61 protein-coding genes and 1 tRNA gene (1 of these 62 running past the window's edge) are annotated in these 57,671 nt (G+C 44.3%); 18 read left to right on the top strand and 44 right to left on the bottom strand.

Annotation, left to right across the window (positions count from 1 at the left end; genetic code table 11):
• Nucleotides 1-1,251: the 5' portion of a translation elongation factor 4 gene (lepA, locus tag K6T91_04425; protein MCL6472038.1), read on the bottom strand. Its footprint begins 552 nt before the window's first position; only the first 1,251 of its 1,803 coding nucleotides appear in the window; it begins with the start codon at nt 1,249-1,251; the stop codon falls past the left edge of the window.
• A complete protein-coding gene (murJ, locus tag K6T91_04420) occupies nt 1,252-2,868 on the bottom strand; it encodes a murein biosynthesis integral membrane protein MurJ (GenBank protein MCL6472037.1) in 1,617 nt (538 codons plus the stop codon).
• Nucleotides 2,869-3,082: 214 nt separating this feature from the next.
• Between murJ and rpsT the strand changes: the two genes are divergently transcribed.
• Entirely contained in the window at nt 3,083-3,349 is a 267-nt protein-coding gene (gene rpsT, locus K6T91_04415; protein MCL6472036.1) for a 30S ribosomal protein S20, read from the top strand.
• Between the two features lie 17 nt (nt 3,350-3,366).
• Here the strand turns inward: rpsT and holA are convergent, their stop codons facing one another.
• The 10 genes from holA to K6T91_04365 form a co-directional block, all read right to left on the bottom strand.
• Entirely contained in the window at nt 3,367-4,347 is a 981-nt protein-coding gene (gene holA, locus K6T91_04410; protein ID MCL6472035.1) for a DNA polymerase III subunit delta, read from the bottom strand.
• 115 nt (nt 4,348-4,462) lie between these two features.
• On the bottom strand, nt 4,463-6,808 hold the full coding sequence (locus K6T91_04405) for a DNA internalization-related competence protein ComEC/Rec2 (protein ID MCL6472034.1): 2,346 nt from the start codon (nt 6,806-6,808) through the stop codon (nt 4,463-4,465).
• Nucleotides 6,774-7,469: a helix-hairpin-helix domain-containing protein gene (locus tag K6T91_04400; GenBank protein MCL6472033.1), complete on the bottom strand. Its 696-nt coding sequence runs from the start codon at nt 7,467-7,469 to the stop codon at nt 6,774-6,776. Before K6T91_04400 ends, K6T91_04405 begins: the two co-directional genes overlap by 35 nt.
• A gap of 225 nt (nt 7,470-7,694) precedes the next feature.
• Entirely contained in the window at nt 7,695-10,166 is a 2,472-nt protein-coding gene (leuS, locus tag K6T91_04395) for a leucine--tRNA ligase (GenBank protein MCL6472032.1), read from the bottom strand.
• Nucleotides 10,167-10,463: 297 nt separating this feature from the next.
• Nucleotides 10,464-10,535, bottom strand: a tRNA-Ala gene (locus K6T91_04390).
• A gap of 227 nt (nt 10,536-10,762) precedes the next feature.
• Nucleotides 10,763-11,119, bottom strand: coding sequence for a ribosome silencing factor (gene rsfS / locus K6T91_04385; protein ID MCL6472031.1), 357 nt, complete (start codon nt 11,117-11,119; stop codon nt 10,763-10,765).
• 13 nt (nt 11,120-11,132) lie between these two features.
• Nucleotides 11,133-12,272, bottom strand: a complete 1,140-nt coding sequence (locus tag K6T91_04380) for a LytR C-terminal domain-containing protein (GenBank protein ID MCL6472030.1) — start codon at nt 12,270-12,272, stop codon at nt 11,133-11,135.
• Complete coding sequence (yqeK, locus tag K6T91_04375; protein ID MCL6472029.1) at nt 12,265-12,840, bottom strand: bis(5'-nucleosyl)-tetraphosphatase (symmetrical) YqeK; 576 nt, start codon at nt 12,838-12,840, stop codon at nt 12,265-12,267. Before yqeK ends, K6T91_04380 begins: the two co-directional genes overlap by 8 nt.
• 157 nt (nt 12,841-12,997) lie before the next feature.
• Nucleotides 12,998-13,636 (bottom strand): nicotinate-nucleotide adenylyltransferase, encoded by a 639-nt coding sequence (gene nadD / locus K6T91_04370; protein MCL6472028.1) that lies wholly within the window; start codon nt 13,634-13,636, stop codon nt 12,998-13,000.
• A 146-nt stretch (nt 13,637-13,782) separates the two neighbouring features.
• Nucleotides 13,783-15,198, bottom strand: a complete 1,416-nt coding sequence (locus K6T91_04365; protein MCL6472027.1) for a CBS domain-containing protein — start codon at nt 15,196-15,198, stop codon at nt 13,783-13,785.
• A 327-nt stretch (nt 15,199-15,525) separates the two neighbouring features.
• Between K6T91_04365 and K6T91_04360 the strand changes: the two genes are divergently transcribed.
• From K6T91_04360 to K6T91_04345, 4 genes are all read left to right on the top strand, one after another.
• Complete coding sequence (locus K6T91_04360) at nt 15,526-16,152, top strand: uracil-DNA glycosylase (GenBank protein MCL6472026.1); 627 nt, start codon at nt 15,526-15,528, stop codon at nt 16,150-16,152.
• Nucleotides 16,153-16,164: 12 nt separating this feature from the next.
• Nucleotides 16,165-16,806 carry a DUF1614 domain-containing protein gene (locus K6T91_04355; protein ID MCL6472025.1) on the top strand — a complete coding sequence of 214 codons (642 nt, stop codon included), beginning with the start codon at nt 16,165-16,167 and terminating at the stop codon, nt 16,804-16,806.
• 535 nt (nt 16,807-17,341) lie between these two features.
• Nucleotides 17,342-18,661: an MFS transporter gene (locus tag K6T91_04350; GenBank protein ID MCL6472024.1), complete on the top strand. Its 1,320-nt coding sequence runs from the start codon at nt 17,342-17,344 to the stop codon at nt 18,659-18,661.
• Between the two features lie 40 nt (nt 18,662-18,701).
• Entirely contained in the window at nt 18,702-19,853 is a 1,152-nt protein-coding gene (locus K6T91_04345) for a PQQ-dependent sugar dehydrogenase (GenBank protein MCL6472023.1), read from the top strand.
• On the opposite strand, the gene K6T91_04340 is transcribed toward K6T91_04345, so the two are convergent.
• The 3 genes from K6T91_04340 to nth all read right to left on the bottom strand — a co-directional run bounded on the left by K6T91_04340 (nt 19,850) and on the right by nth (nt 21,526).
• On the bottom strand, nt 19,850-20,359 hold the full coding sequence (locus K6T91_04340) for a nitroreductase family protein (GenBank protein MCL6472022.1): 510 nt from the start codon (nt 20,357-20,359) through the stop codon (nt 19,850-19,852). The two genes, K6T91_04345 and K6T91_04340, sit on opposite strands and share 4 nt — an antisense overlap.
• A gap of 62 nt (nt 20,360-20,421) precedes the next feature.
• Nucleotides 20,422-20,781 (bottom strand): nitrous oxide-stimulated promoter family protein, encoded by a 360-nt coding sequence (locus tag K6T91_04335; GenBank protein ID MCL6472021.1) that lies wholly within the window; start codon nt 20,779-20,781, stop codon nt 20,422-20,424.
• A gap of 106 nt (nt 20,782-20,887) precedes the next feature.
• Nucleotides 20,888-21,526: an endonuclease III gene (gene nth, locus K6T91_04330; GenBank protein ID MCL6472020.1), complete on the bottom strand. Its 639-nt coding sequence runs from the start codon at nt 21,524-21,526 to the stop codon at nt 20,888-20,890.
• A gap of 145 nt (nt 21,527-21,671) precedes the next feature.
• Here nth and K6T91_04325 point away from each other — a divergent pair, with 145 nt between their 5' ends.
• A complete protein-coding gene (locus tag K6T91_04325; GenBank protein MCL6472019.1) occupies nt 21,672-22,106 on the top strand; it encodes a hypothetical protein in 435 nt (144 codons plus the stop codon).
• 63 nt (nt 22,107-22,169) lie between these two features.
• Here K6T91_04325 and K6T91_04320 read toward each other — a convergent pair whose 3' ends face one another.
• The 7 genes from K6T91_04320 to K6T91_04290 form a co-directional block, all read right to left on the bottom strand.
• Complete coding sequence (locus K6T91_04320; GenBank protein MCL6472018.1) at nt 22,170-23,126, bottom strand: ABC transporter ATP-binding protein; 957 nt, start codon at nt 23,124-23,126, stop codon at nt 22,170-22,172.
• Nucleotides 23,127-23,219: 93 nt separating this feature from the next.
• A complete protein-coding gene (locus K6T91_04315) occupies nt 23,220-24,350 on the bottom strand; it encodes an ABC transporter permease (protein MCL6472017.1) in 1,131 nt (376 codons plus the stop codon).
• Nucleotides 24,347-25,477, bottom strand: coding sequence for an ABC transporter permease (locus K6T91_04310; GenBank protein MCL6472016.1), 1,131 nt, complete (start codon nt 25,475-25,477; stop codon nt 24,347-24,349). Before K6T91_04310 ends, K6T91_04315 begins: the two co-directional genes overlap by 4 nt.
• Nucleotides 25,474-26,430 (bottom strand): ABC transporter ATP-binding protein, encoded by a 957-nt coding sequence (locus K6T91_04305; protein MCL6472015.1) that lies wholly within the window; start codon nt 26,428-26,430, stop codon nt 25,474-25,476. The genes K6T91_04310 and K6T91_04305 overlap by 4 nt, the downstream gene beginning before the upstream one ends.
• Before the next feature lie 4 nt (nt 26,431-26,434).
• Nucleotides 26,435-27,205: an efflux RND transporter periplasmic adaptor subunit gene (locus K6T91_04300; protein MCL6472014.1), complete on the bottom strand. Its 771-nt coding sequence runs from the start codon at nt 27,203-27,205 to the stop codon at nt 26,435-26,437.
• A gap of 29 nt (nt 27,206-27,234) precedes the next feature.
• Nucleotides 27,235-28,413: an HlyD family secretion protein gene (locus tag K6T91_04295; protein MCL6472013.1), complete on the bottom strand. Its 1,179-nt coding sequence runs from the start codon at nt 28,411-28,413 to the stop codon at nt 27,235-27,237.
• Nucleotides 28,403-29,053 carry a TetR/AcrR family transcriptional regulator gene (locus K6T91_04290; protein ID MCL6472012.1) on the bottom strand — a complete coding sequence of 217 codons (651 nt, stop codon included), beginning with the start codon at nt 29,051-29,053 and terminating at the stop codon, nt 28,403-28,405. Before K6T91_04290 ends, K6T91_04295 begins: the two co-directional genes overlap by 11 nt.
• Before the next feature lie 304 nt (nt 29,054-29,357).
• Here K6T91_04290 and K6T91_04285 point away from each other — a divergent pair, with 304 nt between their 5' ends.
• Both K6T91_04285 and K6T91_04280 read left to right on the top strand, forming a co-directional pair.
• The gene (locus K6T91_04285; protein ID MCL6472011.1) at nt 29,358-29,876 is read left to right on the top strand and encodes a ferritin family protein; all 519 of its coding nucleotides are present in this window, start codon (nt 29,358-29,360) and stop codon (nt 29,874-29,876) included.
• The gene (locus K6T91_04280) at nt 29,869-30,318 is read left to right on the top strand and encodes a peptidylprolyl isomerase (protein ID MCL6472010.1); all 450 of its coding nucleotides are present in this window, start codon (nt 29,869-29,871) and stop codon (nt 30,316-30,318) included. Before K6T91_04285 ends, K6T91_04280 begins: the two co-directional genes overlap by 8 nt.
• Here the strand turns inward: K6T91_04280 and K6T91_04275 are convergent, their stop codons facing one another.
• The 3 genes from K6T91_04275 to K6T91_04265 all read right to left on the bottom strand — a co-directional run bounded on the left by K6T91_04275 (nt 30,319) and on the right by K6T91_04265 (nt 32,672).
• Nucleotides 30,319-30,816 (bottom strand): cation transporter, encoded by a 498-nt coding sequence (locus tag K6T91_04275; protein MCL6472009.1) that lies wholly within the window; start codon nt 30,814-30,816, stop codon nt 30,319-30,321. It lies immediately after the preceding gene.
• Between the two features lie 193 nt (nt 30,817-31,009).
• Nucleotides 31,010-31,687 carry a hypothetical protein gene (locus K6T91_04270; GenBank protein ID MCL6472008.1) on the bottom strand — a complete coding sequence of 226 codons (678 nt, stop codon included), beginning with the start codon at nt 31,685-31,687 and terminating at the stop codon, nt 31,010-31,012.
• A 19-nt stretch (nt 31,688-31,706) separates the two neighbouring features.
• On the bottom strand, nt 31,707-32,672 hold the full coding sequence (locus tag K6T91_04265; protein ID MCL6472007.1) for a cytochrome c biogenesis protein: 966 nt from the start codon (nt 32,670-32,672) through the stop codon (nt 31,707-31,709).
• A gap of 192 nt (nt 32,673-32,864) precedes the next feature.
• Between K6T91_04265 and K6T91_04260 the strand changes: the two genes are divergently transcribed.
• Together K6T91_04260 and K6T91_04255 are read left to right on the top strand one after the other, a co-directional pair.
• Nucleotides 32,865-33,239: an STAS domain-containing protein gene (locus K6T91_04260; GenBank protein MCL6472006.1), complete on the top strand. Its 375-nt coding sequence runs from the start codon at nt 32,865-32,867 to the stop codon at nt 33,237-33,239.
• Nucleotides 33,240-33,377: 138 nt separating this feature from the next.
• A complete protein-coding gene (locus K6T91_04255; GenBank protein ID MCL6472005.1) occupies nt 33,378-33,803 on the top strand; it encodes a peptidylprolyl isomerase in 426 nt (141 codons plus the stop codon).
• 120 nt (nt 33,804-33,923) lie between these two features.
• Here K6T91_04255 and K6T91_04250 read toward each other — a convergent pair whose 3' ends face one another.
• From K6T91_04250 to K6T91_04235, 4 genes are all read right to left on the bottom strand, one after another.
• Complete coding sequence (locus tag K6T91_04250) at nt 33,924-34,037, bottom strand: hypothetical protein (protein ID MCL6472004.1); 114 nt, start codon at nt 34,035-34,037, stop codon at nt 33,924-33,926.
• A 9-nt stretch (nt 34,038-34,046) separates the two neighbouring features.
• Nucleotides 34,047-34,421, bottom strand: coding sequence for a DsrE/DsrF/DrsH-like family protein (locus K6T91_04245; GenBank protein MCL6472003.1), 375 nt, complete (start codon nt 34,419-34,421; stop codon nt 34,047-34,049).
• A 291-nt stretch (nt 34,422-34,712) separates the two neighbouring features.
• The gene (gene pyrE, locus K6T91_04240) at nt 34,713-35,249 is read right to left on the bottom strand and encodes an orotate phosphoribosyltransferase (protein MCL6472002.1); all 537 of its coding nucleotides are present in this window, start codon (nt 35,247-35,249) and stop codon (nt 34,713-34,715) included.
• A 200-nt stretch (nt 35,250-35,449) separates the two neighbouring features.
• A complete protein-coding gene (locus K6T91_04235; protein ID MCL6472001.1) occupies nt 35,450-36,232 on the bottom strand; it encodes a carbonic anhydrase in 783 nt (260 codons plus the stop codon).
• A 230-nt stretch (nt 36,233-36,462) separates the two neighbouring features.
• On the opposite strand from K6T91_04235, the gene K6T91_04230 reads away from it, so the two are divergent.
• Nucleotides 36,463-36,660, top strand: a complete 198-nt coding sequence (locus K6T91_04230; protein MCL6472000.1) for a hypothetical protein — start codon at nt 36,463-36,465, stop codon at nt 36,658-36,660.
• A 231-nt stretch (nt 36,661-36,891) separates the two neighbouring features.
• Here the strand turns inward: K6T91_04230 and K6T91_04225 are convergent, their stop codons facing one another.
• Complete coding sequence (locus K6T91_04225; protein MCL6471999.1) at nt 36,892-38,628, bottom strand: hypothetical protein; 1,737 nt, start codon at nt 38,626-38,628, stop codon at nt 36,892-36,894.
• Between the two features lie 238 nt (nt 38,629-38,866).
• On the opposite strand from K6T91_04225, the gene K6T91_04220 reads away from it, so the two are divergent.
• Nucleotides 38,867-39,616 carry a response regulator transcription factor gene (locus tag K6T91_04220; protein MCL6471998.1) on the top strand — a complete coding sequence of 250 codons (750 nt, stop codon included), beginning with the start codon at nt 38,867-38,869 and terminating at the stop codon, nt 39,614-39,616.
• Nucleotides 39,617-39,618: 2 nt separating this feature from the next.
• Here K6T91_04220 and K6T91_04215 read toward each other — a convergent pair whose 3' ends face one another.
• Nucleotides 39,619-40,539, bottom strand: a complete 921-nt coding sequence (locus K6T91_04215) for a DUF362 domain-containing protein (protein ID MCL6471997.1) — start codon at nt 40,537-40,539, stop codon at nt 39,619-39,621.
• A 325-nt stretch (nt 40,540-40,864) separates the two neighbouring features.
• Nucleotides 40,865-41,377 carry a hypothetical protein gene (locus K6T91_04210; GenBank protein MCL6471996.1) on the bottom strand — a complete coding sequence of 171 codons (513 nt, stop codon included), beginning with the start codon at nt 41,375-41,377 and terminating at the stop codon, nt 40,865-40,867.
• 568 nt (nt 41,378-41,945) lie between these two features.
• Between K6T91_04210 and K6T91_04205 the strand changes: the two genes are divergently transcribed.
• Complete coding sequence (locus tag K6T91_04205; GenBank protein MCL6471995.1) at nt 41,946-42,200, top strand: hypothetical protein; 255 nt, start codon at nt 41,946-41,948, stop codon at nt 42,198-42,200.
• 5 nt (nt 42,201-42,205) lie between these two features.
• Here K6T91_04205 and K6T91_04200 read toward each other — a convergent pair whose 3' ends face one another.
• Both K6T91_04200 and K6T91_04195 read right to left on the bottom strand, forming a co-directional pair.
• Nucleotides 42,206-42,481 carry a hypothetical protein gene (locus tag K6T91_04200; protein MCL6471994.1) on the bottom strand — a complete coding sequence of 92 codons (276 nt, stop codon included), beginning with the start codon at nt 42,479-42,481 and terminating at the stop codon, nt 42,206-42,208.
• Nucleotides 42,482-42,568: 87 nt separating this feature from the next.
• Nucleotides 42,569-43,147 carry a Fe-Mn family superoxide dismutase gene (locus K6T91_04195; protein MCL6471993.1) on the bottom strand — a complete coding sequence of 193 codons (579 nt, stop codon included), beginning with the start codon at nt 43,145-43,147 and terminating at the stop codon, nt 42,569-42,571.
• 209 nt (nt 43,148-43,356) lie between these two features.
• Here K6T91_04195 and K6T91_04190 point away from each other — a divergent pair, with 209 nt between their 5' ends.
• Together K6T91_04190 and K6T91_04185 are read left to right on the top strand one after the other, a co-directional pair.
• Complete coding sequence (locus tag K6T91_04190) at nt 43,357-45,141, top strand: SpoIIE family protein phosphatase (GenBank protein ID MCL6471992.1); 1,785 nt, start codon at nt 43,357-43,359, stop codon at nt 45,139-45,141.
• 5 nt (nt 45,142-45,146) lie between these two features.
• Entirely contained in the window at nt 45,147-46,889 is a 1,743-nt protein-coding gene (locus K6T91_04185) for an NAD+ synthase (GenBank protein ID MCL6471991.1), read from the top strand.
• A 115-nt stretch (nt 46,890-47,004) separates the two neighbouring features.
• Here the strand turns inward: K6T91_04185 and K6T91_04180 are convergent, their stop codons facing one another.
• Nucleotides 47,005-47,496 (bottom strand): metallophosphatase family protein, encoded by a 492-nt coding sequence (locus tag K6T91_04180; protein ID MCL6471990.1) that lies wholly within the window; start codon nt 47,494-47,496, stop codon nt 47,005-47,007.
• Between the two features lie 46 nt (nt 47,497-47,542).
• Nucleotides 47,543-47,845, bottom strand: coding sequence for a hypothetical protein (locus tag K6T91_04175; protein ID MCL6471989.1), 303 nt, complete (start codon nt 47,843-47,845; stop codon nt 47,543-47,545).
• Nucleotides 47,846-48,200: 355 nt separating this feature from the next.
• On the opposite strand from K6T91_04175, the gene K6T91_04170 reads away from it, so the two are divergent.
• A complete protein-coding gene (locus tag K6T91_04170) occupies nt 48,201-48,542 on the top strand; it encodes a hypothetical protein (protein MCL6471988.1) in 342 nt (113 codons plus the stop codon).
• Nucleotides 48,543-48,601: 59 nt separating this feature from the next.
• Here K6T91_04170 and K6T91_04165 read toward each other — a convergent pair whose 3' ends face one another.
• The 5 genes from K6T91_04165 to K6T91_04145 all read right to left on the bottom strand — a co-directional run bounded on the left by K6T91_04165 (nt 48,602) and on the right by K6T91_04145 (nt 52,375).
• Nucleotides 48,602-49,237 (bottom strand): signal peptidase I, encoded by a 636-nt coding sequence (locus K6T91_04165; protein ID MCL6471987.1) that lies wholly within the window; start codon nt 49,235-49,237, stop codon nt 48,602-48,604.
• Between the two features lie 23 nt (nt 49,238-49,260).
• The gene (locus K6T91_04160) at nt 49,261-49,785 is read right to left on the bottom strand and encodes a hypothetical protein (protein MCL6471986.1); all 525 of its coding nucleotides are present in this window, start codon (nt 49,783-49,785) and stop codon (nt 49,261-49,263) included.
• Nucleotides 49,786-49,943: 158 nt separating this feature from the next.
• Nucleotides 49,944-50,591, bottom strand: a complete 648-nt coding sequence (locus K6T91_04155; GenBank protein MCL6471985.1) for an HAD family phosphatase — start codon at nt 50,589-50,591, stop codon at nt 49,944-49,946.
• Nucleotides 50,592-50,728: 137 nt separating this feature from the next.
• Complete coding sequence (locus K6T91_04150; GenBank protein MCL6471984.1) at nt 50,729-51,667, bottom strand: ADP-ribosylglycohydrolase family protein; 939 nt, start codon at nt 51,665-51,667, stop codon at nt 50,729-50,731.
• A gap of 219 nt (nt 51,668-51,886) precedes the next feature.
• On the bottom strand, nt 51,887-52,375 hold the full coding sequence (locus K6T91_04145; GenBank protein MCL6471983.1) for a hypothetical protein: 489 nt from the start codon (nt 52,373-52,375) through the stop codon (nt 51,887-51,889).
• A 174-nt stretch (nt 52,376-52,549) separates the two neighbouring features.
• Between K6T91_04145 and K6T91_04140 the strand changes: the two genes are divergently transcribed.
• Nucleotides 52,550-52,987: a CBS domain-containing protein gene (locus tag K6T91_04140; protein MCL6471982.1), complete on the top strand. Its 438-nt coding sequence runs from the start codon at nt 52,550-52,552 to the stop codon at nt 52,985-52,987.
• A gap of 246 nt (nt 52,988-53,233) precedes the next feature.
• Here K6T91_04140 and K6T91_04135 read toward each other — a convergent pair whose 3' ends face one another.
• The 3 genes from K6T91_04135 to K6T91_04125 form a co-directional block, all read right to left on the bottom strand.
• Complete coding sequence (locus tag K6T91_04135) at nt 53,234-54,502, bottom strand: glutamate-5-semialdehyde dehydrogenase (GenBank protein ID MCL6471981.1); 1,269 nt, start codon at nt 54,500-54,502, stop codon at nt 53,234-53,236.
• Between the two features lie 13 nt (nt 54,503-54,515).
• Entirely contained in the window at nt 54,516-55,634 is a 1,119-nt protein-coding gene (gene proB / locus K6T91_04130) for a glutamate 5-kinase (protein ID MCL6471980.1), read from the bottom strand.
• A gap of 221 nt (nt 55,635-55,855) precedes the next feature.
• A protein-coding gene (locus tag K6T91_04125; protein MCL6471979.1) for an IS3 family transposase occupies nt 55,856-56,985 on the bottom strand; the annotation gives its coding sequence in 2 pieces (ribosomal slippage) (nt 55,856-56,727 and nt 56,727-56,985; 1,131 coding nt in all).
• Nucleotides 56,986-57,180: 195 nt separating this feature from the next.
• Here K6T91_04125 and K6T91_04120 point away from each other — a divergent pair.
• Nucleotides 57,181-57,671, top strand: a 491-nt coding sequence (locus K6T91_04120; protein MCL6471978.1) for a hypothetical protein, incomplete at its 3' end; no start/stop codon positions are given.

Raw genomic sequence — 57,671 nt, 5'->3', positions numbered from 1 at the left:
CACATAATCACTAGGAAGAAGTATAACAGCCGAGACAAACGGCTCCTCCATTTTTTCAATGATGTGAGGAGCCGGCATCTCTGATGGATTGCGTATAATTACTTGCTCCCCATTAGTCTTAGTAATCCGGTATGCAACACTTGGAGCCGTTGCAACAAGTTCGAGGTTGTATTCCCTCTCAAGTCTTTCTTTAATTATCTCCATATGTAGGAGCCCGAGGAAACCGCATCTAAAGCCAAAACCAAGAGCAGATGACGTTTCAGGCTCATAAACAAGTGCCGGATCGTTAAGCTGCAATTTGGAGAGAGCGTCCCGCAAATCTTCATACTGGCCACCGTCTACCGGGTAAAGACCGCAGAAGACCATCGGCTTAGCCTCGCGATAACCGGGAAGCGGCTCTTCTGCCCCATGCTTAGCATAAGTTATCGTATCACCAACCTTACTGTCGCGAACATCCTTGATTCCGGCGATAAGGTAACCCACCTCGCCTGGGCCAAGCTCGCCTACTTTATCCATTGCAGGACGAAGCACACCAATCTCTTCAACCTCGGCAATACGGCCTGTCGCCATCATCTTTATCTTCTGTCCTGGCTTGATCGAACCATCGACTACCCTGATGTAGACTATAACCCCACGGTAAGGATCGTATAGCGAGTCGAAGATGAGTGCTTTTAGTGGTGCATAGGGATCGCCTTTCGGCCCGGGGATTTTTCTGACTATCGCTTCGAGTACTTCCTCTGCCCCCTCGCCTGTTTTCGCGCTGACCATCAAGGCATCGCCTGCATCAATTCCGAGACTTTCCTCTATCTCACCTGCAACCCTCTCTGGATCAGCACTCGGCAGGTCTATTTTATTTATGACCGGCACTATCTCCAGGTTGTTTTCTAAAGCAAGAAACGTATTGGCAAGAGTCTGAGCCTCAACACCCTGAGCAGCATCAACGACAAGAAGGGCACCCTCGCAGGCAGCAAGGCTTCTTGATACCTCATAAGTAAAATCAACGTGCCCCGGCGTGTCGATGAGATTTAAGACATATTCCTTTCCGTCCTTAGCCCTGTAATTGATCCTAACGGCGCGCGCCTTAATAGTGATGCCACGCTCGCGTTCAAGATCCATCGAATCGAGGATTTGGTCCACCATCTCACGCTCAGACACAGCGTGCGTCAGCTCAAGCAACCTATCCGCAAGCGTAGATTTGCCATGGTCTATATGTGCTATTATGCTAAAATTTCTTATATTTTTCTGATTCATTTAAATTGTTTTCATCCTTGCTCGCATAAATCTTCTTGATATCTGTTTAATAAAATCGACCTCTTCAACGCCAAGCAGTAGCGCCATTCCCAAATAAACTACAGCAGCCACCACAGCCGCAATGGCAATCTCAAATGTCTGGACAAGCATGCGCGGCATCGGAGCACCTTGGAGCAAGTAATATACCAGAAACACTGAGAGCCCCATCGGAATTGCCGCCACGAACTGCTTAACTATAGCCCTTAATATAATCGAGGCCCCTATCGGGCCTATTTTTTTCCTTAAGATATATAGCTGTATGATTACCGCAAAAGTAAGCGCCAACCCGTAAGAAATTGGCAGACCCCAAGCCCCAAGCGTTTCATAGAGCAGAAAGTTAAACACGATTTGCAGCGGGATGCTCAAGGCACCGATTTTTAGCGGCGTTTTTGTGTCCTGCAGAGAATAATAAACCCTGGTGAGCGTGTTGTAAAGTGAGTACGATAGCAAGGCGAATGAGAATGCGGTAAGCATGCCAGCTGTTATTTCGGTACCTGCCTCATCGAAATTTCCGTGCTGTAAGGTAAGACCGATTATGGGCTTTGCCATTACGGCGACAAAAACGGCTGAAGGGATGGTTATAAACGACGTCACACGCAGGCCTAAAGACAGCGTACTTTTAAATTTAGTAAAGTTTTTACTGTTAGCATAACGAGAAAGTTCGGGGAAAATAGCCGTAACTATCGATACAACAAAAATTGCGTAAGGCAGCTGAAAGAAAGCAAGCGAGTTCATATACGCCATTGCCCCACCCTTATCCTCTTGCAGAAGCATGTAAATAACGTAAGTATTAAGCTGTACCGTAGCTGCAAAACCGATCATCGGAAGTCCCAGCCTGGCAATTTGTTTTACCGCTGGATGACGGAAATCAAGTACCGGCCTCAGAGTCAGCCCTACCCTTAAGACATACGGAATCTGAGCCACTGCGAGCGCAGCCACCCCAGCCGTTGTCCCAACTGCCAAAGCCGTTTGGGCAAAATGAGGATTGCTTTTGTAAAACGGCAGATAGAGACCAAGTACCGTTGCAATCACAATTATGTTATTTAGGATTGGAACCACCATGGGCACTGTAAATCGGCGGTGTGAGTTTAGTACGCCGGTAAAGACCGCAGCGAGCGCGTAAAACATTATTTGGAACGCAAATATTCTGAAGAACATGACCATTAAGGGCGTTTCCCTGGACGGCTCACGTATTGTTATAAGGTGTACAAGAAACGGTGCGAACACTGCAGCCAGTAAGCTTAGAGCTGCAGCGAGAACAAATATGATATTTGTGAGGTTGCTAATCATGTAGCGGGATTCGTTATCGCTCTTCTCGGCCAGGTACTGGACGTAAACCGGAATAATAACCGAGCCTAAAATACCTCCCATAAGAAGTTCGAATATAATATTGGGCATAACGTTTGCGGTGGCAAAGGTATCGTTTAGAACACCGCTACCAAGCGCGTAAGCCAGCGCCATATTTCGCATAAAGCCGGTTAACCGGCTGAAAGTAGTGGCCACTGACATTTTAGCTGTCGATTTAGCGATGGACGGCGATTTATCAGCATCGCCAGCGATTATGTTTTCATCCTGCATTCTGCTGTTTTAACCCCTGAACTTCCCGGTTTTAAGCGGTCTTAAAGATTATAGCACAGCGAATTTAAACAATTCGTTTTTTATGTATAATGCTATTTATCGGTTGTTTTGGCTATTTATTGTGTTGATTATGACGCTTTATCTTGTGGTTATCTTGCGGTTTGGAAAATGCTGTGATAAAATTTCTCTGTTCTGAAGGTAAAGGAGGATAACCTTGGCGAATATTAAGTCGCAAATTAAGCGGATCAAAGTAGCGGAGCGCCAGCGCATTCGCAATAAAAGCGTTAGGTCGGCTCTAAAAACTTACATCACCAAATTTAACAATGCAGTAGCAGCCGGTGATCGGGATGCTGCTAAATCAGCACTCGATATAGCTATAAAGAAGCTGGATAAAGCAGCCGAAAAAGGCATCATCCACAAAAACAACGCCGCAAACAAGAAATCAAGCTTAATGAAAAAATTCAATAAATTAGCCGGCTAAACTTACTAACCGTTACGTTATGCAGCCAGCTGAATAATCAGATCTTCAAGAATGGCTTCTGGGGGTTGAAGGCTCGACTTAAGCGCAATATCAGCCTCAAGGATACGTTCGAATATTTTTTTCAGCTCATCGACGGAGAAATTATAGCTCTGTTCCCTGTATTTGTTTACTGCGAAGTAAGGTAGCTTTTTGCCCTCAGCCCCTGTCAGATTTTCAATAAGATATTTGCTATCGCGCCCCTGCTCAACCCAAATTTTTGCTCTAAGAGTCAGTCTGAAATGCCTAGCAATTAAGTTTAAAATTGCAAGCGGTGGCTCCCGCTGCTGTAGCAGAAAATGTAGAGTCTCAATAGCCTTAGGGATATTTCTCTCACCAATTCTTTCTGCAAGATCAAACACAGAAGTCTCAAACGACCTGGCCACAATCGGATCGATCTCGTTCGGGTCGATAATGCGTTCCTCAGTACAGTAGAGGCTTATTTTCTCTATTTCTACACTTAGCCTTAAAAGGTCTGATCCAACCATGTCAAGTAAATATTTAGCAATAGAATCTGAAACAAGCTTTCCCCACCCGTTGAATTCGTTTTTTATCCAGGCAACGAGGCTGCCTTTAAGCTTATACTCAGCAACCTCCCCGCTCTTCTCGACAGCCTTATATAGTTTGCCAGCCTTATTAACAGACCCAGCAACTAAAACTAGACAGGTAGTCTTAGAAGGGCTTTCCGCATATCTTGCCAGCTTTAAAGTATCATCCGCAGAAAGCTTATCGGCATCCTTTACGACTACCAGTCTTTTCTCTGACATAAACGGCAGCGTATTTGCAGCCTGAATGATATCAAGTGCACTGTCTGAAGAACCATTGAAGTGATCAAAGTTAAAATCAAGATTAAATTGGGCTGAGATACGCCTTTTAAGACGGGCAAGCGCATCCTCTATCATCTTCTTGTCACCATAAATAAGGTAAACCGGCTTTAGCGGTTTCTGTTTTGCCTGCTTCATTTCCATTCCCTAGAATCAGTGCTTAGCACTGTCACATTGCAGTGTAACTAGTAACTAAAAGGTTTTTAGCAGCGCAGCTGTATAGATAACTGCAGCATGACAACCTACTCTAGGTCTACTCCTTCTCAACATACACCTGATAAGCATTACCATCCGATTTAATTGTAACATCCCCATTCCTGTCTGTGCGATAAATCTTTGAACCGACATCTAGTAGGCGATCAATTGTTGACCTCGCGGGGTGCCCATACATGTTATTCCTGCCAACCGATATGACAGAGATGCAAGGCGTAACGGCGCAAAGGAAATCTCTTGTGCTTGAAACGGAGCTTCCGTGGTGTCCTACCTTAAGGATGTCGGCATCGATACTTTTTCTCTCCTGTATCAACTGCCTCTCGATTTCACCGCCGGCATCACCTGTAAACAGCAGGCTCAGCTTACTATATTTGATCATGGTTACAGCCGAGTTATCGTTTTCTTCTCCATCTGCTCCTGCGTAAAGAATGTCAACCTCGAGACAACTTCCGACATGCAAAATATCCCCAGTATCAAGTGAAGTACACTTGATTCCTTTTCTTTTTGCGCTTGATAATATAATAGATAAAGCCCTTGTTCTGTCTATGCCTGCTGGATACAAGATTCCTCCAATGTTATAGCTATCGATTAACCTATCTAGTGCACCCAAATGATCGCTGTGAGCGTGGGTAACTATTATAGCATCGATCTTTTTAATTCCTCTTTGGTCTAACTTGCGTTTGATAATCCCCGGATTAGGCCCACTATCGATGAGTATCACCGATCCGTCTGGTCCGGATACAATAGCGCTGTCCCCTTGCCCTACATCCAGGAAAGTCACCTCAAACTCAGAAGAGCTAACAGACCTTGCGATTTGCCAGCAAATTGGAGCAAGCGATATGATAGCAATGATTATTATTACATTACTTAACCTCAACTTTAGGTTAAGTTTGCGTATATATACATATATACATGCGATAACAATGTAATAGATAATGACAGTGCCGAGTGAAGGTTGGTTCAAGTATAAAGTAGCGCTTGGGTATTTAAACAGTATTTTAGCCCCTAAAATCATTGCTCTAAGCATCACCGACAGCAGCGTATAAGCCGGCTTTGCTAAATACGGCGCTATGGAATCAACCGGCAGTACTGCCATACCTAAAATCAGTACCGGTCCGGCAAGTGGCACAACTACCAGATTCGCTATTAACGAGATTGCCGATAGCTGTCCAAAGTAGTAAGCAATTAAAGGAATAACGCCAATTTGGGCAGCGAATGCTACTGATAGCGCAGACCTTAAAGGCCTAGGCAGAACATCTATCATTCCATCAAACACAGGTACAAAAGAGATTAGGAAGGCGGTAGCGGCAAATGATAGTTGAAAACCTATATCATAAAGAATTAAAGGGTCAGCAATAAGGATTATCATGGCCGCGGCTGATAGCGATGCAATGATATTTCCTTCCCTTCCAATTACCCACGCGGTAAGAGCAATAGTTGCCATAAGAAAAGCCCGGCTAATAGATGGGGACATTCCGCTAACTAACGTGTAGAGGGCGGCAGCCAAGACAAGGATAAAATATTGCCACTTTGCGTGCAAACGAAGTAAGCGAAGTAAAGGCCACAGTGCAGTCAGTACAAGAGCAATGTTCATGCCAGATGCTGCAAGTATATGGGTAAGGCCAGTTGCCCTAAATGAATCCCCTACATCCTCCGGTATGTCGGAGTCATCTCCAAGTATGATGCCGTTAAGCAAGGCAGCCTGATCAACAGGCAGACGAGACATGTTTCGCTCTTTGATCCAATGTCGGATCGAGCCGGCAAAAGACATTAGCGAGAAAGCGTTATCAGCGCGGTTGATATCCTCGCTCGAAGCAACCAAAATTGACGTTATTCCTTTATGATACAGATACCAACGGTAGTTTAAATCGCCGTCAGACTTAGGAAGCTCTAGATGTCCAGATATCCTTACACCCTGCCCCATATAAAGCCTTATGCGATCTCTGGAGCGGATTTTGGCTTTAAGCTTTTCGTTAATCAGCCAGCTTTTATCGCCAACAGACAGCTTGCCAACTTCAAGATCAAAACTTGAAACTCCATTCTGCAGTTTTGGGTCACTGACCAGTCTACCTTCTACCGTTACATAAGAAGACTCTCTTGCGTATTTATAAAGTAAACCGGCATCGAGCTTGGCGGCAGCAAGCGATGTCAAAAGCATTCCCAGTAGCAGAAACATGAGTGCAGATGAAACAAACCTTAAAAGCAGGTTTTTCATCGTCGCAATCAGATAAATGGCTATACCGCAAAGAAATAGGATTAGTGACAAGGTAAATCCGGGGCGAAACAGGTCGGCTAAGATTATGCCGGCCATGAGCGCGATTGTAAAAACAAGAATAGGCGGTAGGCGAAGCTCACTCAACACACAACCGGTCCTTGATCTGATCAAACTTCTTGTTGCCTATCCCATCGATTTCTTTTAAGTCATCGACCCTTTTAAATGGGCCGCGCTTATTTCTGTACTCAATTATTCTTGTGGCGGTTACCTGCCCTATTCCAGGAAGCGCATCGAGCTGCTCAAGCGTCGCCGTATTGAGGTTAATTTTAGCATCGCCTGTGGATCCATCAGCCCCAGCCTGTAAAGATATGGTTTGCTGGGGCACCTCGCCTTTCTTGGGCATATAAATCTTCTGCCCATCGAAGACCTTAGCGGCAAGGTTAAGCGCTCCCTCGTCGGCAGAATCCAATCCACCCCCTGCTGCGTTAACAGCATCAATAACCCGACTTCCTTCTTTAAGACGATATACTCCTGGATTAACAACCGCACCCGCCACATGGATATATAGCATACAAGCATCCTCAACTTTTGCCGGCAAGTCCCTTTTAGAAGTTTGCTCTGGCTTATCCACCGCCTTTGATACAGCAACCGGTCGTGGCTTAGATTTCATATAAAGTAATAGGCTACCGGAAACTATAAATATAAGCAGCAAAACAATCACTGCTGCCTGGCGCTTCTCAATCACGAGCCCGCTGTCCGCCATCTTCTCCCTTGCAAGCAGCACCAACTCTTCGATATTTGGCTTGCATTTTGCCCAAGTATGCTTTTGCATATATAGGCAATTCTACATAAACACGATTTTCCCTTCTTGCCGTCAATAATTCTTTCAAAAAAACCGTAGATAAAGGATATGCAGATTGGGGTGCTCATTGCCTTAAATCTGATTCATCACCTTAAATCTGAAGCCAGAAGAAAAAGCAGCCCTTATGGGCTGCACTTCATTTAGATTATTTTAATTAGATTATTTCAATTGCCGGCATAAATCAAAAAGCAAGAATTACTTAACTACTATATTGACCAGCTTACCCGGCACAATGAAGATGTTTTTGACGTGCTTGTCTCCAACATGGGCAAGAACACGTTCCGATTCAAGGGCTACTTTTTTCATTTCATCTTCAGAAATATCGGCGGCAACAGTAATCTTATCCCGTACTTTGCCATTGACTTGGACAACCAGGGTCACTTCTTCAGTCTTTGCAAGCTCGGGGTCATATTTCGGCCAGGCTTGCAGATAAACACTCTCTCTATTTCCAAGGTTGCTCCAGAGCTCCTCAGCTATATGTGGAGCAAACGGTGAGAGCATAAGTATAAGGTTGTCTATCGCCTCTTTTATAACCCCTGCATGCTTCTTGTCTTTATCATTATATTTATACATTGCGTTAACCAGCTCCATAATTGCACTTATTGCGGTATTAAAGCTGAAACGCTCAATGTCAGCAGTAACACGCCGTATGGTTCTGTGCACCAGTGAGCGCAAATCTCTCGCCGCCGAATCTGAATCAAGCGATTCAACAGCAGGAGTACCGGCAATAAAATCTTTGTTCTCTAGCACTAGTCTCCAAACCCTATTTAGGAACCGATAAGAACCCTCGACCCCACGGTCGCTCCACTCCAGCTCCTTTTCAGGAGGTGCAGCAAACAAAATAAAGAGCCGAGCCGTATCTGCGCCATATTTATCGATAATCATACCAGGGTCAACAACATTACCTTTTGATTTGGACATCTTCGCGCCATCCTTGATAACCATACCCTGTGTCAAAAGATTGGTAAATGGCTCAACTACACTTAACAAACCCATATCGTAAAGTACCTTTGTAAAGAACCTGGAGTAAAGCAGGTGGAGTACCGCGTGCTCAATACCACCAATGTATTGATCTACCGGCATCCAGTAGTCAACAGCATCTTTGTCAAATGGAAGTTTATCTTCATGCGGGCTGCAGTAACGCAAGAAATACCAAGACGAATCAAAAAACGTATCCATCGTGTCGGTCTCGCGTCTTGCCGGCCCATCGCAGTGCGGACAAGTCGTGTTAACAAAAGATTCAACTTTTCCAAGCGGCGAGCCGCCTTTTCCTGTAATCTCTACATCTTCTGGTAATATAACCGGCAGATCCGCCTCAGGAACAGGCACTATGCCGCACCTCTCACAGTAGACTATAGGTATAGGGTTTCCCCAGTAGCGCTGTCTTGATATTAACCAATCGCGCAGGCGATAGTTAACCGCCGCTCTTCCGACACCTTTGTTCTCAAGATATTCGGTGACCTTCTTAATTCCCTCGGTCTGAGGTGTGCCGTTAAATGGGCCAGAATTTACCATGACGCCTTCGCCCTCATACGCTTGCGCCATCATAGTCGGGTTCAACTTCTCTCCAGCCGGCTCTATAACCACCTTAATTGGAAGACCATATTTAGTAGCAAACTCAAAGTCGCGCTGGTCATGCGCCGGAACCGCCATAACCGCACCGGTACCATACCCCATGAGTACATAGTCCGCCAGATAAACCGGAATTTCCTCGCCGTTTACTGGATTTATTACATAGGCACCCGTGAAGTAGCCATTTTTCTCTTTCTCGGCTGAAGTGCGGTCGATTTCTGTCTCAGCAGCGACTTTTTGTCTGAATTCTTTAGCCCCCGCCTCATAATCAGTTCCTTTAACTAGCTCGTTGACTATAGGATGTTCTGGAGCGAGCAGGAAAAATGTCGCGCCATAGAGCGTATCGGGCCTTGTTGTAAAGACGGTGATTATCTTATCACTGCCCTTAACCTTAAAATCAACATACGCGCCTTCGCTTCTTCCAATCCAATTGCGCTGCATGATGCGGACACGCTCCGGCCAGCCAGTCAAAAGCTCTAAGTCATTAAGCAGCCTCTCAGCATAATCAGTAATTTTAAAGAACCACTGCTCCAGGTCACGCAGTTCGGCAATACTTCCGCAGCGCCAGCACCTTCCGGCTTCCACCTGCTCGTTTGCAAGGACAGTCTCGCAGCTTGGGCACCAGTTAACCTGCGCTTTTTTGCGGTACGCTAATCCACGCTCGTAGAACTTCAAGAATAGCCACTGGCCCCATCTGTAATAGTCGGGATTTGCCGTTACAACCTCGCGGCTCCAATCATAACTTAAGCCAAGCTGCTTCAGTTGCTTTCGCATATTCTCTATATTGCTGAAGGTCCATTGTGCCGGATGGATGCCCCTGGCAATAGCCGCGTTTTCAGCAGGAAGACCGAAGGCATCGTAACCTATAGGATGCAGGATGTTATACCCCCGCATCTTGTTATATCTGGCAACAACATCTCCTATCGAATAGTTGCGCACGTGGCCCATATGAAGCTCACCCGACGGGTACGGAAACATCTCCAGTATGTATTTTTCGGGCTTCAATGGGTCCTCATAAGTGCGGAAAATATCCCCTTCTTCCCATGCTTTCTGCCATTTCTCCTCAATTTCCTTGTGATTATATCTCTCGGTCACGCCGAACCTCCTGAAAGTGAAATCTAAAAGTCTCCTTCAGCAAAATTATCGTCAATATCTTGAGATGCCTGCATAGTATCTAACATTTTATAGGAAATATCGCATAAAAAGAATTAAATAGCGAGGGCTAGATAATTCAAAAATTGAAAATCAAGAATCAACCGAATCGAAAATGCTCTTCCTTAAATATGCTCTCACCTTTCTAGCTTGCTCTCAATAACCCAGTTGATTTTCAATTTTTATTTTCGATTATCGGTACAATAATAAAGCCCACTAATTAGTGGGCTTTATTATATGTGGAGCCAGGGGGATTTGAACCCCCGACCCCTTGGCTGCCAGCCAAGTGCTCTCCCGCTGAGCTATGGCCCCAGATTTGCAAAAATATCCCTACATATATTAATGATTTATAACGGCGATGTCAATTAAGGCAAGAAGACAGTTACTTAAAGAGCTTCTAAGGAGTTTTAGCTTTTCTTTCCTCCACTGCTCCCAGATAAATGCAGATATTATGGGTTATGATTATATCTCCTTTTCAACTTTTCAATATCGACTGGCTATCTATCCATTAGCTTAAATAAGCTAATGGAGAATCTGCGCTATGTCCCTTTCACTACTTCCCACTTTCGGTGTGGTGCATCAGACCAAAGCCTCTCAAGCTGGTAATAATCGCGCTGCTCCTGCGTGAGAATATGGACAACAACCGCACCAAAGTCGATTAATATCCAATTACCCTGCTTGTCACTTTCAAGACGCAGTTTCTTGACCTTGTGTTCACGTAATCTTTCTTCGACGTTATTTGCAATTGTTTGAACCTGACGATTTGTCTGACCGCTACAGATAACAAAATAATCCGTAATCACAAAGATATCCCCGATATGTATTATAACGATATCGTTTGCTTGTTTGTCGGCTGCAGCAGATGCAGCCAGTTCTGCAATATCCTTCGGTTCCAGATGCTACCCTCCTCTAATATGCCTTGAAATCAGCGCCTATTATGACAGCTATCTCAGCTACATCCTGAGCAACTGAATGGTAGATTACCTCTCCGGTTCCGAGAAGCCTTTGCACCATTTGCGCCTTATCCATATAATTTTCTTTGTAGGCCACTATAATGGTCTTTTTATAGTTAAAATTGCTTGCATTCTTCACGTCCACAATAATAAAACCGCCGGCTTTTAGTTTGTCTGAAACCACTCTTCCAACCCCAGGCTGTCCGGACCCGTTCAGTATTAATACCCGCGTAGTCTCAGTTTTTACTAACATTTTTATTCCCCACAATGACTCTAACAGACGGCCTATTTCCTCGTTATTGGGCTCATAATAAGGCTCGCCGTTTATGCTGATGAGCCTTACCGGAAGCGGAAATACACTTACCTTTGCAAGGTCTATTTTTGCCACTTCTTTGGCGTAGAGGTTCTTTTCGCTCTCCGAAAAGCTGGTTTCAATCGCCCTTTCAAAGGCTATCTTGAACCGGCTCCCGCTAACTAGGTAATCAAAATCCTCATAACGCATGATAATATGGCTATCGACCTGTACCTGAAGTAAATCCTCAACGGTTCTTTTGGTTGAATCCAAGCCGTCGGCATAGGTCTGACCTATTTGGTCAACGCCAACACCACTTACATTTAGATACGTCCTCTCCGGTATATTGATGGCCTGCACGACTCCGCTTAATGTATCAATCCTAGCAAACAAAATACCTTTGGCATTACGGTTTACACCTGAGTTATCAACGCCAATAATGAGGGTGTTCAAAATCTGCTTGACCATCGGTGTACTCGTGCTATCAAGACTTGCTATGGTCTTCTGTTCTAGATTGTTGAGTTGGCTTTTGTTTGCGTGCTCAGTCCTTTTAGTGGAATTTTTAGCAGGGATAGATGCTTTATCGCTGCTTTTATGCTTAGAATTAGATTTTTCCCCTGTCGCCATAAATCCAAAAGCAAGCAGTGCAACTATTAATATAACCAAAATGGAGCCTGTAGAAATTGCAGATGCAATTAATATGCGGCGGCGGGATTTAACCCTTTGCCCTGTGCTATCTTCGCTTAAAAGTTCCTGGTTCTCTAAATTTTCGCCTGCACCTGCAGCCTTGAATAATTTAGACATGTTGCTTCGCAATCAACTTGTTCCATACCTCAACCGTCAATGGATGTATTAGTTTTCTAACCCTAATAAGGTATTCAAGCGAGTGTATATATGCTTCCCTAAACACTTCATCCAAATCGTCTAAGGCAATACGCCTTAGCGCATCAAGACCTTGGTAAGGCCTTCCTGGCTCAATCATATCTGCTACATAGATTATTTTGGCAAGCGGCGTCATTGATGTTGAGCCAAGCGTATGATTCTCTATGGCATCAATGATTTCCTTGTCCATAATGCCTAAGTCTATTTCAATTAGCCGTGCGCCTACCTGTGCATGAAGTAGATAGGGAAATGCCGCCTCGACTGGATTTATCCCAAGGCCCAACCTCTTGGCTTCAGATATAAGTTCATCTGAGCTCATTGACCTGGCATAGTCATGCAGAAGCCCCGCTAAATATGCTTTTTCTTCATTTACCCCAAAAGCCTGGGCCATTCTTACCGCCGCCTCAGCAGTCCTCACACAATGGTCATAGTGCTGCGGAAGCAGCTTGCTCTTCAGTTTTTCCTTAATTTGCTCTGCGTTATAGTTCATAGTCCGTCATGGCTTATAGCAGTGAAGATAAGCGATCCTCACCTGAGATTCATAAGCTAGAAGCCGTAAAGTTACACCCTCACTTGATCCTCTTCTGGAGGAAAGAATTAGAGAGACCTTTTCAATCAATAATCATAATATCGAAAGTCGGCAATTCCTAGTCTCTCCAAAAGCCACTTTTTTGTATATAGCTTGCCACACCTTCGGGCACAAGATATCTAATAGGACGGTTCTCTCGTACCCTTCTCCTTATATCTGTTGAGGATATTGCCAAAGCGGGTATCTCCATAATCGATACCCTTGGCTTCCCTTTTACCCTATGCTCACCCTCAGGTAAAACGTGAAGCTTCTTGAATTTTTCCAGGCTATAACCCGGCCTAGTTGCCGCTATAAACTCGGTTAGCTCAACAAGTTTTTCGGCGTCCTTCCACGTGAGTATTTCCCAGACTGCATCTGCTCCCGTTATAAAGAACATGTCGGTCTCAGGACCATATACCTCATGCAGCTCCAGTAGAGTATCCACAGTGTACGATGGCCCCACCCGCTCTATCTCAAGTCTTGAGACCTCAAAATCCGGATTAGATGCGGTTGCTATTACAGTTAACAAATACCTGTCTTCCGGAGACAGTATTTCTTTATCTCTTTTATGAGGGGGTTGCCCGGCAGGCATAAAAACTACTTTATCCAGTTTAAACTGGTAAAGCGCTTCTTCAGCTGTAACCAAATGACCATAATGGATTGGGTTAAATGTACCCCCCATTATCCCTATGCGGTAGCGCTTTTTCTCTTTAGACATCGAACACCTTTAAAATAATCGGTAGTAAGCTTCCCGTGCTCCATAATGATAATTATACCAGGAAAAATACGTTTTGGTCGCTCGGTGCGGAAGTTATGTGTAGGCAAGGCATTGGCGATTTGGCGCTTTTAGACTTTAGCACATTTTCATGCTGCCGCTGTTCCATATTTCTCAAGGGCAAGCGCCCTCACCAAATCATGCCTGCTTATTATCCCAACCAAACGGCTGTTATCCATAACAGGAACACGCTTGATCCTATTTCTTATTATAACAGAGGCAACCCTGTAGACAGAATCCCGCTCGTTAACAGTGATAACGTTTCTTGTCATCATATCCTTTACCTTTTCCGCCGCAGGTTTAGCCAGTATATCATCCTCACTCACTATCCCTACAAGCCTACCGTTAGCCATAACTGGAACGCCACTGATGTCATACCGGGCGAGTATTTTTATAAGCTCCTCTCTTGTGGTCTCTGGGGTTACCGTAACTACTTCTGTGGTCATAACATCTTTGGCTGTTACCGCCCGCTTAATTCCATAGAGAACCATCTTATAGGCATCCTCATAACCATCAACCATTTTCTCGACAGAAAAATTCTCAGCCACATATTGTCGACAAATATCAGGCTTGATCTCGGGAACCCTATATACTGCCTTAATCAAGTCATCAAGTGTATTGCCTAAAAAGCCGGTGACGCCATCCTTAATAACCTCGGCAGCCGCGCCTCTTTTTAACGCTATAACGGGAGTACCTGTGGCCATCGACTCGATCATAACAAGCCCAAAAGGCTCTTCCCATTGGCTGGTAAAAAGCGTTGCATAGGCATTTTTATAGAGTTCAAATTTCTCTTCAATTGTTATATCTCCCCTTATCTCAACATCTGCCTTTTGAAGAAGCGGCTTAACAACCTCTCTAAAATATTCCTTTTCATGGGCCTCAGTCATCTTTATGGCCATTATTAACTTCCGCTTGGCCGCAATGGCAATCCTAACAGCAAGGTCCAGACCTTTTTCTCTATTTGCCCGTCCAATAAAAAACAAGTAATCCTGCTTTTTCTCGGAGAAAGGCACTTTTGTAAGATCGATCCCGTTATAGACGGTCTTGACGAAGTTGATTCCCTCTTCACCGTAAAAACGGCGTTGGGTGTTGCTTATGGCCACAAAATAATTTTGCTGGCCGAACGCGCTCATCCTGCGGGCAAGCTCGGCACCCCATTCTGCAGGACCGTGGAGTGTGTAAATACACTTTACTGGAAGCCAGGTATTATGATGCATTGTGTGGTCATGAATTATGTCTACTTTTTCTATGAACGACCTTACAAACGAATACTCGGAAAATGCATTTTGAAGCGGCAGACCATAGCCAGGCCAGTCCTGACCAATATGGTGTGCAACAATAGGTACTAGTTTTGCTTTAGTTTTCGAGTCACCAGATGCAAAGAGTACTACTTCATGGCCTCTTTCCACCAAACCGTCGGCGAGTTGACTTACAACTAGTTCAGCTCCACCATAGCCGGTTGGCGGTACAGGAAGCCAGGGGCCTGCGACCATAGCTATCTTCATTACCATCCTCCTGACATAATGCTCACCAAATGGGGTGAGCAGGTTTGCAATATCTAAGAGACTAGCTATACAGCAATCTGCTTTGAGAGTTTTATATTGCAACTAAGCTCATTTACTTGTTTAAATGCTGCAATTACTGCTGCCAAATACCGATATTTTCCCTCCCAATCAGCTAATCTTATACCCCCGTGCGGAACTATAAAAACGCTACACTAAACCGCGGATTATATTTATACGGTCGCCAACTTATACCTTTTTCCATTATTTACTTATCCAAGGTGTGTGAGATTCGTTTACATCAACTTGATTTGAGGTATCCAAACCCTGATGTCCGAACTAGATAAAAGCGAAGTCATAAAAAAGATTGAAGAGGACATTGCAAACTGTAGGCAGTGTCGAGAGCTTCCGGATGTAGGCAATACCCCGGTATTTCCCCGCGGCAATCCCGATGCCAATTGCATGCTGGTTGGCGAGGGACCTGGCGAACAAGAAGAGAAGCAGCAGAAACCATTTGTTGGCCGAGCCGGTAAGCTACTCGAAGACGTACTGAGGGACTTAGGGTTTGAAGTAGACCAAGATTTTTATATAACTAACGTGGTCAAGTACAGGTCGTGCAAGAAAATCCCCGGCGGTAAGAGGAGCAATAAGCCGCCATCTGCGAGACAGATAAACCTCGAGCGAGAGTTTCTAGAGCGCGAGATAGCAGTGGTAAAACCGAAGCTTATTGTAGCTTTAGGTGCCAAAGCCAGCCAGTGGTTTCTAGGAAAGGATTTTAAGCTTACCCAAGATCATGGTAAGTTTTTTAACTGGCATGGGATAGCTGTTTTACCTACCTTCCACCCAGCAGCAATACTAAGGGCTTTTATGGTCAGTGAAGGCGAAGAAAGAATGCAGGAATTTAGAGAAGACTTGCAAAAAATAAGAGATATTATAAAGCCGGCCGCTGCAGCATAATTTGGAGGAAAAATGAGGCGTGCAATATTTGTACCTGTAATCCTTGCTTTTTTGCTCTTTTTTGTCTTTGTCTTGTTTTTATTTAACGCTATAGCAATATCTTTTACCAAGCTAGGGCTCTCACCAGTCGAAACATTCCTTATATTCTTAAGCATCATAGTTGGTGGATATATAAACATCCCCATATCACGCCGCAAGATCACCGTAATCGAAGACCGCCGGCTACCTTTCCCATTCTTTTATTATCCTCCAAGGGTTGCCGAGCAGGTTATTTTTATCAATGTAGGCGGTGCTTTGATACCTGTTTTGCTGGCCTTATACTTCTTACCTAAAGCACCTTTGCTGCCCACAATAATCGCAACGGTTGTGATTACAGCTGTTTCAAAAATCCTTGCAAGAGTCGTTCCTGGCGTTGGCATAGCTATGCCCGCTTTTATTCCGCCGATCATATCGGCAATTTTGGCGTATACGCTAGCCCCTGACAATCCAGCCCCTGTCGCATTTATATCGGGAGTTCTCGGGACTCTAACGGGTGCAGACTTACTGAACCTGGGTAAAGTACGCAATATGGGAGCCCTGGCTATTAGCATAGGTGGAGCAGGAGTATTTGATGGAATATTTCTTGTTGGTATAATTGCAGCCCTTTTAACTTAGCAGCCACACTCCCGCAGACTAATATCTTTAAGCTATTTATTTATCCTTGAGCTTTAAGTATAAGCATTTATAATTTGCAGATTTACCAATTGCTAATATGCTTTTTCATGACCTGCTATTTATGTTTACCACTGAAGTGCTTATATAAACTTATGTCATCATTTTGTTTATATAATTACCGCTAGGGGTACAATAGTATAGATATCAAAAAGGCGTTTCAAATGACCTAACTGCATTTATACATCCCCCATCTGCAGCAACAATATTACGGCATTAATTACCTTCTTCAACTGGTAAGAGCATTAGACCGGGCAGGCATTAAATTTCAGCTCATCTGCAGCGAGGATAAGCAAGCTCTAAACTTGAATCCTCCGAATTTACTAATTGCTTCGATTTTTTTTGCCAGACCTATATGGGCTTATAATCCATAGCTGTAATCATAATACGCTATTATAATACAACTTTAAAATTCTTGGGATATTGGGCTAGGTTGACTTAGCAATACGTTAGTGGGTAAATAGAATATTGATGATAGATGACCGCTAATAACAACCAAGCCAATAGCGATAGTAAATTACTGCAGACGGAGATAATAGAAGCTGAGACGACCTCTCCCGAAACGGCAATCATAGAAACAACAACAAGGCGGGGGCGGCTTTTTATTTCTCTTCGTTACCCTGAATATCGTTACCTGTGGTCGGGAGCTTTCCTCTCTAATATAGGGACGTGGATTCAGTCGGTTGCCCTTGGCTGGTTTGTTTTCCAGGTCACAAATTCGGAGTTTAGCCTTGGGTTGGTTAATTTTACTTCAAGCCTCCCCACGTTCTTCCTGGCACTCGTTGGTGGAGTTATTGCTGATAGGTATGAAAGAAGATCGCTTTTAATAATAAGTCAGATAATTCTAATGGTTCTGGCGTTTGTCCTCGGATTATTAGTTTCATTAAGAGTTGCGAACATCCTGATAATACTTGCCATATCCCTTGCCGCTGGAATTGCAAGCAGCTTTAACTTTCCCGCCTGGCAGGCACTAATCCCCGAGCTAGTACCAAGAAAAGACCTGATGAATGCCGTCGCACTTAACTCAGCCCAGTTTAATGCAGCAAGGTTAGTAGGCCCTGCCGTTGCGGGCATTATAATTGCCAGGCTGGGCGTAGCGCCATCTTTCTATATAAATGCGCTAAGTTTCTTAGCGGTAATCGTCGCTCTTGTGTTAATTAAACCGCGTCCGGTGAAAACAGCTAAAGTCAGCGGAAATATCTGGCAAAACCTAATCAGCGGCATAAATTACGCACGCAGAGACATCTCTATAGCCATGCTCCTTATATCACTTGGCATTCTTTCCATATTCGGCATGTCGCATACCGTCCTTATGCCCGTCTTTGCTCGGGATATCCTCAAAGTCGGGCCCGGAGGTCTTGGTTATCTTATGGCTGCGAGCGGTTTTGGCGCCGTGTTAGGAGCGCTCATTGTAGCGGGGCTCTCTCATTCTGTGCAGCGGAAAACACTTATCAAATTCAGTATCCTTAGCTACAGCATATTTTTATTTATCTTTGCCCTATCAAGAGAATTTATCGTATCCATTATCGCACAAGCTGGGATAGGGATATCATTTCTTATATCGGTATCGGCGACCAACACTTCGCTCCAGGCTGCCGTACCAACCGAGTTCAGAGGTCGAATAATGAGCCTTTTTGTCTGGTGTTTTATAGGGCTTGCTCCCATTGGAAGCTTCTTCATCGGATCGATCGCAAATCTGTTAGGTAGCCCCACTGCCGTTGCTATCGGTGCGGTTATTCTTATGCTGACCTCAATAATGCTCTTTATTCGCCGGAACTTGCTTGAGAGCGCAGAATAAAAGGCTGATTAGGCCTCAAAAAATTGGAGATAATCCCAATATGGAAAAGAGATGGAGTTGGGCCTCAGCATTATCCATTATGGCGGTAATTGCTGCTTGCTTGTATCTTTTTGCCGGCTGCGCAGGGCAAACCAGCCCAATAACTACGACCACCGCCAAATCTACCGTAACAACTCAGGGTGGCAAAGAGAGAGCCAGGAAGCCAGCCTTCCCGCAAACTATAACCGGGCTTAACCAACCGATAGCTATGGCTTTTACCCCCGACCGGCGAATATTTATAACCGAACGTATCGGCCGCATTAGGGTCTTCGCCAACCACCGTTTGCTAAGAAAGCCCTTTGCAACAGTAAACGTTCCACAGCTAAGCGGCTATAATGAGACAGGTCTCTTAGGGATAGCTCTACATCCTAACTTTCAAGCTCAACCTTACGTCTATATTTATCACACCTATGTTAAAAATGGACGCTTAACTAACAGGGTAGTTAGGTTTAAAGAAAACGAAAGCAATACTGCGGCACCAGAACCAGAAGTTATTGTTGATAACATCCCCGGCGGAAGAATTCACAACGGCGGTATACTAGCTTTTGGACCTGACGGTAACCTTTACATATCGACTGGAGAGACAGGAAACCGTAGTTTAGCCCAAGATATAAGCTCGACCGCAGGAAAGATTTTACGGGTAAGACCAGACGGCAAAATCCCAGATGACAACCCATTCAAAAACTCGCCTGTCTACTCATACGGCCACCGAAATGTATTTGGCATGGCCTTTGACCCGAAAACAAAGGCCTTATATATCACAGAGAACGGTCCGACCAGAGACGATGAAATAAACAGGATTGTAAAAGGCGGTAATTACGGTTGGCCAATTGTGCTTGGGAAGAGCAATGATAAGCGATTTATTAATCCCCTTATCGTCTACAGACGGCCGATTGCACCTACACAGGCTATATTCTATACCGGCAATATATTTCCGAAACTCAAAGATTGGTTTATCTTTGGCACATATAACACAGATAATCTTCATGCTATCGAACTAACCAGCACAGTTCGCGATCAGGTGCGGCAAGATAAGGTCATATACCAGGCAGGCTCATCTATTATAGGCATTGCCCAATCCCCGGACGGCGATATATATGTCATCGAGAGTAATATCATCAGGAAGCTGAATCAGATCAAAGACAACTTCTAAATCTCTTCTCTTAAAAAAACCAACTCATCTAGGCGGTTCCTTCTACCCTTTTGAGATGTTGATGCTGGATGACCTATGGCAATAACAGCCATAAGCTCAAAACTATCTGGAGCACCTACCAATCTTTCCACCTGTTCTCTATTTGCAAGTATCTGTCCTAGCCAGCATGCACCCAAACCTAGAGAGTGCGCTTCAAGAAGCATATTTTGTATGCAGGCTCCCATCGCCTGAATATCTTTTATGCGGTTATATGAAACTGAGTTGTCCAGAAACACTGCGATTAAAACATTGGCCCCTAGAACAGTAGACCTATATTCAGTAGCATTAGCTACCTCCTCCTTTGTTTCATTTCGCCTGATAACTGCAAACCGCCAGGGTTGGTTATTAAGACCAGATGGAGCCCACCGCCCAGCTTCGAGTATTTTGTCGATATCCTCATCACTTACCGGCTTGCCGGAATATTTTCTAATGCTTCTTCTGGTCTTTATAGTATCAAGTAGTTCCACCGCATCCTCCAGTTTAGAATAGTCGGCACATCAAGACCGTTCTCTTATCGCTTACCTGCACTTTATGCCAAGTAGTGATACAGCATGTCCAGGCGCCCTCTTTTTACAAGGTAAATTCCTGAGAACTTCATTACTTCCCTGATCTGTTCTTTATAGAACGGATGATAGCACTGGTTGGGGCACTTCTTACACATGGGCTTGGGATCCATCGGGCACATAGCCCGCTTGGCTATCCCATGGTTGAGAAGCTTAAAGCAGCGCTCACAAAGCAACATCTTGGGTAAATCCAGCTCTTCGCTTCCCCTGCCTTTATAGTAGAAAGGTATTTTGTCCTCTTTGCTATGGTTCTTGCGGCAATATATTTCAACAAACTTTGCCAAAATACCGATATCATGCCGAACCCTGGGTTCAAATACAGGCACCTTAGCACCACCCAAAAAAGATATCTATATCTTAGTATAGAAAAGTTCGCTGATAAATCCTTTGACTTAAATCAAAATCACCAAGAGCCATTAAATTCCTGCAGGCTTAGAGCTTAAGTGCAGAGGGGCAGATATCGTTTAAAATACAGCTATCACACCGGGGCCTTTTGGCATCGCATACAGCCCGTCCATGCTCAATCAACAAATAGGTAAAATTAAACCACTCTTCTCTCGGTACACTATCCATCAGGTCACGCTCGATCTTTTCAGGATCGTTGTTTTTACTTAGCCCAAGCCGTCTTGAAAGACGCTTGACATGTGTATCAACCGCTATGCCTTCGACTATGCCAAACGCGTTTCCCAGCACGACATTAGCGGTCTTCCGCGCGACTCCAGGGAAACGCGTTAACTCCTGCATGCTCTTTGGAACCTCCCCGCCAAAATCCCTTATCAGTATATTAGCCACACTTTTAATATTTCTAGCTTTATTTCTATAAAAGCCGGTAGGCCTTATATCTGCTTCAAGTTCTTCAAGCGAAGCATCTGCAAAGTCATAGACGCTTCTATACTTTTTGAACAGTTCTCTTGTGACCTCATTTACCTTTTTATCCGTGCACTGAGCCGAAAGAATCACCGCAATAAGAAGCTCAACGGGGTTTGAATAGACAAGAGCTATCTTTGCATCCGGATATTCTTTCCTCAGGCGATTTATTATCTCAGCTGTCTTATTAGCCTGCTCAACCATTTGTACCCCATGCCCATGCTACAAATAATTTATCTGCATTTGAGTTTAAAACAAAGCATAAAAATGTAAAGTTTTAGGTATATAAAGCGTATAGTAGCTTAGCTTGTGCCGGGTAATTTAAAGACAACAATAAGGAGGTATTGAAATGGCTATTCGTGACATGGTTGAGAAAGGATCGGATTTTGAAGAAGACATAAAGAAATGGAAAGATTTGGAGGATGTAACTATTGAAAGTTGTGATAAGATAATAGGGTCAAGCAGCAATGCGCTTGTAAAAACAGTAGCCGGCATTATCAAAGCCGATTCTCATAAGCACAAAGAGATCCTAAATGTTATAGAAGATGCGCTCAATGGCACAATTTTATTAAGCCCTGAAGAGCTTGGGGCCATCTCCGAGCTATTGGACAACCATCTTAAGCTGGAGAAAAATTCCGTAATGCTTGCCGAGAAGGAACTCGAGAACAGCCGGCATTTTGTGATTCGCCACCTCTTATCCTACCTTTTAGAGGACGAGAGGAAACATGTTAAGCTACTCAACCAATTAAATGATTTTAAGAGACACCTTTACCCGTACGCTTAAAAACAGTCACTTAAGATTAAAAACCGGAGGTGTGATTTTAAATTAAGGCACTAGTCCACAAATCTAGCCTCCGGTTTTTCTAGTTTCCAGTAGGTTTACAAAAACATCCTCCAGGCTGGGTTGCACTTCATGCACCAAAAATCCCTTATACCCTAACCCTTTCAGATACTTCTCGACCAACGGTATGCCCTTTTCTGCGGAGTCCACTTTAGCGTGGATGGTGGCTCCGTAGAAGTATGCATCCTCGACACCAGGAGCTGAGGATATAGCCTTGAGGGCATCCTGGGATGTATCGACAGCAACCTCGATAATGCTGCCCTGCATGTGCTGCTTCTTTAGCTCATCCGGCGTGCCTAACGCGATCATTCTGCCCTGATATATAAACCCTATCCTATGGCAGTGCTCAGCCTCGTCCATATAGTGCGTCGTCACAAAAAGCGTCGTTCCGGATTCGGCCATATGATACAGCATCTCCCAAAAGTTCCTCCTTGAAACCGGATCAACTCCGCCAGTCGGCTCATCAAGAAAGACCATTTCGGGCTCATGTATAATAGCGCATCCCAAAGCCAATCTCTGTTTCCACCCAGTAGAAAGATTTGCGGCAAGTTCATGCTCTCTACCCTTTAACCCAGCCATCTCAAACACGAAATCCTTGCGCTCAGCTAAGCGCCTGTTTTTAAGACCATAGATGCCGCCATAAAAGTCGAGGTTCTCATCAACAGTAAGGTCTTCATAGAGACTGAACTTTTGCGACATATAACCGATGTGCTGCTTGATTTCCTCTGGGTTTTTCTTGACGTCTATACCCAGGATACTTGCCCTGCCTCCACTTGGCTCAAGAATGCCACAAAGCATACGGATTGTCGTTGATTTTCCTGAGCCGTTTGGGCCTAAAAAGCCGAATATCTCACCGCGCCGGACATCAAAAGAGACGTCATTCACCGCTATAAAATCACCAAATTTCTTGGTAAGCCCATCAACAATTATCGATTTTTCATAACTATTGTTTGCTTTATCCAACTACTTTCACCGTTCTATTTAGTTTTTAACTTTATCGCTTAGGCACACTGGCCCTTCCGGACCTGTCCGAGGCTCTAATCTCTAACCTGTAAGCTAATCTGTAAACCTCTTCTGGAATCTAAAAACGCTTATGCTAAAAATTAAAATCCCAAGAAGCATTAGTATCAGCGCCTGATCCCATAATTCTTCCATTCCAACGCCCTTAAGGAATATCCCCCTTACAATAACTAAGAAGTATCGCAGCGGCACCAGATAAGTCACTAGCTGTATTGCCTTCGGCATATTTTCGATAGGAAAGATAAAACCAGAGAACATAATTGCCGGCATCATAAAAAACCAAGCCGTCATTTGCGCCTGGTGTTGGGTGCGCGATACCGTTGAGACCAAGAGCCCCTGACCAACTGTTGTAAACAAGAAGGCAACGCAGAGCGCAAGAAGCAAGAGGACATTTCCCCTAAAAGGAACTCCGAACCAAACAACGCCAAGGGAGACTACCAATGCCACCTCGATAAAGGAGATTATTACATAAGGCAGAATCTTGCCCAATATCAGCTCCCAGCGTTTTATGGGAGTTACAACCAACTGCTCGAGAGTGCCTCGCTCCCGTTCTTTTACAATCGCCACCGAAGTCAGGATTGTCGTGATGATGGTAAGAATCATCCCGATTAAACCAGGTACCATATAGTTTACGCTTTTTAAATCAGGGTTATACCAAACCCTAACCCTAGAGCTTACGTTTACTATCCTAGCGCTCAGTGCATTTATCGTGTTAAGTCTGCTGTTCATCAATTCCTGCGACCGCGCCGCGATTATACGCATTGCGTATTGCTGCGCCTGTACACCGGTGTTTGCATCGGAGCCATCAAGCACAAGCATTAGCTCAGCCGTGCGCCCATTCTTTATAGCATGTTCAAAGCCCTTTGGGATAATAAGACCAAGTGTGGCTTTATCAGATCGCAAATATGTAGGTATATCGGCTTCGCTATTAACATGCTTTACTATCTCAAAATATCCAGCATTGGCAAATTTCTCAGCCATAACCCTGCTCTCAGCCGTGCGGTCGTAATCGGCAACCACCATGCCAATATCTTTTACTTCTGTTTGGACAACGTAACCAAAGAGGATTAGCTGCAAAAGCGGTGCGATAAAAGCCAATGGTAATAATCTCTTATCCCGCAAAAGCTGCAATATCTCTTTCCGTGCAAGCATAAGGATGCGCATCATGCCAGCACCCTCCTCAAGCGAAGCGAAGCGATGGTGATCATAAGCACGGCAAATGCTACAAGCGCCAGTAAATTAGGCCATAGAGTACTAACAGAGGTGCCCTTCAGGAAAATACCTCTTATAACAACCAAGAAATATCTGGCTGGCACAAGATAAGTTATTAACTGTAAAACCAGCGGCATGCTCTTTATTGGAAATACAAATCCTGAGAGTAAAAACGCTGGCAGGAACGTAGTCAGAAACGATGCAAAACTTGCAACCTGCTGCGATTCTGTGACCGCAGAAATTACAAGTCCCATAGCAAGAGTTCCCGCAACGTACACTATGAGACTTAGGAAAAGCAGCGTAAGACTTCCCTGCATGGGTACATTGAACCAAAGGGTTCCCACTCCGGTTATAAGAGCAGCCTCAAAGAAGGCAATGATGACATAGGGTATTATCTTCCCGATAATGAGTTCCCAGCTTTTGATAGGCGAAACAACAAGGTTCTCCAACGTGCCCCTCTCCTTTTCCCGCACCAGAGCAACTGAGATGTTTATCGTGGTAACCGTCATCATAATAAGCGCCATTAGGCCAGGCACAATATAATTTACGCTTCGGAGTTCCGGATTGTACCAGACTCTCGCTTTAGCGTCTATTGGGGGTATTCCCTGTCGGATTTCAATACCTTTTTTGTAAAGCGACTCGGCCGTAGCGTTTTGGGAGAACCGGCTAATAATCATCGACGAATAACCCACACCGACCCGCGCGAAATTAGGGTCTGAACCATCAACCAACACCTGGATTTTTGTATCCTCATCCGATTTTAACTTGCTCTCAAACCCTCGAGGGATGATTATGGCGACTTTGACTCTGCCTGAATCCAGGCGCTGGGTAAAATCAGCTTTATTTGGTCTGTCAACTATATCGAAGTAACCCGAACTTGAGAAACTTTCGACCAGCTTACGGCTGCTTGCAGTTCTATCATTATCATAAATAGCAGTGCGAATATGGTTAACATCGAGGCTTAATGCATAGCCGAACATAAGTAACTGAAACAGTGGCAAGAAAAGGGTAATACCAAGCGTCCTCGGGTCGCGCAGGATATGTAAGAACTCTTTTCGCATAATTGACCGAATCATTCTCACGATCTTTCCCTCATCCTTAAGCTCTGGTCTTCGGATTTTCTTTTGATCATCTCAATGAACGCGCTCTCCATTGTTGGAGCTTTCGCTACCAGAGATACCAACTCAATCCTATCGGGTAGGTCTCGTTTAAGCCGCTCTATGGCCTCATGAGCTGAGTCTACAGTAAGCTGCAGACGTTCACCGTAAATCTCGACATCCCGCACATATTTAAGCTCGCTTAATAGCTTTCGGGCATCCCTTTGCGGCCTTGCAATCAACTCGACTATTTCGCCGCTAAAAGATGCCTTTATGGATTGCGGGGTATCGCTAACTTTTATTATCCCACCATCCATAAAGGCAACTGTTGAGCAGCGCTCTGCTTCATCCATATACGGTGTCGATACAAAAAGCGTTATGCCCCTGCCTCTAAGCTCAGATAGGATCGCCCAGAACTCGCGTCGGCTGACCGGGTCAACACCTGTAGTCGGCTCGTCAAGAAACAATATCTTCGGTTCATACATAAGTGTGCATGCAAGCGCGAGTTTTTGCTTCATGCCACCGGATAAAAACTCAGCACGGCGGCCAGTAAACTCTTCCAAGCGCGCAAATTTTAGTAGTTCCTTCATCCTCTTTTTGCGCTCGGTATCCGATATGCCATATATGTCGGCAAAGAAACGTAGGTTTTCCTCTACGGTCAAATCCGCATATAGATTGAACTTTTGTGACATATAGCCTATTTTGCCTCGTACAGCACGTGGCTCAAGCAAGATGTCTTTGCCCCAGACCTTGACCGAACCCGCGGTAGGTTTTAGGATAGTTGCGAGCACTCTAATAGTTGTGGTTTTGCCAGCGCCATCAGGTCCCACAAGGCCAAATATTTCCCCTTCACCCACACGCAGGCTCAAACCATCAACAGCGCGAACGCCGGGAAAATCAACTATTAAGTTTTCGACCTCAATAATGGTCTTGTTCATTTATTTAGCTCCTAGCCAACACTGCGTCTGCCGGCATACCCGGCTTAAGCAGCCCTTCGGGGTCACCTACTTTTATGGTTACTGCGAATACAAGGCTGCTTCTCTGCTCTTTGGTTTGTACGTTTTGCGGAGTAAACTCCGCATTAGATGCAATTTCGACCACCTTACCATTAAAAACCTTGTCTGTATAAGCATCCACTTTAACTTTAGCTTCCTGGCCTACCTTTATCTTGCCAAGCTCTTTCTCGTCAACGTAGATAGTGAGCTTGAGTTCGGATGCCTTGCCCACAACAGCCACGGTTGACCCCGGATTTGCCATCTCGCCTACAGATAAAGGCAGGCTCAGAACAAATCCATCGAGTGGCGATGTAATTGTCGCATAACCCTGCTGAATCTGTGCCATTGAGAGATTTGCCTTAGCTTGGTCCACTTGAGCCTGAGCCGCGCGCTTTTTAGCATCGGTATCAGCATCATCAACCGCTGCATTTGCAGCGTCAACGCCAGCTTGGGCTACCGCTACCTGATTCTTTAGCAGGCTATCATCAAGAGTAACAAGTACATCGCCCTTCTTAACCCGATCCCCTTCCTTTACCTTGATATCCGTAACCACAGCGGCTATTTGAGAACTGATGTTTAACTCCACCGCCTCTATTGTTCCGGAACCTTCGATCTTCCCATCTGCAGATTTGCTGTTGGATGCATAAGCGTACCAGCCGGCATACGCTCCGGCCAGCATAAGCAACGCCAGCGGGACAACAATCAGCTTTTTCTTCATATCGACCTCCATCGCAAATTGTGTGCAAATCAAAAGATTTTCACATCTACCGGCATTCCGGCTTTAAGAATACCTTGCTTGTTGCCGATCTCAACGGTTACCTTAACAACCCTTACTAGTTCAAGCTCATCCGTTGTTATATTAGACGGCGCGAAGATTGCCTTTTGGCCGATCTCCACTACCTTACCTTTGAACACCACATCAGGTGCCGCATCGACCAAAGCTTCAGCCGGGTCGCCTATTCTTACTTCTTTGATCCGATCAAGCGGTATATATAAATCGATTCTTAGCTTATCGGTTTGGATAATCGACATCAGCCGTTGTCCAGGGTATAAAACAGAGCCCTCTGCGATTCTCATTTCCGTAATCATACCTGAAGCTCCGGCTCGGATTTTCGTAGAATCAACTATTCTCCTTGCTAAAGCAAGGCCTGTCTCAGCCTGCACCCTTCTTTTCTCAAGCAGGGCAATTTTTCTCGCAAGCGCAGAATTGCCTTCATCAATCTGTCTTTTGCCTTGGGATATCTTTGCAAGGCCTAAGTCCATCTGCCCTAGAGCCTTGTCAAATTGCTTCTTGCCAGCCTCCTGCCCAGCCCTAGCTTGCGAGATCGTAGCCTCAAGCTGGGCGATTTGAGCTGGATTACCGCCTTTTGTCTTAAGGGCGGCAAGCTGAGCTTCAAGCTGTTTGATTTGTGCTTGCCCAGCCGCATACTTCTCATTAAAGTCATTTATTGCCTTAGCACGGTTGGCCCTTAAGCTGGCTTCGTTAGTGTCCAGATCGCTTCTTTTTTTTGAAAGGTCATTACGGCTATCGTTCAGGCTGTCTATAGTTGCCGATAAATTGTCGTATTGAGCCTGCGCTTTATTTAGGTTTTGCAGCGCCATCTCCTCGGAGACCGTAAGCAGAACGTCGCCTTTTTTAACGTGAGAGCCCGGTTCAATTTTCAAGCTGTTCACAGTCCCAACCGGCATTAGCTGCTTAGTCATGCTATTCGACGGTATCTTGTCTGTAACGGCTACGAGCAAAGCCAAGTCAGTCGGCACACTTACAGCAACTCTCTCTGCTCCTAAAACGCCGGAAGCCGCAATTGCTCTGCTTCCCTGCCCAGCTTCAACAAAAATCGCCAGCGAAGCAGATATCAAAACTGCCGCAACAATTAACGCTATAATCTTGGCCTTTATCGATAAGCCCAGGATTTTATTCCTCATGAGTTTTCCTTAAGCCCTTGATAACCATATCCATCGTAGTATCGCCAATTTCTTTTACATTGAACACGCCGGTAAACAACCTGTACTGAAGAAGTTGCCCCAACACCATACCTATAATTGCAACAGCAGTCTTTTTTGAATCTACTTGCCTGAACTCCCCAGATGCGATTCCTTCTTCTATTGCAGATGCAATATAGTTCACATATCGCTCCCGAAATCCGGCTATGGCTTCCCTGGTTTTTGAGTTTACGGTCAACAGGTTTTGAGCAAATGCAGGCATAACCGGTCCTAATATTTTTAACATTTTGAGGTGAGCGCGAATTATCGTTTCGATTTTTTCGGATGCCGTGGTTGCTTTTTTAAGGCCTTTCTCAACCTTTGCAAAGAGACGTGCCTGCCCAAAATTTACCAGCATTAAAAAGAGGTCTTCCTTTTTCTCGATATAGTAATAAATCGTTCCCTTAGCGATACCAGCATCATCAGCTATATCCTTAATGGACGCCTCAGCAAAGCCCTTTTCGTTAAAGACCTTAGCGGCACTTGCCATTATTTTAAGACGCGTGCGCTCGCTCTTACTCATAGGACGCACTTCATATTCAAGTAAATCTATTAGGCTATCGGTATCTTCAAAGTCAAACATGCCGAAATTCCTTCCGCAAAAAGGTCTTTAACAAAAAGTCTTTACCTATATTTTCGACCAATTGGTCATTTTAATTATAGTATTTTTGACCAGACGGTCAATTATTTCGATTATTTACTCAAAAGCTCGCCGGCATATTCCCACCCATCGGCTAACCTATGCCGCCTACCGGCTACACTATAACTCTACTCATCGGCATCAATCCAAGCAGCGATTTAAAAGATTTACAATATATGGCATCAAGACTTGCATAGGCAATTTAGAACAGATATTCTAATCTAAGCTCATGAAAGGAATGATCTGCATGGATGAGGCGTATTGCGAAGCGCTACGAACAGCAATTGAATTCGAACGCAATGGCGAAGCGTTCTACCGCCAGTTAATTGATAAAGTGCAAGATCCATTTGCAAAGGAAGTTCTGACATTTCTTGCACTTGAAGAGGTTGAGCACATCAGAAAAATAGAGGCTTTCAATAACTCGCTGCTTAACCGGGATTGGTTCGACGTTGAAACCGAATGCGTTTTTGATTTGCCAGAGAGAATTCGCGATCTGGTTCAAGACCGTAGGCAAACTGTGGAGAAAAACATCAAGCCAGACAGCAATGACCTTGATATATATGACGTAGCGATGTTGCTTGAGGCTAAAAGTATCAATCTTTACGAGCAAGCCGTAAGTGAGGCTAAGGAAGAACAGGTAGAAACTTTCTTTAGATTCATGCTCGCCGAAGAAACGGAGCATTACGACCTTCTTGCCTCATCAAAGAGATACCTGGCAGACCCCGCTTATTACTTTGAGGAATATGGCGGATGGATATTTGGTTAGAGAAAGAGGGTTTTTAATGAGGATCAAAAAAGGTTCAGAGGTAAAATTCTCATACAGGCTTTTCTCTGGTGAAGAGATAATGGATGAGACCCTACCAGGGCAGCCAATGATATACACTCATGGCGAAGGTACGCTTGTGCCTGGCCTGGAAAAAGCTCTAAGGGGACTTAAAGCTGGAGATAAAGTAGAGGTCGTGGTCAAACCTGAAGATGGATATGGAACTATCCGCGACGATAGAATAGTAAATATACCAAAAGCTAAAATCCCTAAAGAGGCTGATGTACACGAAGGAATGGAGGTTCCTGCAAGATCTCCAGAAGGCGAAATGGTCGTTGGAATAATTACCAAGGTAACTGATGAAACAGTCACTATTGATTTCAATCACCAGTTGGCCGGAAAAACACTTCGCTTTGAAGTGGAGATACTAGAAGTCTCAAACTAATTAATTTCCAATTATTTTTTGTTCGGTCGGCTGGCCCGGATGTTCGCCTTTATTAAGCGCTTCGGTGATTTGCTCCAGCTTTATTTTAGCAGGGTCGTATTTTACCTCAAAGAGCTGGTTTGCATAATCGGCTCTTACGGTAGCAATGCCCCCAAGTTTCTGAAGCTCGGCGACAATCTGCTTGGTGCAATCCGACCCAGAAAGTTCTTCCATTTTATAAGTTACGGTAACAGCATTTGGTATCACCATCTGTCCGACCGGTATTTTCTCCACCATCGACCCCTCAGGTAAAGGGTTAATTTGATCGCTTGGTTTTGACAGGAAAGATGACAGCCCAAAAATTAGTGCAATTATCGCTATGACAATTATGGCCAGAGGCAGTATTTTATTCGTAAGCTGGTTATTACTATTAGCGACCGGCTTGCCGGCTATTGGTTTAGGCTTAGCTTTCTTTGCCCTGCTGATATTGGTCTTGCTCTTTGCTTTGCGGTTAGCCATCTCACAGTCTCCTCAAGGTCAATCTAATGATTGATTTTCCCAATAAATTTACAAAAAGTAAATAATCCAAGATACGTTAATTTTGCCCCAGGATTCACCCCAGGATTCATATTGAGGTGCTTTAGCATAAAAGAAGTCAACCGTCCGAATTGATACTTGCGACTGCACACCATCGACCGCAATTTCCGTAATTCTATAATGGCCAGCGATTAACTGTACCCGTTCCCTCGGTTGCACCTGATGCTATCCGCTCCCCACGCAACTTCTTTGCGGTAGATGATAGCTCCCTTGAATAAAAAGATAATACGAGGCCAAGGATGACCAGAACCGTTGAAAACCAAAAGACATTTAAGTGTGCCTGTGGATCTCTAATTGCGACTAAATCAAAACCAAAGATGACAAAACCGAGGTGAAGAAGTGCGGACCCTAGCTGGGCTATGACTCCGTCCCTCTCAAATACTAAACTTCCCGATTTTATTACAACCATTATTGCGGTGGCAGTTTGAACAACTGCCGATATAAATAGCAAAAAACCAAGGCCTACAACAAGACCCCACTGGATGCCAACAGCAGCATCAATGGCCAGAAGTATCAGGCTAAACTGCAGTAAATACCCTCTTGGAACAAATCTCTTTGGTATGCACATGCAAAGCAGGATTACGAGCGCCACCGCAAATGGATAAGCGTACGAGTTCATGCGCTTCAGATAATCCACATAAAGCCAGCCGGTATTCCAGCCAGGGTCCTTAATCGAGTTAATCCAGCTTTCAACCGTGCCGTAGATGAAAATCGCTGAAAGTACAACCAGTATCACTATGGTTGCGATGGCCAGTATATAATCATAAGTCCCAGGTTTTTCTATTTTAAGCATACCTCACCTGTCTGTTCGTTTATCCATATGAGTGAACGCCTGGTATAACATAGGTAGTTATGTATGTCAATACAAGCGTGAGAAAACATAACATTCCAAGGACTGCAGTCGCATTCCACATCCCCCGCCTATGCAGGTGAAGCCTGGAGTGAAGATAAGCTGTATAAAACATCCACATTATGATCGACATATTGATTTTGGGCGACCACCACCAGGGCTCATTTGCCCAGGCTGTTAACGCCCACGGATAGCTAACGAGCATACCCAGCGTAAGAATAAGATAGCCTAACTTGGCGTAGCTATAAGCTATCCGATCGTATAACTCTTCCCTCTTGATAAGCATAAACACAGATGCAAGAAATGAGACAATAAGGGCAGCGTAGGAGATAAAAAGAAGTGGCGGGTGTATCCACATATAAGCCGAGTTGTAATAATACTCAACCCTTCCATAAAAACTCTGAAAGTTTTGCACCTGTATGTTGACATCTCCACTTCCCATAGCCGCCTGGTAATTTAAGATCTCCTTGAAGAGACCTGGCAATGGAGAAGAAAAAGGGCTAGATGACAGCATAGTAAGAAAAATAAAGGCACTAAATGCTATGTTCAGCCACCGTGAGAACAGACCCTCTTTATATCGCCTGTAAACAGCGTATGAGAACAAGCCTAAGAATATAGCCCAGAAGTAGAGTTTTTCGTTCTCGATCCACAACGGAGCCCTTAACCTGCCCATTACAACCCTGTTTAGAGGGTCAACCAGTTCGACCCCCATAAAGATTTTGTAGTGGTACCAGGAAAGAAATAAAAAACCAAGCAGCAATATGAAGATGTTTGCAGCGAGAACCTGGCCGGTAAATTTACTTTTTACTATACTTAGAATAACCAGAAGAGATGCCAAAGAAAGCAAAGCAATCAAGAAGTAGATATGTACACCCTGTATGAGTTCCCTGGCTTGAAAAACTTCACCGTTGATCAATAGTTGCCTCACAAAAGATACCGGCTGCCTGCCCAGGCTTTAAACTTGCTTTAGAACTGTATCTTAAAACCTGAACCTCAGCCCAATCTCCAAACCTGGTTAATGAACATTCTATCAATAGCCGGCTTAAATAAGAAGTCGCAAGCATCAAAATCTAAATGTGTACACCGACATAATTTGGGATAAATTAAAACGTGGTGCGATATGGCCGGTGAAGAAAAGCAGGTGCGACTAAGCATTGATATAGGAACAATAAACGGCATTCCGTTAATTATCCTTAAGGGTGAATGCGATGGCTTTACTGCACCCTTCACCCACGGAGCTGTAGGTGCCTTGATTGATGCTGGATACAAACGTATTATAATAGATATAAAGCATCTTGAGTTTATTGATGTTGCGGGCTTTCATGCACTTGATAATTGCTGCATAAAAATGGCGGAGGCAGGGGGTGAAATTCTTCTTGTTAACCCCGTTGAAAAAATCAAGAACATATACGATGTCCTGCGGGTGCGTGAAAGCTGCAAGATGCTCAAAAGTATAGATGAAGCTATGGCACGATTGAAAGCACACCCTGCTTAAAACAACTGTGACCTGCGATCTATCGTCATTATAGCCATGGTTAAAAAAGACACAAATCGGTATAAAATATTTGTCATGCAGGTCCGACTGAACCCTGACTGACAGCAATGCCGATTTCACGAGTAGAAAGGATTTCTCATGTCAATTAAAGATGGCTCAGTTGTAACACTAGATTATAAAGTTTATGTCAATAACCAGCTAATAGACCAGACGGAACCAAACGAGCCACTCATTTACGTCCAGGGCTCAGGTCAAGTTATTCCGGGTTTGGAAAAAGGTGTAGAGGGGCTAGATAAAGGTGCCAAAAAAGAATTGGTTATTCAGCCTGAGGATGCTTACGGAGATTACGTCGAAGACAAAGTGCTTCATGTTCCAAAGGAAGACTTGCCACCAGATATTGAGCCACAAATAGGAATGCAACTACAGGCAATGAGCCAGGATGGCAACACGTATATCGGAGTAGTTAAGGACGTAAAGCCCGACTACGTTGATATCGACTTCAATCATCCCATGGCAGGCAAAACTCTTAAAATTGACGTTGAAGTCATAGACGTCCAAGATTAGGATCGTAATTTAAAACCGGTGCCGGGAATATTTTGTACGTTGCCCGGCACCGGTTTCCCGGCTGGATTATCTGAAAAATTATTCTGCAAAGTTACTCAAAGTTACTATATTTGGGTTCCCTTAAATAAACCAGTTAATCTGTGATTCCAAGGCAGCGGCAATTGCCATTGAAGCACCAGCAGCTGGCTCCATCCCATCGATTAAATCCTCATGCTTTAATCCAAAAGCATCCATTGTCATTTGTCAGGGGATGAATTTAACACCGGATAGCATAGCCATCTCAATCAGGCTATCAAGGCTTGCAACCTTCTCTTTCTTAAAGATCTGCCTCATCATCCAGGTTCCCATGCCACCCATATTCATCTGGGAAATCTTGAGCCTATCTGTTGATCCCCTTTTCATGAACCCCATCATCTTGGTCATCCAGTCTTTGCCTGTGATGCCCAGGTTTTTCTTCTTAAAAGCCAAGAGCCCCCAGAAGGTGACAAATACGGTGACCTCCACATCGTAAGCTGCTGCGGTAGTCGCTAAAATTAATTGGGGATAGACCTTGTCTAAATCGTCACTCCAGGCAATGATAGTTGCTTTTTTGGGCATAGTCGTAGTCGCTTCGCTCAACACTAACCTCCTAAAAATCTAAGGATTGCCACCGTTATTAGTTGCCATACATTTAATTTATATAGTTATCGGCGAGTATGCGATCCTTCTAAACTGGTAACCGCCTTTTGTTTGCTCTAATTCATGCATGTCAGATAGCCCCTCTGACATGCTCATACTATACGGGGTATATTATACACCAATTATGCCGACAAGGAAAGTATATGAGCCAAACCCTTTTTAAAACTTCTTTTAACTACTCAATTGGTTTATTGAAAACGTTAGTTGAGAGAAAAGATAGTTGATGGATATCTAGATACCGAGATCGGCAGGGTTGAATAAGACCTCAAGCTTATAGCCCTTGCTCCTTATCATGTCGCTTCCACCCTGCTGCCTATCTACAAGACATATGGCTTTTAATACCCGATGGCCTTCAGATTCGGCGGCTTCTATAGCCTCAAGTACAGAACCGCCTTTAGTGATTACATCATCGACAATGACAACTTTCGAGTTAGAAGCGATAGGGCCTTCTATGCGTTTCATCATGCCGTGCGCCTTCTGTCCTTTTCTTACAATAAATGCTGAAACAGGATTTCCCTTCTCGTAACTTCGCACTGCTATTGCAGCTGCTATCGGATCTGCACCGAGCGTCAGCCCCCCCACTGCATCGGCATCCTCTAGCATATCCGATAGCACCTCACCTACTAAAAACGCACCTTTTGCATCCAAAGTCACTCTTCTGCAATCAATATAATAATTGCTTTTCTCGCCTGAGGAGAGCGTGACCTCGCCAAAAACTAGCGCCTTTTCTTTTAATATCTGAAGCAAATCGTCTTTGTAATTACCCATGACAACCTCCAGCTTTTTGCTTCACCTAGTTTAACATATTATAGTCTATTTGTTGGCTCTGTATACCTGAGAACTGAAAGCCGAAAATCTATCGAATAAAAATCTATCGAATTGTTGAAGATAGCTCAGATAAAAGACCTAGGGCGGGAAGTACTTAAACCACCCGCCCGATAATCGTAAAATAACAATTATAACCTAACCTATTCAGCTGAGCCGCTATCTATAAATTCGACCTTTCCTGTCTTAAGATCGTACTTGGCTCCAACAACCTTAAGTTTCCCGCTTTCTGACATCTCTTTGACTATCGAACTATGCGCCTTAATGTCCTTAATAACAGCCTTAACATTTTCAGTAACCGCTGCTTCGATAATTGCATCTTCCTCTTTTTCTTTAGACTTAGCAATATCAACCGAAGGCTTGATCTTCTCAGCGATTGCTGCGATGTTTGGTGGGATATCACCGCCCTCTACAGTAGCTTTTACGGCACCGCAACCGCTGTGGCCCATAACAATCAGCAGCGGTACGTGTAGGTGCTCTACAGCATACTCAATACTTCCAAGCGCTACTGTATCTGCAACATTGCCTGCAACCCGGATAACAAATAAGTCCCCAAGTCCCTCGTCGAAAACTATTTCCGGCGGGACACGGGAATCGGAACAGCTTAGGATTATAGCAAAGGGCTTCTGCCCCTCCACTAGCTCCGCCCGCCTACTGGACCCAACATCCTTTGACGCCAGCCTATCTTCCGCAAACCTTTTATTTCCATCTTCTAGTAATTTTAAGGCCTCACTTCCCGACTTAACAACTTCGGGTCTTTTAAGCTCAACCATCTCAGCCCCACCGGCACCTTCCTTTACGCCTTCTGTGCTCTTGCTGACCTCAACCTTAGTCGAACAACCAGCTACGGCAATCGAGATAGCGATTAGCGCTACCAGGATAATAATGATAATCGATTTCCTGAACTCACCCAGGTTTCCCAGCATAAACACCTCCAATTAAATTGTAACTTTTTAACCTCTCTTTAAGCCCTCCGGTTGCAGAATGAAAGCAATGATAACATTTTAGCAATAGCCCTGCCACATCTTCTACCCCTATCGCCAGATTGTTTTCATTCCGCTACCTCTAATAAAGCATCTATTTAGCGGCTTTACCGAGCAAATTTTGTGATTTGTCTAAAACATTTTATGGAAATAAGCTATAGAGGTGATTTTTTATGGCTGAGGAAAGAGACCATATTTTACCCGACACCGAAGAAGATACAGAGACAGGTAAAAGACGGGGCCATTTGATGCGAAAAGAAGAGGAGCACGCTGAGGCCGAAGAACGACCCGTTTATCCGATTACGTCTCCTGAGATAACGCCAGAGCAGATACGACACAGAAAGATAAGGAAGAAAAAGAAATCCGATTGATATTAACTCTCCAGTTTACCCTTAGGTATGTATAATCTTTACCGGATATATGACCTTATGATAGTGTTTACCAGCGCTTTTTGGCCATTAGGTTTATGTTTAGCTTTACTGTTTAAGATGTTACCGCTTAATTTTAATCTATAGATTAAAATTTGCTACCTTGTAGACCATATGCCTTTATTTGCGCCTTAAAGGGCTGCGCACCGAGCTTACGAGCTCAAATGTTTCATTTTAGAGCTTAAAGCTTGCAACCATCTTATCCAGCTCATCAGACATGCTTGCCAATGTTTGAACTTTAGCAGCAATCTCCTGCACTGAGGCGGCCTGTTCTTCTGAAGTAGCCGAAACCTCCTCGGCGGATGCGGCACTTTCCTCAGCTGACGCAGCAATCGAACTCACCGCATTAACCAGGCTTCCTGTTGACGAGGCGACTTCCTCAGCTGACGCAGAATTCTCCTGGCTGATTGCGGCAATCTGGTCAATTGCCTGCGAGACTTGATTGCTCGCAAAGGCCATTTGCTCGGCACTCTCAGACACGCTGGCTATCTGCATAATCACCTGTCTAATTGAGGCCATCATCTCCTCAATAGCAGTTCCGGCATGGTGTGCAAGCTCAGAGCCAGCCTCAACTTCAGAAGTACCTCTCTGCATAGCCTCCACAGCCTGCATTGTCTCGTCCTGAATTCCTTTTATAAGCTCTGCTATCTCACCTGTTGCACGGGCACTTCTTTCAGCTAGTTTTCTTACCTCATCTGCAACTACTGCAAATCCTTTACCGTGCTCTCCTGCTCTTGCTGCCTCTATCGCAGCATTAAGAGCAAGTAGATTGGTCTGCTCTGCTATGTCATCTATTACTTCTATGATCTCACCGATTTGTTTTGACTTCTCTCCAAGGGTCTGTATTTTGTTGGCACTGTCTAAGACAGTGTCTTTAATCCTTTGCATGCCGGTTACAGTCTCCCCAACAGCAGATTTTCCTCTCTCGGCAGTGGTTGAGGTCGAATCAACAACCTCAGCCACCATGTGTGAACTCTCTGATACCTTGTTGATCGACTCTATTAGCTGGTTAACACTGGCTGCAGTATCGGCTACGCTAGTTGCCTGAGTTTGCGCACCAACTGCAACCTGATTAATAATATTTGAGATCTGTCCTACCAGGCTCTCGACCTCGCTGGCGTTTCTGCTTTGCTCGCCGGCACCTGCCGCAACCTGCCCGATAGTTGTGGTAATTTGCGATGTCGCCTGGCTTATCTCGTTAGCATTGTTTAAAAGCTCCTGGCTTGACAATGCAAGACTTCGTGACATTTCTCCCAATTTGCTAAACGATTCCCGAAGCGGGACAATGATAACGCGCTGAATCAGAAAAGCGACTATAATTACAATAATGGCAGTTAATATAACCGAGAGCGTTATAGTGCGGACTAAATTTGATACAGAGTCCTGAACGTCTTGCGAAGCTTTTTTCTCGCTACTGTCTACTCTTTTCTCCATAGCATCAAGAGTAGACATATATTCATTTTGAGCCGATATGGCTTTAGGAATAAGCGTTAAGACATAATCTTTATTGGTATAGTTATCTAGAATCGGTTTTACTTCTGCCATGTATGCAGTTCGCTTGGCCTCTATATCGGCGATGGACTCGGCATCGACGCCACTTTTTTTCATCTCACCAATAAGCCTATCCATCTCACTATTTAGCCTGTTTAGTTCTTCAAGCCTGCTGTTATCCATCATATACAGCATTTGATATACGCTTATGCGATAGTTTTGGAAGGTATACCTCAGCTCGTCCAGGTTTTGCATAACTCTTGCATTGTTTTGGAAATTTTTAGTGCGGCTACCTACCGACATAACGCCGATTACAGTTGCGCTGCCCTCTATTAATATAGGAATTAATGTCAGAGCAACGGCACCCATAATTAAGTGACCCATCTTCATTGAGCGAACCTTTTCAAAAAACCGATTCATATAATCCTCCTGGTATAATATTCGATCATAAGATAGTAAAAAGCCAAGATTTGAAGTACCTGGGCTGCTTAAGAAATTTTTTAAACCTGTTGCTTTGTTTTTCGACAAATAGCTAACACAACTTTATATTTGAGCTGCAAAATTGCTTTCTTAAAGCTTATGCTTTCACTCAATAGGATGATTTGTTGCTTGATTTCTGTTACCCTAGAGTAGGCGGATAACTGGCAAGGAGAGTGGCATGATCCGAGTTGCACTCGTAACAAAAGCTGACCTTATTATCCATGGTTTGCGGGAAATACTTTCAAAAACTGCTGATATTTCCCTGGTTGGCATTACCGGCGACCTTGTCGGGTGTAAGGCGTTAGCCCTGCAAAAATCGCCAAATGTGGTGATCATCGATGCCCAATCAATCGAACCGCCCCAGATAAATCAAATAAAGCAGGTCGTGGACGATTTCAGACCCCTCACCGCAAGTATTAACTTTATCTCGATAACCGATTGGAGCAACAAGAACCGTTTTGATTTTGCCCGTCAGCTTGGTATCAAGGGACATTGCCTAAAAACGATCAGCAGTAGCGATATGGTCGAAGCTATAAGAACAGTAGCTCGTGGCGAAACTTATATTCACAGCCACTATATGAAGCAGATTCATAGCACGGGCAACGGTTATGTCTTAAATAGCCTTGGTGCGCGCCAGCAGGAAATACTTAACCTCCTGCTGCTTGGCCATACAAACCGTGAAATAGCAGATATCCTCTATCTTAGTCCCGAAACGGTGAAATCCCATATAAAAGTTATATTAAGAAAACTCAAGGTCAGAGACAGAACCCAGGCTGTCTCGCTGGTACTGCGCGAAATGATGAACGCTATGGCACTTGAGAACCAAAACTCCGGCGCAAGTTACCCGATAACCAACTACCTGCCTCCACAAAAAGAAGACCATGCTGAGGGCACCTATGAGGAAAAGCTCTGTAATCACGTTAATTAATTCTATGCGCTTTTTGGCCGCTCTTCAGGTTCTTTAGGTATTTCTAAAAAATCTTTCAAGACGTCCACATCGTCAAAGTTCCTGCAGATCAATTCGATATCGGCTCCCGATTTCGCACCCAAGCCGATCTCTACGCCGTGGCGAAGCACAGGCTGGCTCCATACGCTAACATTTTCAATCCGCTCGGTCGTACCCAGATATTTAAGGATTGATAATCCTACGGCATCCGCAGCCGTTATATTAGCCGTCGCCACCATAAGATTCGCATTAATAGTATCCCCATGAAAAGGCCCTCCTGTAACCATCGCCCATGTCCCATCAAGCAGTACGAAATCAGCAGGTCGTGCAAGGTTAAGCTCGGCTATCCTTTTGTAAAATAGGTCGCGAGCCGACATATGGAGCGAATATCGGCTGCGGTGATCAACGACACCCATCCAGTTCTTTAGAGCCATCGAATAGCCCGCAAGAAAATGCGTTTTCACAACGCATTGCGATATTACATAATCTGCGTTTAGAAGCACCTCAGAAACTTTGAATTGGTGCCAATGTTTGGCCCCAGGTGGAGCCACCTCAACCCAGACCCCCTCTTCGAAACCAACCACATCAGCCCCAGCTTCTTGTGCCGCCTGGTAAATACCAAGGTCCCGCATGGAATCGACAGTCGGCAGATAGCTTGCATTTGAGGCATCGCCTACGATAATCTGTCTTGGCTTATACTGTTTAACATAATTAACAAGCGCAACTACAGTTTCAGGATTAGACGTCGCCGGGAAAGGGTCGTTTGAGTTTACGTTTGGTTTAATAAGAACAACCATGCCCGGCTCAAGCCCAGTAAGCCCACCAGCAAGTTCAATGGTTTGCTCAATCCCTCTATCGACAAATTCTGTTTTTACTAATGCCACTCTTGCATATTTACTTTCCATAACCCAAACCTCCATTTAGGCACCGAAAAGTACCGAAAATTAGACCGACCTCTAACCTGGTTGAAAACTGAAAGACCCCTGATTATTAACTATAACAAGGAACTAAGTCTACTTGTTAAAATCGTAGCTAGTTTTTAGTTCTTAGTGCTTAGTATCCCGTTTTAGAAGTCTGGTTTTAAGTTTCAAGTAAGTGTTTGCACAAATGCAGCAAATATTAAACTGGTAGATTGCGCATAAAAGGACATTAAAACAAAAAAAGGACGAAAATATCCTTTTTTAACCTTATTGCTTAGCGAGATCACCGATCCAGCTATTTCTTAGTACTTCACTTTTTGCATTCCTCTGCGGTTTTAACCTCGATATTTTCTTGTACTGTCACAATTTTACCGCTCCCGGCAGGATCAGTTGCCGTTACCGTTATAGGATATGTGCCTAAGGATACCGATGGATCTACCGTCCAGCTCCACGATACAAGACCGTTTGCGTCAGCTACTTTTTCAGTCAGAGCTTTCTCCTCATTAGAGCCGCCTTTATATCCGGCCTTTATATTGCAAACCGCTCCAGGCTTAGTTTTTACAAAAACAGTTGTTGGAGTTCCGCCAGGGCTTACAGGAGAAGTAACCGATATTATGGTAACAAAGAGCTCATTTTCCGCAGGCTTATTTGCCCTCACATTTTTGGATTCCAACTCGCTTACAATGTCCTGCTGGGGTTTATTAGCTCTTTGGCCTTCCGCATTTCCAGACAGGCCATCGCTTTGCCTGTCGCATGCTGTTATCGTAAAGATCGATATGACAACAACACTTACCGTCAGCAATATTTTTGTTTTAGCGCTCAACCTAACAACCTTTCCTTACGAATCAGTACCGGTTTAACCATTTATGGTTAGATGCGTTAAACACCTTAACTTTCGCACCTTCCCAGAGCTTAACTGGGATACGGCCTTAGCACTGCTAAATCGGCGATGTTTTCCGTTTTACCCCTAGAGGTATTTTAAATATTAGAACATTTCAAAAGCCTTGTCGATAATAAACCGGGTGTTAATGTTTTAAGTTATGGTTGATAGTTTATCCTTCACAGCCCTCCCACAACCTAAAGACCAATTGCGCTGGCTCAAAATCACAGATAAAGCAGAAAAAAATATTTTTGACTATTTGAGAATGCATCTCATATAGTTTGTTTACCTGCGGCATCTATATGTTAAAGCGTACAGTTTTCCTTAAAGAGAACCTAGGCCATAGGTACAGAAAACTCAACCTGCACTTTATAGTTAGCGATATTCCAATTCTCTCCTATTTTTGCGCGGCAGCCTTTCTTACTTTATGCGTTTAGGTCAAATGATGGTATGGGGAAAATTTAAGAAGAGATATGAGATATAACGCAAAAATGATTTGGAGGGATTTAAATTGCCAGAGCGATATGATCTGAGAAATATGCAGTATGGACCGGACCCTATGAAGTTTTTCGAGGATACTTTCAATAGGATATCAGATGAACTAAGCCCTGGACAGGAAGCAACAGTCGTTGTAGATCCGGAGAACATGAATGAGCCTGTAAACCAGGTAGCCGGTCTTGCTGAAACAGCCGGCCTCTCCGTTTTGGCAACACGGGAAATTGCATCCGACGAGGCAATTATAGAAGTGAAAAAGCATGCAGCGTAAAGGCTTTACGCCTTTACGCCTGCCTTGGCTTCGTCTTCTTCAAAGTTTTGAACAAACTGGCCGATTTGGACACCAAGATAAATGCATTTGACCCCATTAATGCATTCGTCTGCATCCTTTTTCTCAAGATGTGTGGTTAGTTTGTGTTCTCCTTTCCTCAGACCAACAACCCAAGCATTTTTCTCGTCGCTGAATTCCAGATCTAAATCAAGCCCATGCTCAGTAATCTCCGGGTACATCTGCACTAGTTTTTCAGCCAGGGATTCTTTTGTGTATTTCATGGCAGCCTCCTCCCTTCTTTGTAGGGACTCTTCCCAACTCTTAAAGCCTACAATTCTATTAGGATATATACCCTAAATGCAAATAACTTAATCAAGCCTTTTCTCTACAGCCTGCCAGTTAATATTTTTAAAGAACACATCGATATAATCCGGCCTCTTGACGCCGTAATCGACCATATATGCGTGCTCAAATACATCCATAATAAGTATCGGCCTGCAACCGGCAGGATGCCCCATATCATGCTCGTTTATCCAGAAATTTATAAGTTTTCCTGTTGCGCTATCCTGGTAAAGAACAGCCCAGCCTATGCCTCTCATAGCGCCAATCGCCCGAAACTCCTTCTCCCAGGCTTCATAGCTTCCGAAATCTTCGGCCAGTTTCCTGGCGAGCTTGCCATCCCTATCAATTTCACCCTGCCCGCCAAGATTTTCAAAATAGTATTCGTGAAGCCTCATGCCGTTGAATTCCCATCCAAATCTTCGCTTTAGCTCGGCAAACTCTGGCGTTGCAACCTCTCCACTAGACAGCATTTTTGAAAACATATCTAGTAACTTATTTGTGTTAGCTACATATCCCTGATAAAGAGTAAAGTGATTATTAAGTAGCGTATCGCTAAATCCTTCCATGCCTAAAAGTCTGCTGTAATCCTTCGCCTCATAAATCATATAATTGTCCTCCTTCTTAAGCCTTGCAAGCTACTTCTTAATTATACTTAAATATATACCTTTCTTTATAGCTTCCTAAACAAGAGCTTGTTAGCGGGCTTGCGTTAGCGGCGGGATTTAATAATCCCGTGCTTAAACGGGTATAACTGCTTTGGAATATTTTTAAAACTGTATTAAACCGTAGCGATAATTCTTTAAGAGGTAGAGATATGGAACCAGCCCCACGACAGCCCTGGGAGCGCCAGCTTAAGATGGCAGACCTGCGGCAGCTAAGAAAAGACCTGCATACGCTGCTCTCAATTCTAATAGATATTTCTTCCGAGCTTAATCTTGATGAGCTGCTTCATAAGATTATCCACCATGCAACCGAACTGTGCGATGGAGATGCCGGTACCATCGCACTCGTTGATGGAACAGGTTCGGTTATCAAGCGTTACCCATACAGAGCCCCAGAAATCTTAGCCAGGCTTGAGACCCCGCTGGGCCAGGGTGCGCTCTACGAGGCCATTGAGAAACGAAGGACCATTATAGTTGATGACTATTCGCTCTACCCCAGACGAATAGAAAGCTTTGTCAAGGCTGGCGTCAAGTCATTGATAGTAACACCTATCATGCGCAAAGGCAAGATTACAGGTGTAATTGAGATTCTCAACGTGGCACCGAACAAATACTTCACAAGATACCAGGCCGGGCTGTTAGAAGCCGTAGCTGGGCAGGCGGCTGTAGCAATCGAAAACGCGGAGTATTATGAAGAGCTTAGGAAATCAAGTGAGGAAATAAAAAAGCGAAGCAAAGACCTTGACGCCCTTTTAAAGGTAGCCCTGGATATAACTGCCGGCCTGAATCTCAACGATTTAATGTATCGAATCGCCAGGAACGCAACAGAGTTGACCGAAGCGGATGCCGCTGCGGTCGGCCTCCTTGATGAGAGCAAGAACATAGTCACCTATCCTTTTATCTATAACCTACCTGAAGTCATCGCAAAGGTCGATGTGCCGGTTAATGGTACAATGACTGGCATTGCAATTCAGCGAAAAGAGCCGTTTATTATCGAAGATTATCAACAATTTTCCGGTAGGCTTGAGGTTTTCGCTAACGTTGGGCTGCGGGCTATAGCCATAACGCCCCTTTTGTTAAGGGGCCGAGTCATTGGAACATTATGGGTTTCAACCAGAGACCCGCAAAAGAAGTTTAATGAGCGAGACCTCACAATCCTCCAAGGTATAGGGCGTCAGGCTGCAGTAGCTATCGAGAACTCAAGGCTCTACGAAGCTCAGAGACATATATCTGAGTCGCTTCAAAGGCGCATGCTTCCGCAACATATACCGCCAATACCGAACATAGAAGTAGGGGTTAGATATTTCTCTGCAACTGAAGAAGCATTGGTGGGAGGCGATTTCTACGACTTGTACGAGGTTAACGGCAGATATGCATTTGTAATAGGAGATGTTTCCGGCAAGGGTATAGAGGCGGCAACATCGACTTCGGTACTTAAATCCATACTGCGCGCCTACTTATACCAAAACTTTTCTCCCGCACACGCCTTAACCCAAGCAAATGATTTTATTGATCGACAAGAAGAAAGAGCCAGCTTCATTACTATATTTTGCGCTACCTATGACCCCAAGACCGGAATAATTACCTTTGTTAATGCCGGTCACCCGTATCCTTGCCTTCTTAACCAGATCGAAAAAACGTGCGCGGTTCTGTCAACGCATGACCCCGCAATCGGAATCATATCCAAATATAGCTACAGGGAAAAAACTATACCCATGCACGCCGGAAACCTGTTTGTTGCTTATACCGACGGCGTTATTGAAGCGCGCTCAGGCAAAGAGTTTTTCGGTGAGGAAAGGCTTGTTAAGACTTTGCTTGAGAATCTTGATGAACCTGCGCAAGAGATTGCTGACACCATAATCAACGCGGTACTTAGTTTTACACATGGTAAGCTCTCAGATGACGTAGCGCTTTTGGTAATAAGAAGGGTTGCTTGAGATGAATGGCAAAGACGGTCCGGATTGCATTAGCACAGATTAACACTACAGTCGGTGACCTTCAAGGCAATGCAGAAAAAATAGCAAAACAAACAGAGCTGGCAAGAGAAACCGGGGTGCAGTTAATTGCATTCCCTGAGCTTTCACTCTGCGGCTATCCACCTGAAGACCTCCTGCTAAAACCTAGATTTATTGAAGCTACCAGGGAGACATTGCAATCGCTACTGCCAATATCGGATAGAATAATCGTAATTATCGGTTACCCCAATATGGTAAACGACCTCTATAACGCAGCCGCCGTGATGTATAACAGCAGAATCATAGGTATTTACCATAAGATGTTTCTACCAAACTATGGCGTATTTGATGAGTTTCGCTACTTTCAACGAGGCGCTGAAGTATCTATCTTTAAAGCGGACGGATTTACTTTTGGCGTAAATATTTGCGAAGACATATGGTTTGTAGAGGGGCCGACGATTAACCAAGCTCAGGAACCAGGCTGTCAGCTTATTGTAAATATTTCAAGCTCTCCTTACAGCTTCAAAAAAGGGCTCCTTCGTGAAAAAATGGTCGGTATGCGCGCATACGATAACCAGGTCTATATCGCATATGTAAATCTAGTGGGAGGACAGGATGAGCTAGTTTTTGATGGGCAAAGCCTCGTTGCTGCTCCCGATGGCAATATCATTGCCAGAGGCCATCAATTTAAAGAAGATCTCTTAATTATCGACCTTGACTTATCCCAGGTATCTTTAAAACATCTATTTGACCCCAAGCGGAGGCAAAGGGCGCGCGCGCCTGAAGACCAGAAGGTCGTTAAATACAAGATAGAGGATTTTAGAATCAAGCTGGCTGCAGAAAAGTTGGGGGCAACCATCCACCCTGCTCTAGAGCCCATGGCTGAAATATATGAGGCTCTTAAAATCGGGCTTCGAGATTACGTGCACAAGAACGGTTTTAAGCAGGTTGTCTTGGGCTTAAGCGGAGGCATAGACTCATCTCTTACCGCCGCAATCTGCGTTGATGCTCTAGGGGCCGAAAATGTAACCGGCGTCGCAATGCCATCTCGCTACTCATCCAAAGCAAGCATTGAAGACGCTAAGATGCTTGCGGATAACCTTGGGATAAGACTGCTTAACATACCTATCGAACCGGTATTTACGGCAATGAAGTCGACAATGGCAGCTGTTTTCGATGGTTTGCCTGAAGATGTAACTGAAGAGAATATGCAATCAAGGATCAGGGGCATTATCCTTATGTCCCTTTCAAATAAATTCAAATGGCTCGTGATTGCAACCGGCAATAAAAGTGAAATCGCAGTTGGCTACACAACACTTTATGGGGATATGGTCGGAGGATTTGCAGTTCTCAAAGACATTCTTAAAACAACTGTATATGAACTTGCCCGGTATAGAAATCAGATTGCCGGATGGCCTGTTATACCAGAGCGTGTCTTAACTAAAGAGCCATCCGCCGAGCTTCGGCCGGGACAGAAGGATGTAGATACGCTTCCTCCCTATCCGATACTTGATCAGATACTTCGCGGTTATGTGGAATCTGAAAAGAGTATGGGAGATCTGATCGCCGAAGGATTGCCAGAAAATTACGTAAAGTGGACTGTTGCCAAAGTTGACCAAAACGAATACAAGCGCCGTCAGGGACCGATCGGTATAAAAATAAGTCCACGTGCCTTTGGCAAAGACCGCCGCATGCCTATTACAAATGCTTTCAGAGAAGAAATTTACTAGCTGGTTTCTATCCCAGCGCAAAAATCAAGTTACTTAAATTACCCATCACCAGGCGAAAGTTAGTATTTCTTTCTGCGATACTATTAAACTGCAGCACAGGCAAACCGCGGCACTCTCAAATATCGATAATCTCTGCCCGAAGCTTGTCGTCTGCATATAAAAACGCCAGTGTGTTGCGATCGGCAAACCTGGTATCGGTCGGGCTCCCTGGGTTTAGCATTAAAACGCCGTCTTGTACGCCTAAGTAGGGTTGGTGAGAGTGTCCGAAGATGATGGCATCAACGGCATCTAACTGAAAGAGATCGAAAACCCGTTCCCTTAACCCCGTAGCGGGCCCCGAACCGTGAGTGAGCCCTACTTTGAAGGAGTCAAATTCGAAGACCATCTTTTGCGGAAGTGTTTGCGCTACATCGTATTGATCCATATTTCCCGAAACAGCATAGGTAGGCTTAAGGTCGTTAAGGGAGTTAATAAGGGCTCTTGAAACTAAATCCCCGGCGTGGATAATGATATCGGCTTCACTTACGTAAGGCTTAATTATGCTGATAAGTTTGCTTATTTCGCTTCCCGAGCGAACATGAGTATCCGATATGACCAGAGCTTTCATATAGTTGCTTCGCGTAATTTTATAAATCTAAGCTTGCATGAATAGATTACTGGGCATGCGTTTCAAACTGCCAGCAGCCTATCTGAAGCCTAATACTATTATCTGATTTACTAAGGGTTAAATGGTATTCGCTTGATACTTCATACGGCACAAGGTAGAGCAATATGCGCATTAGCTCGGTTTGGCTGCCAACGTACACCACTCTCTCCCTTTCCTTAATATTATAATTACCAATCCCAAGCTCGCCAAGTATCTTCTTAACTTTGTTTAAACTCCAGCAACTCGGGGTTTCCTCATCCGGAAAACTAAACTTATTTATTAAACTTTTAAAGCTGGCCGTCGTGGACACTAACCCTCCCACCTCCATTTTTAAACACCTTCACCAGTCCAAAGGGCATAGCCTAATAAAATTTGCCAATGAGCTGTTTACGCCTGATTCTAATCTAGCAATAAAACTAGTATGTTCGAATAAATAATTGGCCAGCGTGCTTTTCCTGTAGTAAACGGATACTTTCTCGAAGTAGACGGCATAGCTGGCCATTAATCGCCTATATTTCCAATCAATTGCCAAACCCTGTGCCTAAATATCTTTTAACCATATTGAACATGGTAAAGCTTTATTAGTTTAAATGCACTTTAGTTATACAGCGAAATTGCCGATAAAAAAGTAAGTTTGATAATTTACGATTTTAGGATTGGCAGGCATGGATAAGCACGAATTCTTAAAAACTTGGGAAAATTACAGCGGTTTACGGCTGATCGGCGATGAGCGTGAGAAGTTTCTTGAAGAATGCGGGCTGATCCTCTATCTTGATGATGATATCCTAGAGATGTCGCTTAAAGTCGCAGCTCAGAAGCACAATTTTGACCTGCAGTATATTGAGACCGTTGGCCTTCACCTGCGCCAATACCTGCATAGAGTAAGATATGAAGCCCTTGATGGCGAACGCGTCGATGATGAAGATTCGCAGGCGCCACGCCGCCGCAAATCTACATCACGCAAGAAACGCCATTTAACGCTACTATACGGTGGCGAAGCTGGCTAAGTAATAGGCCTTAGGTAAAAAGATCTAAGCAAGAAGCAAAACCGGCCTAGGGCCGGTTTTTAATTTACGTTGCTGCCTGCGTTTTTAGTGAAACTATGCACAATGCCACCTTTACCTGAGATATCATCTTTGGGTAACATCAAACCCAAACCAGCTTGGTAGGCCAATCTCTCCTTAGCTTTAATTTTATCAACAATGATAAGAAGAATTAAGGCAATCAAGGCTGTATTTAAAAACAGGATTCCCGCCGGAGTTTTTGCAATACTTACCGCCCAACCCATGCCAGGGACGACATAAACCACCTTGCCTACCAACTGGCTCTCACCTATCAGCGATGCATCAAACCGGTTGTTGGCATCGCCTTTTGTTTGAAGAAATATCTTGCCTTTGCTGAAAACCCTATCTACAACTCTATGCGTAACAAGAAGATTTGAAGATCGATCCTCGCAAAAAACAACCACCTCACCAGGTTTAATCTCTGCAATGGTGGCCTTCTTAAAGATAAGAAGTGAACCGGGCGCCATATATGGCCGCATGCTGCTACTTTTTACGATTAAAAGACCGATCTTGCCGGAAAGTATAAGGGCAATAAATATGGAAAAAAACAGCATCAATGCGACTGTGGATACAGCCAACAACCTATCCTTTAGGAAAGCACTGCTCCAGATATGCCTAACATGCCCTAAAAACAGCATTTATCCCTCCATTAAAGCGACAATTAACTGGTTGCAGGTCGCCATTGCTCGGCATCAAATCTAAACTCAGCCGTAGCCGTTGTTTGCGCATCAACATCAGCCTCTTGGGGTATCCAAACCTTAAATCTTATGAGATGACCAAGGCCGTCTTCTCCGCTTTCAACCCCATTCTGCCTTGCAAACCACGTGGTCTCAAGACCGTTTAATTTACCGGTCCAGGTCTCACCCGTCACATCATCCTTGATCTCAACCATTAAAGCATTCCACAACTTAGTGCTTGTTCCAGTCTGCCTTACGGCCCTTATTTTATAGAAGAATTTTGTTGGAGTGCTCGCAAATATATTAACCGCAGCCTCCTGCGCGACGCCTCCTGGCGTTAGTCCGCTGATTTTCATAAAAGGCTGTGGTTCGGTTATTATTTGCAAAGACCCGGTTGATATGGTGTTGCTTGGGTTTTCTGCTTCGGCTGTCATATAGGAGAAAGTTACACCTGTAAGTAAAGTTAGTATGAGCGCTATGCCCAGCGCAATTAGTAAAAATTTCTTCATCTGCCCCTCCTGGTTCAACTGAACTAAAATGAAACTAAAGCGTTAACGCTACAAACTGTAGTTCTAGTTTGCTGGTGCAATTGCACATATGCATATTACACCATATGCGCTATGTGTTCAAGCGTTTGGTGTTATTTTCAGGAGAAAATAATATTCGGCTAGAGGATATCACCTATGTGGTTATAGAGGTCGGCTATATCGCGATAGACCTTGTCTGCGCCGGTTTTTAGCAGCTCCTCCCTTGAATAGCCGCCTGTCAAAACACCCACCGGTATCATTCCGGCCCGTACGGAAGCCAGAATATCGTGCGTGCTGTCTCCTATCGCAACCGATTCATGCGGCTTAACCCCAAGCAACTCTGCACACTTCATAAATATTTCAGGGTCTGGCTTTGAGTGCAGAATATCTTCTGCGGCAATCAGGCCATCAACAAAGCTTTCCACCGACATCAGCCCAACGTAAAACTCCGCATCGTGCCTGGTAGTAGAAGTTGCAAGAGCAATTTTAATTGCCTTGCTGCTTAAAAAACCAAACAACTCCTTTACCATCGGAAATACTTTTATCTCAGAGAAATGCTCTCTAAATATGATTCGCTTCCTGTCGACGATTGAGTCAACATAGCCTTCCTTTTCTCTTGGAAGCAAGGTCTTTGCGATTTCAGTGGCCCTTCTACCCAGCTGTAGCTGGATGTCACTCCGTGCCACAGTAACCCCAAATTCCTTGAAGGCCTTTATCCAGGAATCAATATGGAGTTGATTCGTGTCAATCAGCGTCCCATCGATATCAAATATAAATGCTTTTATCATGCAATCCCCCGGATTAAGTTAATTAAGTTAATTAAGTTAATTAAGTCGCCAGTTACCAGTTTAAATCACTAGTTACCAGTGCCGCGGTTAATATCTCTTATCTGCGGCACTGGTAAACTGCGCACTAAAATAAAGATTTATGAACCGGTTTTTGTTGCAATCTCGTAGATGCGCGTGGCGAGAGCCTCGATTTTTAAAGCATCTTCAACTTCCTCTCTCCATTTTAAGGGTATCCCTTCAAAGCCCAGGTATGCGCCAGATAAAGCTCCTGTAATAGCAGCAATAGTGTCGGTATCATTACCACCTCTTATTGCGCTGTAGATGGCCCCTTCAAAGTTATCAGGCGATGAAATAAAGCAAAAAAATGAGCTTGCAACCGTCTCGACAACATATCCACTAGTCCCAAGCTCACTAAGCGCGTAGTCGGCAAAACTACCCTGCTCAAAAAGCTTTTGGGCCTCCTCCAGACGAAGGAGAACATCTGAGGGCTCAATAAAATCGACTACATCGTAAATTAACTTCGTGCTATCAATGTCATCTTTTACTATGCGGGCAATAGCATAAGCTACCGCAATACTTCCATTAATTGCCTCGTGGTTATTGTGAGTGATTATCGCGTCATTCCTCGCATCTTCTCTTAATCTCGCAATGTTGTTCATATCTAGAAGACCGATTGGGGCGACTCTCATGGCTGTTCCGTTTCCGGCTGCCCAATCGGCCTTAATCCCGCTCTCCTGCCAGGTTGATCCTCTCTCCAGATTGGCCAAACTTTGGCGGGTTATATTTCCGATGCCTCTCAGGTCCCCCGATCTGTACCACTCCAGATACTTTTTTGCAGCCTGCTCAGGATTGAAACCCCCTGATTCCACTATGCTCTCGGCAAGAGCAACCGCCATCTTTGTATCATCGGTCCATCTACCCCGACTCCATTGCCAAAGCTCGTCTAAGAACTCATCCATACTTGCTTTTGACCTCTTTACTGCTTCCGGCGCATACCCTTCCAAACGGGAACCAAGAGCATCGCCTATTGCGAGTCCTAGTAAGCATCCTATAAATCGATCTACAGTGCGTTTCATGAAACCACTTCCAGAGCTAGATAGGGCTATACTACTTTGGGAGATTGTTTTGAATATACCCGAAAAAGATAATTTCGGCGACACATTAAATCGGCCGTTCGTATTCGCATATACAAAAAGGCTGGATAATATTCCAGCCTTACAACTTGCTCACCTATAATATGCTTTGCATGTTCTTAACTTTTAATAAACCAGATAAACTTCCTAAACTTCCGATCGCTAGCTTGCAGAATTGATGTCTCTTACATTATCCGCGTTGCCGCCTGTTCCATGCACAACCCTAAGCGACCTATTTTTGAAACTTTCGACCAGGATACGCTCTATTTTTTCAATACGCTCACTCTGTTCCTCTGTCGGGCCTTGCGTCCTGATGGGAGGCATCGCAGGTTTCGAAGCTTTCTTGGCACTTGCAGCAGGCTTTGCTTCTTCTGAGCCAGCTTCAGGTTTTATCTGTTCGGTTCTGGCCTGAGTCAGTGCCGGCTCAGTTGTGCTCTCTGCTGTAGACCTGCCAATGGTCTTTGTAGCGCCTCCGGCCTCTTGCGCCGTCTTTGACAACTGGGACGATATCATTGTCTGCGGTAGCTGTGACGCCTGCTTTTTATCTTCTTGTTTGCTTGAGTCATCTCTTATAAAGCTTAAAAAGCTTCTTACAAGCACGTAAAGCGCCAGTAAAATTATAATACCAAGTAACAATATCGTGCCGTCCATAAGTTGCCTCCCATAATTTTCCTGATACTTATAATAACGCTAAGCTATTCTTTAATCAAGCTATTTCCGCTTTTTACCTGCAGTTACCTGCGATTATAATCGGCATTTTTCTGTTTTTCGTTAGCAAAAATGGGAATATCCAACTTAAGTTGGCAAACTTGGGAGGTGAATAAAGTGAAGATAAGGGAAATTATGACGCAAAACCCAGAGGCGGCACAGGTCACAGACTCGATTATGGATGTAGCTTCGATGATGCGGGATTTAAACGTAGGCTTTATGCCCATCCTGGACGGCAATACCTTAGTTGGCGTAGTAACCGATCGTGATATTGTCGTGCGCTGTGTTGCTGAAGGTTGCGATATTGAAAATAGTAGTATCGGCGAGATAATGAGTTCTGATTTACATATAGTATCCCCGGATACCGACGTTGAAGAAGCCGAGAATATTATGGAAGAATTCCAGATTAGAAGACTGCCGGTTCTTGACGAGAACGGTATGCTTGTAGGAGTAGTATCGCTTGGCGATATTGCTGTGCGCACAAAGGATTTGGAAAAGGCCGGTGAAATATTGGAGGAAGTTTCTGAACCCAGCCGTCCTGAGATGGCAGCCTAACTAGAAACTAGAGATTAGATTCTAAAGACAAAAAACTAGGTTTACGGGGTTTTGAATGTGGTAACTAAAAATAGGGTGGATAAGCTCCACCCTATTTTTTATTTTTTATTTGGCTTTTTACCCCATTATTCTTTCTTCGCAGCTATTGATTGCCTGTAAGCCCAAATACTAAAAGCAAGTATTATAACCAATATTACCAATGTGGCAATTTGCTCAGCAGTCATTCGATTTTACCTCCGTAAATTTCTAAGCCCTTATCTGACCAGTTCCGTATATAACGTATTTTGTAGATGTCAGTGCTGTCAAGCCCATAGGACCACGAGCATGCAGTTTCTGAGTACTTATGCCTATTTCAGCACCTAAACCAAATTGCCCGCCATCGGTAAACCTCGTGGAAGCGTTTACATAGACTGCAGCCGCATCTACCTCTTCGGTAAACTTCCGGGCTGATTCAAGATCCTCTGTTATTATAGCTTCGGAGTGCATAGTGCCGTATTTGTTTATATGATCAATCGCTTCCTGCACTGAGTCTACCACGCGAATGGCTATCTTAAGCTCAAGATACTCGGTATACCAGTCTTTTTCGGTTGCCGGCTGCGCCTCAGGTACAAACTGGCGTGTTCTCTCATCTCCTATCATTGTTACGCCTTGCGCCTTTAAATCTGCGGCAACCATAGGTAAGAATTTGTCTGCGATAGCGCTGTTAACCAGCAACGTCTCGGCTGCATTGCAGACACTTGGCCGCTGGCATTTCGCGTTTACAACTATTCGTTGGGCCATATCAAGGTCTGCGCTCGCATCAACATAGACATGGCAGTTTCCAGCGCCCGCCCAGAGAACCGGCACAGTTGCATTTGACACCACGGAGTGAATCAGCTCTGGCCCACCTCTTGGGACAAGAAGATCGACATAGTGGTCAAGCCTCATAAGCTCAACAGCGGCTTCCCTGCTCGGATTAGTTATCGCCTGGATAGCATCCTTGGGCAACCCGGCCTCGGCAGCTGCGTTGGATATAACTTCTGTCAAGGCGAGGTTGGAGTGCTGTGCCATTGAGCCACCTCTTAGGATGATAGCGTTTCCGCTCTTAATGCATAGGCTTGCGGCCTCAACTGTTACGTTTGGCCGTGCCTCATAAATAACACCGATTACTCCAAGCGGAACTCTTACCATACGTATATCAAGCCCGTTTGGTGTGCGCCACCCCTTAATGGTCTCACCGACTGGGTCAGTTAGAACCGCGACATCATCAAGGCTTTCGGCCATCTCTTTGATTCGTATCGAGTTAAGCATCAGCCGATCGATAAGAGATGAGCTAATTCCTCTTGCGGTGGCATTCTCCATATCTTTCTCGTTAGCGGCCAATATCATACTAGCATTTGCGATAAGAGCTTCGGCCATGCTAGTTAGCGCATTGTTTTTCTTCTCTGTACTCATCGTCGCCATTACCCGGGCGGCCGATTTAGCCTTTCTACCGATCTCCATTACTTCGGCTTTTATATCTTCAGCCGTAGCCATGTTGTAAGCCTCCTTAACGTAGTATTACTAAACAATCTCTATGAACAACTTCTTCGCTTAAGCTATCGGGATATCTTTTCATTACCTCTGAACTCTTAAGCCCTTTAATTTGGTCAACCTCTTCTGTTGAATAGTTGGTAATTCCTTTCGCAAAGATACGTCCTTGCAAATCCTTTATATCTACGGCATCGCCTGCTTGGAAACTACCCTCACTTACAACGATTCCTGCCGGCAGAAGACTTTTTCCCCTCAATACAAGGGCGTTTACTGCTCCATCATCGACAGTTATGCTACCTGTTGCTGCCTTGCCAAAAGCTATCCAAAGCTTGCGTGCACTTAATTTTTTCTTTCTCGGCGCAAAGAATGTGCCAACTTTTTTCTGTTCCATTATATCCAATAAGACATTTTCCCTTCGCCCATTGGCAATAACCATCGCCACCTGAGCAAATGTCGCAATTCTTGCAGCCTGGATTTTAGTTGCCATACCGCCTGAGCTAAAGTGGCTGCCATTACCACCGGCGATCTTTTCTATGTCAGATGTTATATCTTTTACCTCGTAGATAAGGTTCACTTTGTCCACATACCTTGGGTCGGCGCTGTAGAGGCCGTCTATATCTGATAGCAGGATCAAAAGATCAGCCTTAACGAGATTTGCAACTAATGCAGCTAGCGTATCATTGTCGCCAAACTTGATCTCATCAACAGCTGTTGCGTCGTTCTCATTTATTATTGGTATAATTCCAAGTTTAAGGAGTGTCTTTAAAACATTTCTTGAATTCAAATACTGCTGGCGCTGGACGACATCGTATTGGGTTAGCAATACCTGGCCAACTTTAATGCCGTGAACCTTAAAAATAGTCGCATACTCATGGATCAGCAAGCCCTGTCCAACAGATGCTGCGGCCTGAAGCGAGGGTATATCCCTTGGCCTGGATTTTAAACCAAGACCCTCGACCCCAGCAGCAATTGCACCAGAGGACACTATAATAACCTGGTATCCTTTTGCATAAAGCTTAGCTATCTGATCTACCAGGTTCTTTAGTTGATCATGATCGATCTTACCAGTACTTTTTGTTATGGTGCTCGTCCCAAGCTTAATAACAACACGGCGAGCATTACGGAAGGCACTCAGTCCTTTGCATCAAATATACCTCTTAAGTTATTTTACATATATCTTCGTCCAAATTAGCTAATTTGTTAGCTAAACTATATTCTAGCACTTTTACCAGCAGGTAAATAGCTCTCGACTTCTGCTTTTGTAACTTTGCGCTTAACCATACCAGGCCAACACATTGAGGTGACCGGGTTTCTTTGGACAGATAAAAGCAGTTCTTAAGTGATAAACCGCTCAAGCTAAACCGCTGCCGGTAATTGCTTCAATGTAGCAAAGTAAACCTCATCCGGCGTTAGGTCGTCAAGACCTTGATGCCGACGCCGTTGATTGTAAAGCTCAAAGTATTCCTTAAGTTCTCTTCGTGCTTCAGAAATCGATCCGTATGCTTTAATATACACCTCTTCGTATTTGACGTTTCTCCATAGACGCTCGATAAAGACGTTATCCATCCAGCGCCCTTTGCCATCCATGCTAATCTTTATTCCATTTTCAATTAATATGCTGGTAAAGGCCTCCGATGTAAACTGGCTGCCCTGGTCGGTATTAAATATCTGTGGCGTTCCAAAGCGACTAATAGCTTCTTCAAGTGCTTCTGTGCAAAATGATGCATCAAGTGTATTTGAGAGCCTCCATGAGAGAACTTTTCTACTGGCCCAGTCCATGATGGCCACCAGATAGCAGAACCCCTTTGCCATTGGCAAGTAGGTAATATCTGCGCACCACACGTGGTTAGCCTCGGTGATATCAAGCCCCTTAAGAAGATAGGGGTATACTTTGTGATCTGGATGAGGCTTTGAGAGCCTCGGCTTGGGGTAGAGCGCCTCGATACCCATCTTCTTCATCAACGTGGCTACATGTCCCCGGCCAACTTTAAAGCCCCTGTCCCATAGCTCATTGCGAATTCTTCTGCTGCCGTAAAACGGGTACTTTAAGTGGATCTCATCGATCTCTCTCATGAGTTTTAAATCCCTTTCGCTTACCTCTGCTGGCACATAGTAGATGCTTGATCGTGAGAGCTTAAGGATTTTGCACTGCTTGGTTATGGGTAGCCCGTACTCTTTATCGATCATTTCTTTACGCTCGGGTCTGCTATGCGCCCGAGCGCTGTTGATAAAAAATCGTTCACCATAGTTAACTCGCCGATCTTTGCATGTAGCTCTTTTACGTCTGCTTGTGTCTCTTGGCTTCTGCCATCAGCAAATACTTCTTGTGCATTGTCAAGTAGCTGCTTTTTCCACTTTGTGATTAGGTTTTGGTGGACTTGAAATCTCTGGGAGAGTTCCACTAGTGTTTGCTCGCCTTTAAGTGCCTCAAGAGCCACTTTGGCTTTGAATGCTGCCGTGTGATTTCTTCGTGGTCGTTTTGTCATTTTCTGCTCCTTTAAATTCTTACTTGATCTTCATTTTAGAGCAGATTTATCACTTAAGGGACTGTCCAGTTTTTCCCGGCCAGCTCTCATTTTTCATATAATAAAGATTCTTACAGACCTGAACTCAGAGCTATTCGGTAGAGTTTTTCATAAATTAGTTGCCAAACCACAAAGCCTTACTCGGCAGCTGTTTCGATGGACATCGGGGACATTGGGGACGTTACAGAAAAAAAGAAAAAAAGAGAGGAAGCTATAAAAGAAGTTGAAAAATATTTTGGAACAGACAGCAAACAGGGTATGCTGAGATTTTATGACGCAGAAATCTTATTATTTCCTGTAGCGTCTATAAATGGCACAGTATGGATTATGACAAGAAGCCTGCTTGAAAAATGGTTTAAAAATAATGGTGGGGCAGGAAACGGTGCGGCTGTAGAAATACCTGAAGAGGCAGGGAAAGATGATAAGGCTTATATAATTAAATGGGATAATGGAGAAGTACCCAAACAGCCAATAAACCTTGGATGGCTTTTGTTAGAAGTTGGTGGTGTTACAAATGCTACAAATGGTACAAATATCACAATAGATGAAAACATAAAAAATATTGCCAAAAGAATTGTCATAGTTTCAGACAGGCTGTTTTCTCAAATCATAAACGACAACCTTGAAGTGAGAACATCCGTAAGAAT

The sequence above is a fragment of the Bacillota bacterium genome, assembly GCA_023511485.1.
Taxonomy (GTDB): Bacteria; Actinomycetota; Aquicultoria; order Aquicultorales; family Aquicultoraceae; genus CADDYS01.
The sequence above is the reverse complement of the archived record's forward strand: the minus strand, read 5'-3'. Positions and strand labels throughout refer to the sequence as shown.

Excerpts from the sequence above, each read along its gene's own strand:
- K6T91_04285 (MCL6472011.1), top strand. The coding sequence starts at position 29,358 with ATGGATGAGGCGTATTGCGAAGCGCTACGAACAGCAATTGAATTCGAA.
- K6T91_04145 (MCL6471983.1), bottom strand. The coding sequence starts at position 52,375 with ATGGACGGCACGATATTGTTACTTGGTATTATAATTTTACTGGCGCTT.
- K6T91_04305 (MCL6472015.1), bottom strand. The coding sequence starts at position 26,430 with ATGAACAAGACCATTATTGAGGTCGAAAACTTAATAGTTGATTTTCCC.
- K6T91_04155 (MCL6471985.1), bottom strand. The coding sequence starts at position 50,591 with ATGATAAAAGCATTTATATTTGATATCGATGGGACGCTGATTGACACG.
- pyrE (MCL6472002.1), bottom strand. The coding sequence starts at position 35,249 with ATGGGTAATTACAAAGACGATTTGCTTCAGATATTAAAAGAAAAGGCG.
- K6T91_04185 (MCL6471991.1), top strand. The coding sequence starts at position 45,147 with ATGGCAAAGACGGTCCGGATTGCATTAGCACAGATTAACACTACAGTC.
- holA (MCL6472035.1), bottom strand. The coding sequence starts at position 4,347 with ATGAAGCAGGCAAAACAGAAACCGCTAAAGCCGGTTTACCTTATTTAT.
- K6T91_04195 (MCL6471993.1), bottom strand. The coding sequence starts at position 43,147 with ATGATTTATGAGGCGAAGGATTACAGCAGACTTTTAGGCATGGAAGGA.
- K6T91_04275 (MCL6472009.1), bottom strand. The coding sequence starts at position 30,816 with ATGGCTAACCGCAAAGCAAAGAGCAAGACCAATATCAGCAGGGCAAAG.
- K6T91_04290 (MCL6472012.1), bottom strand. The coding sequence starts at position 29,053 with ATGTTTGACTTTGAAGATACCGATAGCCTAATAGATTTACTTGAATAT.
- K6T91_04190 (MCL6471992.1), top strand. The coding sequence starts at position 43,357 with ATGGAACCAGCCCCACGACAGCCCTGGGAGCGCCAGCTTAAGATGGCA.
- K6T91_04165 (MCL6471987.1), bottom strand. The coding sequence starts at position 49,237 with ATGCTGTTTTTAGGGCATGTTAGGCATATCTGGAGCAGTGCTTTCCTA.
- K6T91_04230 (MCL6472000.1), top strand. The coding sequence starts at position 36,463 with ATGGCTGAGGAAAGAGACCATATTTTACCCGACACCGAAGAAGATACA.
- K6T91_04345 (MCL6472023.1), top strand. The coding sequence starts at position 18,702 with ATGGAAAAGAGATGGAGTTGGGCCTCAGCATTATCCATTATGGCGGTA.
- K6T91_04300 (MCL6472014.1), bottom strand. The coding sequence starts at position 27,205 with ATGAAGAAAAAGCTGATTGTTGTCCCGCTGGCGTTGCTTATGCTGGCC.
- yqeK (MCL6472029.1), bottom strand. The coding sequence starts at position 12,840 with ATGAACTATAACGCAGAGCAAATTAAGGAAAAACTGAAGAGCAAGCTG.
- K6T91_04220 (MCL6471998.1), top strand. The coding sequence starts at position 38,867 with ATGATCCGAGTTGCACTCGTAACAAAAGCTGACCTTATTATCCATGGT.
- K6T91_04400 (MCL6472033.1), bottom strand. The coding sequence starts at position 7,469 with ATGCAAAAGCATACTTGGGCAAAATGCAAGCCAAATATCGAAGAGTTG.
- K6T91_04135 (MCL6471981.1), bottom strand. The coding sequence starts at position 54,502 with ATGGCTACGGCTGAAGATATAAAAGCCGAAGTAATGGAGATCGGTAGA.
- K6T91_04160 (MCL6471986.1), bottom strand. The coding sequence starts at position 49,785 with ATGAAGAAATTTTTACTAATTGCGCTGGGCATAGCGCTCATACTAACT.
- K6T91_04150 (MCL6471984.1), bottom strand. The coding sequence starts at position 51,667 with ATGAAACGCACTGTAGATCGATTTATAGGATGCTTACTAGGACTCGCA.
- K6T91_04380 (MCL6472030.1), bottom strand. The coding sequence starts at position 12,272 with ATGTCTAAATTATTCAAGGCTGCAGGTGCAGGCGAAAATTTAGAGAAC.
- K6T91_04180 (MCL6471990.1), bottom strand. The coding sequence starts at position 47,496 with ATGAAAGCTCTGGTCATATCGGATACTCATGTTCGCTCGGGAAGCGAA.
- nth (MCL6472020.1), bottom strand. The coding sequence starts at position 21,526 with ATGGTTGAGCAGGCTAATAAGACAGCTGAGATAATAAATCGCCTGAGG.
- K6T91_04355 (MCL6472025.1), top strand. The coding sequence starts at position 16,165 with ATGAGGCGTGCAATATTTGTACCTGTAATCCTTGCTTTTTTGCTCTTT.
- K6T91_04215 (MCL6471997.1), bottom strand. The coding sequence starts at position 40,539 with ATGGAAAGTAAATATGCAAGAGTGGCATTAGTAAAAACAGAATTTGTC.
- K6T91_04250 (MCL6472004.1), bottom strand. The coding sequence starts at position 34,037 with ATGGATGCTTTTGGATTAAAGCATGAGGATTTAATCGATGGGATGGAG.
- K6T91_04225 (MCL6471999.1), bottom strand. The coding sequence starts at position 38,628 with ATGAATCGGTTTTTTGAAAAGGTTCGCTCAATGAAGATGGGTCACTTA.
- K6T91_04315 (MCL6472017.1), bottom strand. The coding sequence starts at position 24,350 with ATGATGCGCATCCTTATGCTTGCACGGAAAGAGATATTGCAGCTTTTG.
- nadD (MCL6472028.1), bottom strand. The coding sequence starts at position 13,636 with ATGTCTAAAGAGAAAAAGCGCTACCGCATAGGGATAATGGGGGGTACA.
- K6T91_04350 (MCL6472024.1), top strand. The coding sequence starts at position 17,342 with ATGACCGCTAATAACAACCAAGCCAATAGCGATAGTAAATTACTGCAG.
- K6T91_04200 (MCL6471994.1), bottom strand. The coding sequence starts at position 42,481 with ATGAAATACACAAAAGAATCCCTGGCTGAAAAACTAGTGCAGATGTAC.
- K6T91_04360 (MCL6472026.1), top strand. The coding sequence starts at position 15,526 with ATGTCCGAACTAGATAAAAGCGAAGTCATAAAAAAGATTGAAGAGGAC.
- murJ (MCL6472037.1), bottom strand. The coding sequence starts at position 2,868 with ATGCAGGATGAAAACATAATCGCTGGCGATGCTGATAAATCGCCGTCC.
- K6T91_04170 (MCL6471988.1), top strand. The coding sequence starts at position 48,201 with ATGGATAAGCACGAATTCTTAAAAACTTGGGAAAATTACAGCGGTTTA.
- K6T91_04295 (MCL6472013.1), bottom strand. The coding sequence starts at position 28,413 with ATGAGGAATAAAATCCTGGGCTTATCGATAAAGGCCAAGATTATAGCG.
- K6T91_04270 (MCL6472008.1), bottom strand. The coding sequence starts at position 31,687 with ATGCTTAAAATAGAAAAACCTGGGACTTATGATTATATACTGGCCATC.
- K6T91_04365 (MCL6472027.1), bottom strand. The coding sequence starts at position 15,198 with ATGAAGATAGCTATGGTCGCAGGCCCCTGGCTTCCTGTACCGCCAACC.
- K6T91_04255 (MCL6472005.1), top strand. The coding sequence starts at position 33,378 with ATGTCAATTAAAGATGGCTCAGTTGTAACACTAGATTATAAAGTTTAT.
- K6T91_04235 (MCL6472001.1), bottom strand. The coding sequence starts at position 36,232 with ATGCTGGGAAACCTGGGTGAGTTCAGGAAATCGATTATCATTATTATC.
- K6T91_04325 (MCL6472019.1), top strand. The coding sequence starts at position 21,672 with ATGGCTATTCGTGACATGGTTGAGAAAGGATCGGATTTTGAAGAAGAC.
- K6T91_04260 (MCL6472006.1), top strand. The coding sequence starts at position 32,865 with ATGGCCGGTGAAGAAAAGCAGGTGCGACTAAGCATTGATATAGGAACA.